52 protein-coding genes (1 of these 52 running past the window's edge) are annotated in these 57671 nt (G+C 37.0%); 5 read left to right on the plus strand and 47 right to left on the minus strand.

The features are described 5' to 3' along the window. The first annotated feature begins 995 nt into the window (after window positions 1–995). Window positions 996–2780, plus strand: coding sequence for a tetratricopeptide repeat-containing diguanylate cyclase (locus tag H4J76_RS16530; protein WP_182230975.1), 1785 nt, complete (start codon window positions 996–998; stop codon window positions 2778–2780). A 211-nt stretch (window positions 2781–2991) separates the two neighbouring features. On the opposite strand, the gene H4J76_RS16535 is transcribed toward H4J76_RS16530, so the two are convergent. The 23 genes from H4J76_RS16535 to H4J76_RS16645 form a co-directional block, all read right to left on the minus strand. Then, the gene (locus H4J76_RS16535) at window positions 2992–3510 is read right to left on the minus strand and encodes a gamma-glutamylcyclotransferase family protein (protein ID WP_182230976.1); all 519 of its coding nucleotides are present in this window, start codon (window positions 3508–3510) and stop codon (window positions 2992–2994) included. 289 nt (window positions 3511–3799) lie between these two features. Next, window positions 3800–5554, minus strand: a complete 1755-nt coding sequence (locus tag H4J76_RS16540) for an ATP-binding protein (protein WP_182230977.1) — start codon at window positions 5552–5554, stop codon at window positions 3800–3802. 223 nt (window positions 5555–5777) lie between these two features. After that, complete coding sequence (locus tag H4J76_RS16545) at window positions 5778–6377, minus strand: hypothetical protein (RefSeq protein WP_182230978.1); 600 nt, start codon at window positions 6375–6377, stop codon at window positions 5778–5780. 312 nt (window positions 6378–6689) lie between these two features. After that, window positions 6690–7244: a GNAT family N-acetyltransferase gene (locus H4J76_RS16550; RefSeq protein WP_182230979.1), complete on the minus strand. Its 555-nt coding sequence runs from the start codon at window positions 7242–7244 to the stop codon at window positions 6690–6692. A 383-nt stretch (window positions 7245–7627) separates the two neighbouring features. Beyond that, a complete protein-coding gene (locus H4J76_RS16555) occupies window positions 7628–8953 on the minus strand; it encodes an aspartate aminotransferase family protein (protein ID WP_182230980.1) in 1326 nt (441 codons plus the stop codon). A 299-nt stretch (window positions 8954–9252) separates the two neighbouring features. Beyond that, entirely contained in the window at window positions 9253–9957 is a 705-nt protein-coding gene (locus H4J76_RS16560) for a TorF family putative porin (protein ID WP_182230981.1), read from the minus strand. A 45-nt stretch (window positions 9958–10002) separates the two neighbouring features. After that, window positions 10003–11220 carry a BCCT family transporter gene (locus H4J76_RS16565; RefSeq protein ID WP_182217262.1) on the minus strand — a complete coding sequence of 406 codons (1218 nt, stop codon included), beginning with the start codon at window positions 11218–11220 and terminating at the stop codon, window positions 10003–10005. 203 nt (window positions 11221–11423) lie between these two features. Continuing rightward, window positions 11424–13064: a choline dehydrogenase gene (gene betA / locus H4J76_RS16570; RefSeq protein ID WP_182217264.1), complete on the minus strand. Its 1641-nt coding sequence runs from the start codon at window positions 13062–13064 to the stop codon at window positions 11424–11426. Window positions 13065–13152: 88 nt separating this feature from the next. Further along, window positions 13153–14616 carry a betaine-aldehyde dehydrogenase gene (gene betB / locus H4J76_RS16575; protein WP_182217266.1) on the minus strand — a complete coding sequence of 488 codons (1464 nt, stop codon included), beginning with the start codon at window positions 14614–14616 and terminating at the stop codon, window positions 13153–13155. Next, a complete protein-coding gene (betI, locus tag H4J76_RS16580; RefSeq protein WP_182217268.1) occupies window positions 14607–15212 on the minus strand; it encodes a transcriptional regulator BetI in 606 nt (201 codons plus the stop codon). Before betI ends, betB begins: the two co-directional genes overlap by 10 nt. Window positions 15213–15724: 512 nt before the next feature. Then, the gene (gene mnmH / locus H4J76_RS16585) at window positions 15725–16831 is read right to left on the minus strand and encodes a tRNA 2-selenouridine(34) synthase MnmH (protein ID WP_182230982.1); all 1107 of its coding nucleotides are present in this window, start codon (window positions 16829–16831) and stop codon (window positions 15725–15727) included. Next, window positions 16831–17862 (minus strand): selenide, water dikinase SelD, encoded by a 1032-nt coding sequence (gene selD / locus H4J76_RS16590; protein ID WP_182230983.1) that lies wholly within the window; start codon window positions 17860–17862, stop codon window positions 16831–16833. Before selD ends, mnmH begins: the two co-directional genes overlap by 1 nt. A gap of 260 nt (window positions 17863–18122) precedes the next feature. After that, window positions 18123–19349: a cyclopropane-fatty-acyl-phospholipid synthase family protein gene (locus H4J76_RS16595; protein ID WP_182230984.1), complete on the minus strand. Its 1227-nt coding sequence runs from the start codon at window positions 19347–19349 to the stop codon at window positions 18123–18125. A 35-nt stretch (window positions 19350–19384) separates the two neighbouring features. Then, window positions 19385–20161, minus strand: a complete 777-nt coding sequence (locus H4J76_RS16600) for a DUF1365 domain-containing protein (protein ID WP_182230985.1) — start codon at window positions 20159–20161, stop codon at window positions 19385–19387. Window positions 20162–20163: 2 nt separating this feature from the next. Then, on the minus strand, window positions 20164–21435 hold the full coding sequence (locus tag H4J76_RS16605) for an NAD(P)/FAD-dependent oxidoreductase (protein ID WP_182230986.1): 1272 nt from the start codon (window positions 21433–21435) through the stop codon (window positions 20164–20166). 5 nt (window positions 21436–21440) lie between these two features. After that, on the minus strand, window positions 21441–22157 hold the full coding sequence (locus H4J76_RS16610; RefSeq protein WP_070373606.1) for an SDR family NAD(P)-dependent oxidoreductase: 717 nt from the start codon (window positions 22155–22157) through the stop codon (window positions 21441–21443). Then, window positions 22157–22618 carry a nuclear transport factor 2 family protein gene (locus H4J76_RS16615; protein WP_182222667.1) on the minus strand — a complete coding sequence of 154 codons (462 nt, stop codon included), beginning with the start codon at window positions 22616–22618 and terminating at the stop codon, window positions 22157–22159. The genes H4J76_RS16610 and H4J76_RS16615 overlap by 1 nt, the downstream gene beginning before the upstream one ends. Window positions 22619–22685: 67 nt before the next feature. After that, window positions 22686–24065 (minus strand): deoxyribodipyrimidine photo-lyase, encoded by a 1380-nt coding sequence (phrB, locus tag H4J76_RS16620; RefSeq protein WP_182230987.1) that lies wholly within the window; start codon window positions 24063–24065, stop codon window positions 22686–22688. Between the two features lie 190 nt (window positions 24066–24255). After that, entirely contained in the window at window positions 24256–25215 is a 960-nt protein-coding gene (locus H4J76_RS16625) for a DUF523 and DUF1722 domain-containing protein (protein WP_182230988.1), read from the minus strand. 34 nt (window positions 25216–25249) lie between these two features. After that, on the minus strand, window positions 25250–25936 hold the full coding sequence (locus tag H4J76_RS16630; RefSeq protein WP_182230989.1) for a ChrR family anti-sigma-E factor: 687 nt from the start codon (window positions 25934–25936) through the stop codon (window positions 25250–25252). Next, window positions 25929–26498: a sigma-70 family RNA polymerase sigma factor gene (locus tag H4J76_RS16635; protein ID WP_259377158.1), complete on the minus strand. Its 570-nt coding sequence runs from the start codon at window positions 26496–26498 to the stop codon at window positions 25929–25931. Before H4J76_RS16635 ends, H4J76_RS16630 begins: the two co-directional genes overlap by 8 nt. Before the next feature lie 133 nt (window positions 26499–26631). After that, on the minus strand, window positions 26632–27201 hold the full coding sequence (locus H4J76_RS16640; protein ID WP_182230991.1) for an LON peptidase substrate-binding domain-containing protein: 570 nt from the start codon (window positions 27199–27201) through the stop codon (window positions 26632–26634). Window positions 27202–28056: 855 nt separating this feature from the next. Then, window positions 28057–28287: a hypothetical protein gene (locus H4J76_RS16645; protein WP_182230992.1), complete on the minus strand. Its 231-nt coding sequence runs from the start codon at window positions 28285–28287 to the stop codon at window positions 28057–28059. A 160-nt stretch (window positions 28288–28447) separates the two neighbouring features. Here H4J76_RS16645 and H4J76_RS16650 point away from each other — a divergent pair, with 160 nt between their 5' ends. Next, a complete protein-coding gene (locus H4J76_RS16650) occupies window positions 28448–29344 on the plus strand; it encodes a TIGR01777 family oxidoreductase (RefSeq protein ID WP_182230993.1) in 897 nt (298 codons plus the stop codon). Window position 29345: 1 nt separating this feature from the next. Here the strand turns inward: H4J76_RS16650 and H4J76_RS16655 are convergent, their stop codons facing one another. From H4J76_RS16655 to H4J76_RS16740, 18 genes are all read right to left on the minus strand, one after another. After that, window positions 29346–29903 carry a DUF3833 domain-containing protein gene (locus H4J76_RS16655; protein WP_182217290.1) on the minus strand — a complete coding sequence of 186 codons (558 nt, stop codon included), beginning with the start codon at window positions 29901–29903 and terminating at the stop codon, window positions 29346–29348. Beyond that, a complete protein-coding gene (locus H4J76_RS16660; RefSeq protein WP_182217291.1) occupies window positions 29896–30456 on the minus strand; it encodes a chalcone isomerase family protein in 561 nt (186 codons plus the stop codon). The genes H4J76_RS16655 and H4J76_RS16660 overlap by 8 nt, the downstream gene beginning before the upstream one ends. Then, window positions 30449–30943 (minus strand): DUF2878 domain-containing protein, encoded by a 495-nt coding sequence (locus H4J76_RS16665; protein WP_182230994.1) that lies wholly within the window; start codon window positions 30941–30943, stop codon window positions 30449–30451. Before H4J76_RS16665 ends, H4J76_RS16660 begins: the two co-directional genes overlap by 8 nt. A gap of 322 nt (window positions 30944–31265) precedes the next feature. Next, window positions 31266–31631: a cupin domain-containing protein gene (locus H4J76_RS16670; RefSeq protein WP_182222661.1), complete on the minus strand. Its 366-nt coding sequence runs from the start codon at window positions 31629–31631 to the stop codon at window positions 31266–31268. A 642-nt stretch (window positions 31632–32273) separates the two neighbouring features. Further along, complete coding sequence (locus tag H4J76_RS16675) at window positions 32274–33071, minus strand: PhzF family phenazine biosynthesis protein (RefSeq protein ID WP_182230995.1); 798 nt, start codon at window positions 33069–33071, stop codon at window positions 32274–32276. A gap of 183 nt (window positions 33072–33254) precedes the next feature. Further along, a complete protein-coding gene (locus H4J76_RS16680) occupies window positions 33255–34631 on the minus strand; it encodes a pitrilysin family protein (protein WP_182230996.1) in 1377 nt (458 codons plus the stop codon). Beyond that, the gene (locus H4J76_RS16685) at window positions 34632–35966 is read right to left on the minus strand and encodes a pitrilysin family protein (protein ID WP_182217298.1); all 1335 of its coding nucleotides are present in this window, start codon (window positions 35964–35966) and stop codon (window positions 34632–34634) included. 289 nt (window positions 35967–36255) lie between these two features. Then, on the minus strand, window positions 36256–37215 hold the full coding sequence (locus tag H4J76_RS16690; protein WP_182217300.1) for a DUF1186 domain-containing protein: 960 nt from the start codon (window positions 37213–37215) through the stop codon (window positions 36256–36258). Window positions 37216–37366: 151 nt separating this feature from the next. Then, a complete protein-coding gene (locus tag H4J76_RS16695) occupies window positions 37367–41419 on the minus strand; it encodes a hypothetical protein (RefSeq protein WP_310733549.1) in 4053 nt (1350 codons plus the stop codon). Between the two features lie 202 nt (window positions 41420–41621). Beyond that, window positions 41622–42092, minus strand: coding sequence for a hypothetical protein (locus H4J76_RS16700; protein WP_182217302.1), 471 nt, complete (start codon window positions 42090–42092; stop codon window positions 41622–41624). A 135-nt stretch (window positions 42093–42227) separates the two neighbouring features. Beyond that, window positions 42228–43955 carry a diguanylate cyclase gene (locus H4J76_RS16705; RefSeq protein ID WP_182230997.1) on the minus strand — a complete coding sequence of 576 codons (1728 nt, stop codon included), beginning with the start codon at window positions 43953–43955 and terminating at the stop codon, window positions 42228–42230. A 223-nt stretch (window positions 43956–44178) separates the two neighbouring features. Then, window positions 44179–45144, minus strand: coding sequence for an acyl-CoA desaturase (locus H4J76_RS16710; RefSeq protein WP_182217305.1), 966 nt, complete (start codon window positions 45142–45144; stop codon window positions 44179–44181). Between the two features lie 106 nt (window positions 45145–45250). Further along, the gene (locus H4J76_RS16715) at window positions 45251–46114 is read right to left on the minus strand and encodes an alpha/beta hydrolase (protein ID WP_182217307.1); all 864 of its coding nucleotides are present in this window, start codon (window positions 46112–46114) and stop codon (window positions 45251–45253) included. 274 nt (window positions 46115–46388) lie between these two features. After that, the gene (locus H4J76_RS16720) at window positions 46389–47213 is read right to left on the minus strand and encodes a nuclease-related domain-containing protein (protein ID WP_182230998.1); all 825 of its coding nucleotides are present in this window, start codon (window positions 47211–47213) and stop codon (window positions 46389–46391) included. 129 nt (window positions 47214–47342) lie between these two features. Continuing rightward, window positions 47343–47687 (minus strand): low molecular weight protein tyrosine phosphatase family protein, encoded by a 345-nt coding sequence (locus tag H4J76_RS16725; protein WP_182217774.1) that lies wholly within the window; start codon window positions 47685–47687, stop codon window positions 47343–47345. Then, window positions 47684–48373 (minus strand): penicillin-insensitive murein endopeptidase, encoded by a 690-nt coding sequence (locus H4J76_RS16730; RefSeq protein WP_182217772.1) that lies wholly within the window; start codon window positions 48371–48373, stop codon window positions 47684–47686. Before H4J76_RS16730 ends, H4J76_RS16725 begins: the two co-directional genes overlap by 4 nt. A gap of 6 nt (window positions 48374–48379) precedes the next feature. Then, a complete protein-coding gene (locus tag H4J76_RS16735) occupies window positions 48380–48898 on the minus strand; it encodes a metal-dependent hydrolase (protein WP_182217770.1) in 519 nt (172 codons plus the stop codon). Continuing rightward, entirely contained in the window at window positions 48898–49602 is a 705-nt protein-coding gene (locus H4J76_RS16740) for a hypothetical protein (protein ID WP_182217768.1), read from the minus strand. Before H4J76_RS16740 ends, H4J76_RS16735 begins: the two co-directional genes overlap by 1 nt. Before the next feature lie 838 nt (window positions 49603–50440). On the opposite strand from H4J76_RS16740, the gene H4J76_RS16745 reads away from it, so the two are divergent. Beyond that, entirely contained in the window at window positions 50441–50848 is a 408-nt protein-coding gene (locus H4J76_RS16745; RefSeq protein ID WP_182217767.1) for a hypothetical protein, read from the plus strand. Between the two features lie 397 nt (window positions 50849–51245). Next, window positions 51246–51764, plus strand: a complete 519-nt coding sequence (locus H4J76_RS16750) for a DUF2141 domain-containing protein (protein WP_259364975.1) — start codon at window positions 51246–51248, stop codon at window positions 51762–51764. 285 nt (window positions 51765–52049) lie between these two features. On the opposite strand, the gene H4J76_RS16755 is transcribed toward H4J76_RS16750, so the two are convergent. The 6 genes from H4J76_RS16755 to H4J76_RS16780 all read right to left on the minus strand — a co-directional run bounded on the left by H4J76_RS16755 (window position 52050) and on the right by H4J76_RS16780 (window position 57249). Next, window positions 52050–52259: a hypothetical protein gene (locus H4J76_RS16755; protein WP_182217763.1), complete on the minus strand. Its 210-nt coding sequence runs from the start codon at window positions 52257–52259 to the stop codon at window positions 52050–52052. A 445-nt stretch (window positions 52260–52704) separates the two neighbouring features. Continuing rightward, window positions 52705–53442: an SDR family oxidoreductase gene (locus H4J76_RS16760; RefSeq protein WP_182217761.1), complete on the minus strand. Its 738-nt coding sequence runs from the start codon at window positions 53440–53442 to the stop codon at window positions 52705–52707. Window positions 53443–53516: 74 nt separating this feature from the next. Beyond that, window positions 53517–54119 (minus strand): SDR family oxidoreductase, encoded by a 603-nt coding sequence (locus H4J76_RS16765; RefSeq protein WP_220465958.1) that lies wholly within the window; start codon window positions 54117–54119, stop codon window positions 53517–53519. 93 nt (window positions 54120–54212) lie between these two features. Next, window positions 54213–54380, minus strand: a complete 168-nt coding sequence (locus tag H4J76_RS16770) for a hypothetical protein (RefSeq protein WP_182217760.1) — start codon at window positions 54378–54380, stop codon at window positions 54213–54215. Window positions 54381–55102: 722 nt separating this feature from the next. Then, on the minus strand, window positions 55103–56053 hold the full coding sequence (locus H4J76_RS16775; protein WP_182217758.1) for a mechanosensitive ion channel family protein: 951 nt from the start codon (window positions 56051–56053) through the stop codon (window positions 55103–55105). Window positions 56054–56463: 410 nt separating this feature from the next. Further along, on the minus strand, window positions 56464–57249 hold the full coding sequence (locus tag H4J76_RS16780) for a PRC-barrel domain-containing protein (protein WP_182217757.1): 786 nt from the start codon (window positions 57247–57249) through the stop codon (window positions 56464–56466). A 220-nt stretch (window positions 57250–57469) separates the two neighbouring features. On the opposite strand from H4J76_RS16780, the gene H4J76_RS16785 reads away from it, so the two are divergent. Beyond that, window positions 57470–57671: the 5' portion of a copper resistance system multicopper oxidase gene (locus H4J76_RS16785; protein WP_259377159.1), read on the plus strand. Its footprint extends 1742 nt past the window's final position; 202 of the gene's 1944 nt are visible here — the first part of the coding sequence; its start codon is at window positions 57470–57472; its stop codon lies off the right edge, out of view.

Raw genomic sequence — 57671 nt, forward strand, 5'->3', positions numbered from 1 at the left:
AACTTGCCTCCAAAAAAGGTTGAGTAGCAAGTTAAGTGTGGTTGAAATGCAGTGATATGTCAGGGAGTTGCCACTCCCCGCGAAGCGGTTTAGTTCAACAGCTTATTAGACCGAAAAACTAAGCAGTAGACCACACTTAGCATTCTTTGTTTATTTACAGTTACAATTATCATACTTTACAACATAATAAAAACATTAACATTTTATTATTATTAAATATTTCAAAAGGTGCAACACCGAATCTTTCGGTATTTCGGCAAAAGAAAGGAAAACGACACCAACTGTATAAAAGAACAGTAAAAATAATTATTGTTTAAAATATAGTAAATAAGCTATAAATTTTGTGTGTGATCAGGTGGGGCAACTTCGATTTTTCTAACTGTAATAATTATCAACTCTTAATGGCGGCATCTAACAGATATCTTTTTGCCATCGACTATTCAAATTATCTCCGTAATGTGACGTCGCGAATAATGCCATCAAATATTACTGTCTTACTAACATTAAGATAAAGGCCAGAAATCTTTGCTGGCTTGACTCAGGCGTTAATACTTGATGCTGAAGTGCTTCGCTGAACTTTAACTACATTAAATAATGAAAAGCCTTATTTTTAGAGCCTTTGATTATGTCTACAATATCTTAAAGTATGTGCATATGTAACTTTGTCTAACGCTTGCGGTAAAAAATATTTTCATTAAATACCATTATTAGATGATATTAACTCTTATCAGAAACAAGATAATAAGTGGTTTGCATTCCCCTACTTATGCTTGTTGATGTAATGCAAATATACTTCAACATTGGCATGTAGCTATTCTGATAATTACAAACCGGGTAATCTATAAATATTAACAACTAGAGTTTTTTTGTTGCAAGAGTATTGAAACGTTTATCATTGTCGAGTCTTATCTAAGGCCTACTGGTCCTCTTTCTTTTTTATATGCCGTTTTTTTTAGAACCATGTTAAACTTAAAAAAAAATTTTTTACGGGTATCATGTTGGCTTATCGATGGGTATTTAAAATATTATTTATGGTTGTTTTGTTCCCCTTTTTGGCTTCTGCAGAAAGTGAGCACGATGATAATGAGGTAATAAATAACTATTTAAAATTACAAAACCTAATACACCTTCAAGGCGATCAACATAACGCTTTTATTTCCACCTTGCTCACACAAATTAACAACTCAGACTATACATTTCTCAAACCCGCTGTTTTTGCAAATTTAGCTGTCCTTAATATTAACGCTGGCAATAAGGCTAAGGGGCAAGAATATTTAGCTGATTCTATTCAAGCATTTAATAACACTTCTTATAATAAGTATACCAACAGTGCTCTGTACAAAGTAAGTCGAGCATACTTACTGATAGGTCAGTATGCTAAAGCCATTGAGTATACTAATCAGCTAAATGCCTTCGCTGTTGAGCATAATGGCAAAAAAATGGAAGTTAGAGCACTGCTTAACTTAGGTTTGATTTATGCTGAATTGCAATTATATGATTTAGCAGAGTTGCGTCTTAATAAGTCTTTGGAAAAAGCTGCCTCTCTGGGAGATAATAAGCTCGAACATTTAACCATACTCTATTTATCAGGTGTTAAAATTAATCAACCCGATAGCAATAATCAAGATATCCTCAAATTAATTAATAGAGCTAAGTCTATTTATGAAAGCATTGGTTATTTAGAGCGGCTAGAAGGATTAACTTACGCAAGAATGGCAAGAGCTAACAAAGCTGAAGAATTGCTATTACAATCACTTTCTTTAGCGGTTAATAATCAAGATGTTCGTCTTAGCCAAATAACAAATCAAAGTATTGCCTCATTTTATTTTACCCAGAAAAATTTTACTCTAGCGTTAGCTCATGCAAAGGAGTCACTTAAAATAGCAATAGAATTAGGCCATAAAACAGAGGTTTCTGAACTCAACTATTTACTAGCGAAAATTTACAAGAGTTTAAATGATGACAAGAACACTTTGATTCATCTCTTGGCTTATGTTGAATTTCAAAACTCTAATCAAGCTAAAGCGTTTGTCGATATGCTCTATGAAATGGATAAAAATATAGCCATAGATAAAAAATTTGCATCTCTTGAAAACGAAAAACTTTTAAATCAAATAGCTATACAAAAAAGTGAAAAATATAACCAACTATTTATCTTCATCATAATACTAATAAGTGTTTTATCATTCGTTATGTTATTACTTTGGAAAAATAGAAATAAAATGATGCTAGAAAAAATCAGCTATTCAATGCGCGATAATTTAACAGGTTGCTACGTTAGAAATTACTTAGATGATTACTTACCAGGGCTTAAATCTAGATTTGAACGACGTGATAGCACTACCAAAGAGTCTGTCGGTGTAGTAATGGTAGATTGTGATAACTTAAAACCGATTAACGATAACTATGGACACGCCGCAGGTGATGAAGTTTTAAAAGCTATAGCGACAACACTTTCAAATCAATTGCGTAGCAGTGACGTTCTCGTAAGATGGGGAGGCGATGAGTTCGTTTTATTGTGCGAAAATATTTCCTTAACAGAGTTAGGTAATTTAAGTGAACGTGTAAATGCATCAATAGATAAGCTGGATATTATTTTTGAGAAAAACAATATCTCAGTAACTGTTTCTTCAGGATTTGCATTGCATGATATTAACAGCGGCTTTAATTTCTATAATCTTTTAAAGTGTGCCGATAATTATTTATATCAGTCAAAAAAACAAGGTAAAAACGCTAAAAACGGCGGTATGTATGTACCCAATACGGATTATCAAATATAAACACTTCAATATTCGCCTAATTCCTCAAGGTATACATGGATTGCAGATTTACATATAGTTTGATTTTATATATTACCCAAACCCATGTCCTGAACGGTGTTACGCTTTAACCTCTTTTTAATGCTGACTTAAGACTATTAACCAATCTAACTCAAATAATCTTATTGTTTGCTTAAATGCCATTTTATGCCTTTATAAATCGCTGAATTCCTCAGGCACAGTCTTTTTGAATAGTGTGTGAACTATACATTGCCCGTTCCTTTGTTTCTCTCTCTTTATTTGGATCTTCTATACAGACAACAGATTCGATAATAGCGAGATAATCCGTAGATAGCTTTGTTTCTTTTGCCCCAACAATGACGTGATTTAGGTACCAAGTATATGGTTTTAATGAAGGGTCTATTTTAATTGCGCAATAAATTAGTGCTTCGAACGTTTTTCCCTGTTCATTTATTACGGATACTGTTTTTTCATTATACCCAGACCCTAAACTTTCTGCTCTATCTAAAATGGGTTTCTCATTTTCATCTATCTCAAAAAGAGCGCCTACGACCACGTCATCACTATTATTCGTATAAAAAGAGTCGCATTTACCTGATCCATCTTTGCCACTCATATTAAAACGCAACTGATGATTTTTAAGACTCACTGTGTCAATTTTTTGGGCACTTGGCACCCTTTGTTGAAGTCTTATAAGGGACATGTTTGAACCATATGCAAAATACTTCATCAAAACTCCTGTGCGATTAATACCTGTTCAACAGGCAAATAATTATTGGTTAAAAATATAGAACACAAACATTTAACTATTTATTGTTTGAAATTCTATGACATCGGCTTAAAGGGTAACAAAAAAACATTAGCTTTTACATGTTCGTATTGCTTATATGTTTACGCTTGGGATGGCTTAACCGTTTGTATGGAGCTTAACTCAAATAAGTCATTTTGATTTTTCATATAAACGACTCGAAAAATCAAAGCATACATTACCCCAGCATTTAGTTTATATAAGATGTTTCTTAATCTAAGGGTAATGCGATAACAAATTGTGTAGATTCATCAACCTTACTAAAACAGGTAACTTTACCGTTCAAACTTTGAGTGACTAGGTTATAGAGAATACTTAGCCCTAGACCAGAACCTTTTTGCCGTTGCGTTGTATAAAAAGGTTCAAACACCTTTTCTATCTTTCCTACTTCAATACCACAACCATTATCTTGCACCGTAAGCATTAGCATTTCATTTTGTACTTTAAAACTGATTTTTATTTGACCATTAATTATTTCTTTAAATGCATGAGTTAAGGCGTTATCAATCAATATAGTTACTATTTGTGCAATCGTACCTGGTGATGTTAAAAGGGGTAAGGTTTCATCTCCTGATAAAAATATTTTTATATTCTTTTCACTAACTCGAGACGACAATGTCGAAATAATATCATTTAAATATTTAAAGAAATTTATTGTACGCTTTTCATCATTTGATTGGTCAACGGCTATCCTCTGAAAATTCCTTACCAATTCAGAGGCCCGCTCTAAATTACGTAAAATTATATCGCTACTACCAATCAAGCTGTTACATTGATTAACAAACGCTGTTCTTCTAATCTTTCCACTTTCCACAGCTTTTTTAATCAGTTGCGCGCTATGTTCTAAATTACTAGCCCCCGTTACAGCAATACCAAGAGGCGTATTAATCTCATGTGCAACACCGGCAACTAAATTACCTAAGGCCGCCATTTTTTCAGACTCAACAAGCTGGTCTTGTGTTGACTTTAATGATTCAAATGCTACGGCTAATTTTTTGTAAGTTTGACTTAGTTCTTTCGTACGCTCTTCAACTTTTTCTTCTAATTCATCTCGAGCTTTACTTAACTCGACCTGCATATTTTTTAATTCAGAAATGTCATCGTAAGTACCAACGAGACCAATAACTTCATTAAACTCATTAATAATCGGTCGTTTAGAGGTGCGTAACCAGATGGTTTTTCCATTAGCATGGGTTTGAGGTTCTTCTGAAGCGATTAAATGCTCTCTTGAGGTCATTGTATGAGCGTCATCTGACCTATACAGCTCTGCTTGTTCAGGGAAGATATCAAAATCAGTCACTCCAACAATGTCAGAAGGCGAATTAAGATGGGCATCATTTGAAAAAGCTTTGTTACTTCCTAAATAAACAGATTCTCTGTTTTTCCAAAAAACACGCTGTGGCATTAGGTTCAATACGGTTTGAAGCGTGTTGATTTGTGTACCTTTTTGCCTATTTGTATGGTCGGCAGAAAAAACATAATGAATAAATTGATAGAGCGGGCTAGATGTTTTAATCACGGTATTAGGCGTATTCGCTTGATAGCTAATTACACCTATAAGCTCATCATCCACAGTAAAGGGTAACACAAAGCAATTATCGTCTTGAGAATCGCTAAAATCTGTTTTGTTTAAGAAACTAACAGTGACTTGGCTTTTACTTTGTTTTATTTCTTGTAATTGACGATTTAATAAACAAATAGTGTCGGGTAATTCGCTTTGATTTACATTAACAACGACACGCTCTTCACTTGGCTCATTATTTTGCGTGTTCAAACAGTAACTATTGTAATGTGACTTTTTATTTTGAATATCTTTGTAAACTACGGTAAAAATAAAGAATGGACTATTCAAAAGCATTGACAGCTTTTTCATCGCGAAAGAAAAATGCTCTGTATTGGTAAAATTAGTTTCTGAATCTAATGATAATAAACGTATAAACTCTAATTGTTGTTCACTATTAGTCACTTAGGTGCCCTTTCTTAGTTATACCCCTATTAAATATATATGATGATTGAAATTAAGCATAATTATTTATTATTTACTGATGTAAAAATAAACAGCAGGATAAACTGCCATTAGATAAGCTATACCTAACGCCCTATTATTTAATAAGTGTTTATATCCCTATCTAGGTTTGGTGCGAAAACCGGGTATGGTATCGGTTAATACCGATACCTCCACTAAGCAATTACTCTCTATTTTTAATGTAAAGCCGTATACCAAAGGTGGTTAGGGTTGCTAATAGTAATAAACCTAAAACGCCAAAAACTAAATTTACATTTTTAAATGGTGTCCATTGAAGGTAATGAATTTTATAAAGTCTGTTGATTAACTTAGTATCATCGCCCTTCTGGCTTAACCTTAAGCTTACCCAATCAAGATTTATTTCAACACCTGTGCTAGTTTTTGCATTTGTTCCATCAATAGAAATAATGTCGCCATAACGTTCTTTATTTTCTGAAAGTGCATCATCAATAAGGCGTTTGTATTCTAACTTAGTTGGCAACCCTTTAACTTGAAGCGTAATAGGGTCTAAATGTTCCGTTTTTCCTTGCGATTTAACCAATAAATGATGTCCTAAAATAGTTTTGATGAGTTTAACTTCACTCCAATTTTCTTTTGGATCAACTAATAACTGTGTTTCTAGGGGATAAGTTTTTAATGATAATTGTTCATAAGCCCCTTTGTAGCCGGGTTTTATAAAAAATATGACACCGGTAATTGTCCAACCAAACATTGGTAATATGAGGATTAAACCTATAAGTCTATGTATTTTTCTACTTGTCATTTTTGTTTTTCTTATTGTTGGAGAGTGAAATCTTAATTGCATAATAACAGCAATAACCCGCTCATTAGTAAAATGCAATGAGATGGAGTCAAGCGCTACAATTAATGAATGCTACTTATTAGTAGGTTTGTTATGTATAGGTTTAATAAGTGGCTGTGAAAAACGCAACAGTAACAGTAAACCTATAATTGCCGCTGCAAAGAAAAGGTACTCACCAAAAGTGCAGTTCTCTTGCTGTATTTCTCGATGTTACTTTTTTAATCTAGCCATTTTATCCTCATTGAGACTGACTGTTTTGATACACGGTTGACATTATTCATTAATGGGTATTATTTTAGGTCGGTAAAGTGAACCCAAAATACCCCCAAAGAGATTTTTATAGATCGCTTCTATCTCTTCTTTGGAGATACTGCCACCATGTATTAGCATTTCAAGTACCTCCCCTGGCTCTTTAACTAGGTAACCAGAAGAACTAAAGCCATTGTTTAAATAGAATGCTTTTCGTTTAACTCGTTGTGGATAGTTTTGTTGTTGTACTTGAAGTTCTTCAATATTTAATACAACTCTGTTTTCATGCTTCTCTTTCAATGCGCCTAATACCCTACTCCCATAACCAGACGAACGCTGATCCTCTGCTATAGCAAAGAAATGAACAAAAACAGTATCTTTATACTCGGTAAGATAGATTAAACCAATCCAGTTATTATTTTCATAAAGAACGCTAAAGCCGTCCTTCCCTTTTCTCAATATGAAGCGAAGCAACCAAGAAGGAACACGCCTTACTGTCGTAAAAGCCTCTTTATAAAGCTCAATAACATTTCTATAATTAACGTCATATTTAGAAAGTGGGCTGAATTTTATGCTCATAGTATTACTCATATCCTTTGAATCTATTGATTAGTAGTCAGGGCTTTTGTACCTTAGCCGTATATGTTTTTAAAGTGCTTGTGCTTTAACTAACATCGTTAGATATTTAACCACTCCATGGCTAAGCCAATATAAATACGCACAACCAAAAGTAACGCGTTACCTTTAAGTTATTGATATAGTTGTTACTTATTAAATTACTTTATAAAAAGCATAACATTGAGGATTAACATCCATTTTAGGTTTCACTGCTTAACATGGCATTAAGCAATGAAAATTTAGTCCATTTATCGCTAATTGACGTCGGATCAATAGCGATAAATTTTTACTACTAGGCTACCTAAATAATAAGTTAGGTCTACAAATTGAAAAAAAACTTCTAGTTACTGCGCGTTAATCGCGGCGCTCATTGATTGCTCAGCAACTTGCTCTAACCACTTAAGATCGACAGTTTGGTGGGCTTCACAAATAAACCAAGGTTCACGTGAATCCGGCTCTAACATAACGCCATTGTCGATTAAGTTAAGCGCGAATTGCGTATAAAGATCACTGTTCGTTTTTTTCCAATCACGATAATTTTGTGGTACTTCACTACCAAAATGTACGCCAAACATTGCATCGGGTCCTGCAAAACAATGTTCAATATCAAATTTTGTAAATACTCTTGAGAGTAACGCTTGAATTTTTTGACCTACTGTCGCAATCGTTTCAAGTGCATCGGTTTCTTTAAGCACGGTTAATGTCGCTTTAGCTGCGCTCAGTGCCACCATATTAGCGGTATAAGTGCCGCCGTGAGTTACCCCGTCTTTTGCAAATGATATAGCATCCATAACATTAGCTTTACCACCAAAAGCAGCAATCGGGTAACCGTTGCCCATAGCTTTTGCATACGTGGTTAAATCAGCATAGATACCATATAAGGCTTGTGCTCCGCCCTTGGCAACACGAAAACCCGTTTTGACTTCGTCCATAATTAGCAAAGAACCATTGGTATCACAAGTGTCACGCAACTTTTGCATATAGGCTTGCGTTGAGGCAATCGAGCCACAGTTACCCATGATAGGTTCAATCAATATAGCCGCAATATCATGACCATGTTCAGCGAAAACAGTATCGATAGCTTTAAAATCGTTAAGCGGTACACTTACTTGATGTTCACGCGTACTTTGTGGGATACCTGCGCCAAAAGGTATAATTTCAGGCGCGTTTTCATCAGTGACTTCCCAGTTATCTACATCAGATTTCCACATCACTTCATCATGCAGTCCATGAAAGCCACCTTCAACCACGACTATTTTATTACGTTTTGTAAATCCACGAGCGGTGCGCACTGCGCCAATAACCGCTTCGGTACCTGAATTAGCAAAGCGCATTTTATCGATATTAGGGCAAAGTGACTTCACCAATTCAACCACATCAGAATCAAGACCGGTAGAGAAACCCGAAATGGTGCCAACGCTAGTGATCGCGTTAATCACTTCATTGTCTACGCGTTCGTCACGATAGCCGAGAATAATTGGGCCATAGGCTAAACGAAAATCAACAAACGTTTGTTGATCACAATCGGTGATGGTACAGCCTTTCATGCTGCTTAAAAATACGGTGTTTTCTTCACCCCAATAACGGTAGCTGTCTGCAACCCCTAACGGCATATTTTCGTGGGCTCTTTTAAGCATAGCATTGCTTTGGGGCTTATGTGGTTTAGTCATGATCGCTCTTTATATCACTGAATGTTTTAAACATTAATTAACGTAAATTTTATCGGGTGATAATACAGGGATAGCGCAATTTCAGGAAGAGTAAATCTTTTAATTAGTCAGGTATTCGTCTTTTAAAGGGGTAAATTAGCTAATAAAGTCATGGTGACCGGGTATAACCAAGCCTAAAAACTACCGTTGCTGTTTATCCATAACACTAAAAAAAGCCTCAGTGATAACCACTGAGGCTTGGATAATAAGTCGATAGCTCGTTGAACTACCTACAATAAACGTTACTTAATCCAATACAATTATAAGCTGAAGGTATGAGATACAGATAACACGACACGGGTATCAGCCAAATCAATGTTCATATTTGTATCTTCAAGAGCAAGATCAACATCAAAGCCGTTCCAATGGGTCATATATTCAACGCGGTAATGGTTGTAAGCATCTTTAGCGTTCCACGACCATTTATCTTTATTCGCTGATATTGAACGATCAAAACTTACCTTAATATTATGACCCGGTTTAACTTCAAACGTATGAGCAACCATAGCAATATAATGATTAACATCAAGACCAAAATAATCCCAGCTATACCAAAAGTTTACTTCACTATTACCCATCGATGAACTGTAGCCAAATTTTGCATAAGCTTCAGGATAGTTGTATGTATCTGACACGTTATCGCCGTGGTACGTATAGTAAGCAATACCTGCATCTAGTCCTATTTTTTCGTTAAGTTGAAAATATTGACCAACATAGGCATCCCACTCAATGTTAGTGTCTTCATAGCGACCAAAGTCAACGTTTGACGCCCAAGTTCCAGCATAAAAGCCGCTATCATCTGCATAATCCAAACTCGCTTGTAATGCTGGATCGTTGCCTGTTTGGCTAACACCGTTAAAGGTATAATCAGAGGCTATGTTAACTGTTGCAGACACATCAGCTAGTGCGGTTGAAGATAATGTTAATAGGCAACTTGCGGCTATAGCTATAATACTTTTATTCATTTAGTTTCTCTTTTTATTTAGTATTCAAATACAAAATGGTCGGTGCTATTCGACTAATTCGATTTTAGTAAAATCAATTTTATTTTCTTTCGGTGAACGCTCAATTTCGCTAACGGCTTTAAACTTGTTAAACAGGATATAACCAAAGCAAGTAAAAAAGAGTCCAATAACGACAGCGCCAACCCATTGGATTTGCAAGAAATCTAATTTAAATAACAGGGTAAGTAAACTAAGAGCAATTAAGTTGCCGAAGAAATATTTCACTCTGCCCAGCCTTGCAACACTCAAGTTCAAATTATCAGTATAGAGACGGATCAATGAATCAAGTGAGTTAATAACGAAGGTTATGCCAACAAATGCCATCGCGATATTATAGAAACCAGCGGTCTCTAGCCCATTTGCACTGTAGTAATACAGTACTGAGAACCATATGGCGATTGGAATAGAAGGAAAAACCAACATCGCTGCCAATACTTGATAAGTACGAAGACCTCCAACAAACCGAGAAGTAAACTGGCCAATCATAATGCTCCAAGCAAACCACCAATAAAGGTAAAATTCATGGTAATCATTAAGAGGCAAAGCAAATTCGTGGATATTACCAAAGTAACCGCCAATCATCGCGATAGTGTTGGCAAACTCACCAATACTTGAGGTTTCTGAAAGAAAAGCCCCACCCCACATTAGACCAATCAATGCCAAAAATAACCAAGTAGTTGCCAAACTTAATATTTTTACGTAACGAATATTAGTACTTGAATAAACCGCTGCAGCTATGACTAAAAATACAATCAAATAGAAGCTACTAACAATAGATTCACCATCGCCAAGTTCAGGCATATACCAAGGTAAATTGGTTAATAATAAATAGGCGGTAAAAGCACAGGTACCAATAATAACTACGTTATTTACCAGTTTAACCAGTGGAATTTCAAAAAAACGTACACGAGGTTCAATCACACAAAAATAGAAACAAGTTAGAAAGTAAAATCCCCAGATAAGAAATGCCCAGTAGCCAAACTCTATGGCCAACGGGTTAGTAAATCCATATTCGGGGTTGGTTGCTAAATCAGCATATCCGGCAAATTCGGTTAACGGAAACATGATCAAGCCAACATCTAGCCCAGAGGTAAACAATATAGCAATAAAGGTAAATGTTTTAACCGGTGTTACACCGACACAGCGAATATTGCCCCACCGATATAATACAAAGGCGATGGCGGTGAAGGTAAATATCAGCCCAGCTGATAACCATGTAGTCATAGTTGTCTCCTGAGTAAGGTATTAATTAATATAAACAAGTAGTACTCCTCTTTGAGGTTTATAAAAGTACACGGCAAATTTAAGCTGAAGATTTCAATTGTCGCCATCATGAAAATATCTTGATGGCGAAAATTAAGATCTAACCGCGTACTGACGATTAACGTTAGTTAATTTTTAGATTTGGCTTTAGTGCGCAATTGCTATTAATTTTGCACTAAGCTGACAGGGGCGTTTGATGGCGATAAAACTTCTCGGCCACGAATAATGTCGGCGGCACGTTCAGCGACCATTATGGTTGGTGCATTTAAATTACCGTTAGGAATAGTTGGAAATATTGACGAATCAACAACCCTTAACCCTTCAATACCATGTACTCGGGTTTGGGGATCTACAACCGACAATTCATCTGTGCCCATTTTGCATGAACATGACGGATGGTAAGCACTTTCAACAAATTGACGAACAAAAGTGTCAATTTCGTCATCACTTTGGATACCAATGCCTGGCTGTATTTCTTCACCTCGATATTTATCTAATGCGCTTTGATTGATAATGTCTCGGGTTAGGCGAACACAGGCACGAAAACCTTCGCGGTCTTCTTCGTGCTCAAGGTAATTAAAGCGTATTTGCGGGTGTGCTTTAGGATCACTTGACAAAGCCTTAATAAAACCTCTACTTTTTGGTTTATTATGACCAACATGCACCTGAAAACCATGACCTGCAAAGGCCTCTTTGCCGTCATAACGCATCGCTGCAGGTAAAAAGTGATATTGAATATCTGGCCATTCTGCGGTTGGTTTAGAGCGAATAAATCCACAAGATTCAAAGTGATTAGTCGAGCCTAATCCTTTCTTTGTTAGGATCCAACGAACACCAATCTGCAATTTACTCCACCAATCTAACTTGCCATTTAAGGTGATCGGCTGCTTACATTTAAATTGGAAGTAGAACTCAAGATGATCTTGCAAGTTTTCGCCAACGCCAGGTAAATCATGTATCAATTCAATACCGGCATCCTCAAGGACAGCTTTAGGACCAATACCTGATAGTTGCAGTATGTGGGGCGAGCCAACAGGACCTGCTGATAAAACAACATCTTTATTAGCAGCAACGTCAACTGTTTTTCCGTTGCGTTCGTAACGTACGCCAACTGCTTTTTTGCCATTAAGTAATACTTTATGTACTAAAGCATGAGTTATCACGGTTAAATTTGCACGTGCCATTGCTGGTCGTAAATAGGCGTTAGCGGTTGAACTGCGCACCCCTTTTTTTACCGTCATGTGCATTGGTCCAAAGCCTTCTTGCTGAGTACCATTATAGTCACTGGTTGCACTATATCCGGCCTCAACACCTGCATCAACAAAGGCCTTATATAATGGGTTTTTCATCTGGTTGCCATTATTAACGCCCAGTGGTCCATTTTTTCCACGATATTCATCACCGGCAAATGCCCATGTTTCTGCTTTTTTGAAATACGGTAAACAATGAGCGTAATCCCAGTTTTGGGCGCCGTTTTCCTGCCATTCATCAAAATCACGCGCGTGTCCACGAACATACACCATGCCGTTGATTGAAGATGAGCCGCCTAATACTTTACCACGAGGGCAATGCATACGTCGGCCATCAAGATTAGGCTCTGGCTCTGTTTCAAACTGCCATGCATATTTCTTGGTATTCATCGGAATAGATAAGGCGGTAGGCATTTGAATAAAAATGCTTTTGTCACTGCCGCCAGTCTCAAGTAACAAGACTTTACTGTTGCTGTCTTCACTTAGACGGTTCGCTAATACACAACCAGCAGAGCCGGCACCGACTATAATGTAATCATAATTATCACTGTTCATTTAACACTCAACTTTATTACTTTGGTTGCCAACATTTAATTTTGGCAACTATTCAAGGCTTAAGGACGCTAACTAAGCTTTAACTTTATTAAAACGGGCTGTCTAATGGCTGTAACCCAACATACACCGCTTTTATTTGCGTGTAATAATCGAGTGTTACCAGACCATTTTCACGGCCAACGCCAGATTGCTTATAACCGCCAACAGGCATTTGAGCCGGAGAAGCACCAAAACTATTTATCCAACAAATTCCTGCTTCCATTTGATGGGTCACTCGGTGAGCACGAGTAATATCTTGTGTAAACACACCTGCGGCTAAACCAAAGTCAGTCGAGTTTGCGCGTTTTATTACCTCGTCTTCGTCATCAAATGTTAATACAGACATCACTGGCCCAAAAATTTCTTCGCGGCAAATAGTCATTTGATCAGTACAGTCGGTAAAAATAGTAGGAGCGACAAAATAACCACCCGGTGCATTGTCTGGCTGAAGGGTTTTCCCGCCATGTAATAAGGTTGCCCCTTCACTAACGCCAAGCTTGATGTATTTCATCACTAGATTTAAATGCTTTAAAGAAATCAGTGCACCAAAGTTAGTCTCTTCTACCATAGGGTCACCGGCAATTATATTTTGGCTAGTGCGCTGAAGTAACTTTTCAATAAAAACGGGATAAATAGATTTTTGAACGAATACGCGTGTACCATTGGTACAAACTTCGCCTTGAGTATAAAAATTACCTAACATCGCTGCAGAAACCGCATTATCGACATCAGCATCATCAAAAATAATTAATGGCGACTTACCACCAAGCTCCATGGTGACATCTTTAAGTGTAGTAGCGGCTGCTGCCATCACTTTTTTACCGGTACCGACTTCTCCGGTAAAAGACACTTTGGCAATTTCTGTATGATGAGACAACCACGCACCTACCTCACCGGCCCCTTGAACAACATTAAATACGCCATTAGGAATACCTGCTTCTGTAAATATCTCTGCAAGTTTTAAAGCGCCTAAAGGTGTTTCTTCTGAAGGTTTAAAAATCATTGAATTACCACAGGCAAGCGCTGGTGCTGCTTTCCAACAAGCTATCTGTAGTGGGTAATTCCAAGCACCGATACCTGCGCAAATGCCTAATGGCTCGCGACGCGTGTAATAAAAATCGCCATCTACCGACTGTTGATTACCTTCAACACCTGGCGCTAACCCAGCAAAGAATTCAATCGAGTCTGCACCTGATGCTACATCGACTACTGAGGCTTCTTGCCATGGCTTACCTGTATCAAGTACTTCTACTTTAGCCAACTCATCGTTACGTTCACGTAATAAGGCAACCGCTTTAAGTAAAATACGACTTCGCTCAATTGCGCTCATTGCAGACCAAGTAGCAAATCCACGTTGCGCGCTTGCAATTGCCTGCTGTTTAATTTTTTCGTCAGCAACTTCAACTTTGTAGATAACTTTCCCTGTTGCTGGGTTAATTACTTCAAATGTTTCGCCGCTATCATTTGCCATGTAGGCACCATCGATAAAGTTTTTATAACATACTAATGACAAGATATTTCTCCATACTGCTTAAGCAGATCGACTATAAATTTTTTACAAAATTGCTCGGCTTGCCTGAACTCTTCTTCAGGACTTGGGCTTAATGCACTACGTAACCAAAAACCATCTATCATAGCTGCTGCCTGCTTAGTGGCGATGAGTGCTAAATCGTCATTTAATAATTGACGAAAAGAAAAAAGTAGATTGCTGTGCAAGCGCTTGCTGTTTATATTTTGTAGCCTTGCCAATCCTGGTTCATGCATTGATTGCGCCCAGAAACTAAGCCAAGTTTTTGTTGCGGGTTTAGAACGTTGCAATTGAGTGAAATTAGCCTCAATAATCATCATAAGTCGATCGGCTGGCTCAAGATGTTGACCTCTAACACGTTCGAGTAGCGCTAACTTCAATTGTTCAAGCAAGTGTTTAACGGTTGCTTCTACTAATTGCTGCTTGCCACCAAAGTAATGACTAATAATACCTGACGATAAGCCAGCGATCCGACTGATCGTTATTATTGTGGTGTTTTGTAAACCAAATTGTGCGACGGAATCTAAGGTAGCATCAATTAACTGTTGTTTACGTAAGGGCTTCATTCCAATTTTAGGCACTGACTTCTCGAATATTATTTTTAATTGAACGTTCAATTAATTATAATTCTAACGGTTCTGAATGAAATTATCAAGTTACTGTTATCGTTCTAGAGTGAAGGTAAGTCTATAAAATCATTTTAAATCAATATAATAAGCTACATATATGGGTATAAATATACTTTAAAACTTATAATAATAGTTAGTATACGAACTATATTTTAGGTTATAAATTGATGAGCGAGTGTAAATAAACCGCTATTTTTTAATCACGGCTAATAAATAGCGATAGATTAATTGGCTGTTTTTAATGAAATTTTAAAAATTTAACGTCAGAGTACTTGAATTTTCGCTGGGTCTTACATCAATCCACTGTTAACAAATATCTTCAGTGATCGTACTTTAAGGTGAATTGCTCGTTTAAGGGAGGGAATATGCCGCAATATGACTGTAATGTAGAACGCTCAATACGAAGCATTTGTTATTAGTATCATTCATTGCGGCTGTAGAAATTATTGATCTAGTTTGGTGTGTTACTTACCCTCTAGAAAGGCTAAACATTGGGCATTGTTACCTCGAAAGATCACCCTTTCGGCCTTGAGACCTAACTGATATTGATACATAGGATCATAGTATTCTTCAAGTAATGGCTTTAACCAATCTAAATGATAGTGCGTTAGACCCTTTTGCTGTTCAGTGAATGCCTTAGTTTGAAGTATCTGTAGTTGTGCATATCTTTCTGTACCTAAACGTTTACGTACTTTAAATAAGCCGTGTGCTAAATATTCACTAAAGGCGATAAAACCTTGCTCTACGCCATACGCTGTTTGATATTGCGCAGTCATCTTTATAATATATTCTTGGAATATATGTTCAAGACGGTAGTCCAAACTTTCTTCAATGACCACAATTGGCGCTAATGTCATTGCTTGTCGCAAACTTTCAGGTAAATGTACGCTACCAATTAATCGCCCTTCATCCTCTAAGATCAACGGTTTATCTAAACTATAATTACCGGTAATGTATAATTCAGCCAATTTATTTTCAAAGTCTATCTGGCTGGGTTGTGCGGTAACAAAACCACCAAAACTTGAGCCGCGATGACCTGCAACCCCCTCTAAATCAAGACTATTGCTACAATGAGCAAGAAAAGGCGTTTTACCACTGCCGGTATTACCAGCTAAGATAGTTAATGGATGTAGAGCAAGTTGCTCTAGCTCGTTGAGTAAAAATTGACGAAGTGCTTTGTAACCCCCGATAAGCAAAGGATAATTAATACCTGATTCTTTTAGCCAACGCTGTACCGTTTGAGAGCGTAAACCGCCACGAAAACAATATAAATAGCCTTGCGGGTTTTGCTGAACAAAACTTTGCCATTGTGCCAAGCGATTATCTTTACTTTGTCCACAAACAAGTTCATTGCCAAGGTTAATGGCGGCCGCTTGTCCCTTTTTTTTGTAGCAGAGCCCTACTTCCGCTCGTTCATCATTATTCATTAGCGGAAAGTTAACAGATTGGTTAAAAGCGCCTTTTTCAAATTCAATAGGAGCGCGAACATCCATCAAAGGAATTTTATTGCGAATAATAGTGCGAAAATCGCTGCTGTCTAGTCGCTCTGTCGCAGCGGTGTTTATAATCATTACAATAAACTCACTGTAGGCGAAGTTGCAGCCACTAGTTCACCAATAGGTTGAAGATTCAGACCATTTTCTTGGCATAAAGCTTCAAAGGCTAGCTTACCTGATGGCTGAACAGCAACCAGTAAACCACCGCTAGTTTGCGGATCACATAAAAGTGTTTTTTGTTTAGGGGTTAACGGGCCAACATGTTCCCCATAACTGGTAAAGTTACGTTCACAGCCACCCGGTATACAACCTTGGTCAATATAATCATTAACAAAGTCAATACAAGGTATTTGCTTAAAATCGACAATAGCAGCAACATTGCTACCCTGACACATTTCTAAAAGATGTCCTAAAAGTGCGAAACCGGTGACATCTGTCATTGCCGTAACAGTTTCTAGAGCTGCAAATTTTTGACCGACTATGTTTAAAGCTTTCATTTCTTGTGGTGCTAGGTGTGCATGTTCAGCTAATAATTTACCTTGCTTTTCAGCGGTAGTCATAATGCCAATACCTAACGGTTTAGTGAGATACAATAGATCGCCAACACCTGCGGTATTATTACGTTTTATCTGCTCATTATTGATTAAACCGGTAACGGCTAATCCAAAAATAGGCTCAGGTGCATCAATAGAATGTCCACCCGCTAAAGGGATCCCAGCTTCAGCACAAATAGCTCTAGCGCCATCAAGTACTTGTTGGGCAATTTCAGGCGCTAAAATATTGACTGGCCAACCTAAAATAGCAATTGCCATTATCGGCTTACCACCCATAGCATAAATATCACTGATGGCATTACACGCTGCGATTTTACCAAAATCAGTGGGATCATCAACAATCGGCATAAAGAAATCGGTAGTTGAAATAACGCCTTGGCCATTGCCTATATCAAAAACGGCTGCATCATCTTTAGTGCTATTACCCACCAATAGTTCTTTGTGTTCAGGCAATACCAATGAAGATTTAAGCATTACATCGAGTACCGATGGGGAGATCTTGCAGCCACAACCGGCGCCGTGTGAGTATTGGGTCAAGCGAATTGGTGTCATAAGGATTCAATAAAGTAAAAGCAATAGGCTAATTTACAGTAATATTGGCACCGTTACACCTTTGTATTACGATATAGCTGTTGATGTGAGGATAAATATTGAAATTACGGTTAATATTTGACTGGTTGGGGCATGTTATAACAACAAAATAGGCATTATTGCCTATTTTGTTTAATAGGTTACTTATTAATTAAGCTGCCCGCACTTTACTTAATCCATTCAATTAAGATTAAGAAATAAGGCAAGCTTGCAACACTTTATTATTTACGCGCAACTATATGCACAGCACTCGTTGAACGCTCTAAAAATGCGCCTTCACAGTAAGCAAAGTAATATAACCATAGACGTTTAAATGTCTCATCATAACCAAATTGAGTAAGATCAGACCAAGAAACTAAAAACTTTTCACGCCAATGTGCTAGTGTTTGCGCATAATCTAGACCAATATCATCAAGCTGTTCAACAACAAGACTACTATGTTTGGTAATATTATCTGAGAGTACATTTACCGAAGGTAAAAAACCACCTGGAAAAATATAACGCTGAATAAAGTCTACGTTACTTCTATAGTAATCAAAACGTTGGTCGGCGATAGTGATTGACTGTATAAGTAATTTACCGCCATTTTTCAATAAATCATTACATTGTTTAAAGAAGCTAGGTAAAAATTCATAGCCTACGGCTTCAATCATCTCAATTGAAACGACTTTATCAAATGATCCTGTTAAATCGCGATAATCTTGTTTGAGTAAAGTGATCTTATCTTGTAACCCTAATTTCTCAATACGCGACTGGGCATAATTAAATTGCGCGTCAGAAATAGTTGTTGTCGTTACTTTACAGCCATAATTTTGTGCTGCATATATAGCTAAACCGCCCCAACCTGTTCCTATTTCTAGTAAATGATCACTCTCACACAAAGATAAACGCTGACAAATAGTTTCCAGTTTATGGAGTTGAGCTTCGTCTAATGTGGCATTTTTGGTTGGATAAATTGCAGACGAATACATCATTTCTGGATCAAGAAAACGCGTATATAATTCGTTACCGAGGTCATAATGAGCAAGAATATTTTTCTTTGAACCTGATTGAGTATTTCTATTCTGCCAATGCGTTATGCTGTTCTTAAACTTGTTTAACCATGACTTTTTTGACTCAAGGCTATCAGTTTCTTGTTGTGCTTTAGCAAAAATTCTAATGACATTAGTAAGATTAGGACTGCTCCATTTTCCTTCGATAAAGGCTTCGGATACACCGATACTGCCACCTTTAACAAAATCACGGTAAACACTTATATCATGTATATTGATCTTTCCTTTGAGCAGCGAACTTCCTGGTGCTTCAGGGAAAATGTTATGCTCTGTTCCTTCCACGACTTCTAATTGGCCATATGATAACTTCGAAAAGACAGAATGAACCATGTCACGACAACGCTTATCTATCCAATTCGCGGTCTGCAAAGTTCTAACACCTTCAATTTGTTCCATTTGGTACTCCTTAATCTTATTTTACAATCTATATATTAATTTGATTTTTGATAGCCAATAAAGGGTATCCGTTTAACAAACAACCTTACTGCTTGCCAGTAGATGCCCCAAACAACTTTTATCGTCATTACAGGAAGTTGACACCAGATTGCCAACAAACTTTTCTTAGTAAATGGCTTCTTTTTCATAACAAGACTGGCATCGAATAATTTACTGACTTCGCCTGTCTCTTCATTAATTGTTTTGTTTTCAATTTTAACCAGTAGCTTATCGTGTTCAGATGACGGCGGCTTTACATGCCAAAAATATGTCATTGCCATATCCATAAAGGGTGAAACCTGAAACTCTTTTTTACTGGTATTAGCTGTTTTTTTATTGAGTAAATTGACTAGATAAAAATGTCTTTCATTCCAAGGGGTATTGCTAACCTCTGCTAACATTTGAGTACATACATTTTTTTCGTTATAACAAAAATAAAAATTAGCTGGGCTAAAATATATACCAAAACATCTAACTTGTACCAACATGACAATTTTAGCTATCTCATTGTGCCCATCTAATAGAACAACTTTTTGTTTTATACGGTCCTTAAGAGAGGATAGTTCACCCTTGACATAATCTTTTTCAACAAAGCGTAAAGGATGAAACCACGAAAAACCAAAAATCCCCATACTGTTACTATTATTTTCTACATCATCAACGTCTATCGCGAGCATATACAAAGAGTAATCAAAGCTATGCGCCTTAGGACTAAAGCGACGGTGAATTATATTACCTTGATAAATATTGCTTTTGTTGAATAATTCAGACATTTTTAGCCTTTAACAGTAGGTGCTATATAACATCCAAATTTCTTAGCCACTTCTACAGCACTTCTAACACCATCTTCATGAAAGCCATTATGCCAGTAAGCTCCGGCAAAGTGCGTATGATCGACACCACAAATGAGTGATCTGCTTTTTTGAGCGGTGATTGAATCAGCAGAAAAAATAGGATGGTGATAGGTAAATTCTCTTAATATTTTTTTCGGATCAATATCTTCTTTCTGGTTTAATGTCACACAAAAGGTATGCTGACTTTCTATGCCTTGCAAAATATTCATATTGTAAGTAACACTTGCTGCCTTAGAGCGATCTTGACTGAGCTGGTAATTCCAACTTGCCCACGCTTTCTCGCGATCAGGTAAAAGTGTTTTGTCGGTATGTAAAATCACAGAATTGGCACTGTAAGGCATAGCAGATAGGATGCTATTTTCATTATCAGTTGCATCATTTAACAAGGCAAGGGCTTCATCTGAATGACAGGCAATAACAACTTCATCAAAGGTCTCACTAGCGCGCTCGTTAAAGTGCAAGTGAACTTTGTCGTTGCTACGCGTAATCCCTGAAATATCAGCATTAAGTATTATATTATCTTTAAATGGCGCACATAATGGCGTTAAGTAACTTCTAGAGCCTTTTGGTATAACGTACCATTGAGGCCTGTCAGCGATATTAAGTAAACCATGGTTATGGAAAAATTGTACAAAAAACTTAAATTCAACATCTTCCATTTGCGCTAATGAACTTGACCAAATAGCAGCAGCCATGGGTAAAATATAATGCTCAGCAAAAAATGCACTGAAATTATTATCAGTTAAAAATTTACCTAATGTTAACCCTTCCTGATAATCATTGTGCTGATAAATACTTTTACAAAGTTTATTGAAGCGTAATATTTCTTTAACAAGAAACCAGAACTTTGGATTAAATATATTTCTTCTTTGCGCAAATAAAGTATCTAAGTTATGGCCATTGTATTCCAGACCTGTTTGACAGTTATGAACAGAAAAACTCATCTCAGTAGCTTGTTTACCAATACCAATCTCTGACAATAAAGCCAAGTAATTAGGGTAAGTTTTATTGTTAAAAACAATAAAACCTGTATCTATGGCAAAAGTCTCATCGGCGATTTCAACGTCTACTGTGGCGGTATGACCACCGATTTTGTCATTTTTTTCAAAGACAGTTACCTGGTGCTTTTTTGAGAGTAAATAAGCCGCGGTTAAACCAGAGATACCAGAGCCAATAATAGCAATGTGCTTCATGCTTTTTATTTCCTTAAAATAATTGATTGCCAAAGAGATGCAGGTAAAAAAGAGAATAACTTTAAGGTCAACGTAAGCCTTTTTGGAAAGTGCAAATAATTAGCTCGGCGGTTAACACCTTTAAAAATTCGTGCAGCGGCTTCTTCACTAGATAGTAGAAACGGCATATCGAAGGTATTTTTTTCTGTTAAAGGCGTCTTGATAAACCCAGGATGTACCAATGTTACACCAATATTTTCAGCCACCAGATCAAGTCGTAAACTATTCGCTAAATAATCCATACCTGCTTTTGAGGCACCATATGCTTCACTTCTTGGAAAAGGGACGATTGTTGCACTAGAACTAACAAATACCACCTGCCCACCTTTGTTAGTGAGCGGCAAGAAAAATTCTAAAAGAGCACCTAATGATGATAAATTTGTCGCAATAATATCACTAAATAGTTTGCCGTCGAAATGCTTAGCATCGTCGATGTAACGGCAGTCGCCTGCATTTAATATCATGATATCGATTTCTTTGATATCAACAGCAGCAGACTCTATCTGGGCAGGTTTGGTCATATCGAATACCAATGTTTTAAAAGCCTTACTGCACAGCTTATCTAATTTACTTTTGTCACGTCCACAAGCAATAACATTGTCACCCTGCGCTAAATATTTTTCATATAAAGCGTGGCCAATACCTGAAGTGGCGCCTGTGATTAAAACAGTACGAATTGCCATTACTTTGCCGCCTTTTGCTTAATTAATTTTATTAGCTTACCTAAAACAGGTAATTGTTCATAAAGCATTGCGCCAAGATCTAAGTAATCTCGGTGGTAAATGACTTTATCTTCATAACCTTTAATATGGGAGTGGCCTATTACAGTGATAAGTTTACCTTTATTCAACTTGGGGTGTTGATATGACATCGTCCAATAAATAGCAGCTTGATCTTTTTCAGCAATAATATTAGTAATAACAAAATCACAAGTCGATAGATTTTGATATAAATTTTGAAAATATTCAAATAAGTTATCAAAGCCTTTAAGCTCATGAATGGGGTCAATAAAAATAACATCACGATGATAAATCTTTGACAGAAGATCTAGGTTGTCGGTAGAAAGAGTTTGATAAACGTTAACAAAGTTATTTAACCAAAACGGCGAAGTGGTTGATGTATCCTGTGGGGCATTATTTTGCATTGCTGTTACCGTAATGGCATTAGCTAATCATAGAAATTCTGATTAGCTAAAATTATAAGTAAGCCAGTTATACCTTATAGAAAGCGAGAGCTTTTAACCTAGCTTCTTTATGGTCAACAACTGGTGGCCAATAAATATTTTTTTTGTTTTTTTCTATAAACAAATGCGGAAAGTGAATATTTTTATCTGGAACACTTCCCAACTCTGGTAAATACTTACGGATGAAAATGCCTTTTGGATCAAAACGTTCACTTTGTCTTATCGGGTTGAAAATTCTAAAGTATGGCTGTGCATCACAACCCGTACTTGCTGCCCATTGCCAGCCACCATTATTAGAGGCTAAATCACCATCGATTAGCTGACTCATAAAATACTTTTCACCAAGACGCCAGTCGATTAATAGATGCTTAGTCAAGAAACTTGCGACAACCATACGAAGTCGATTATGCATCCAACCCGTTTGATTGAGTTGTCTCATGGCGGCATCTACTAGCGGATATCCTGTTTTACCCTGACACCAAGCATCAAACAAACCTTTATCATAATGCCAATTAACGCCTTGGTACTTCTCATTAAAGCACTGGTGTTTAGAAAGCCTTTGTTCATGAAACATTAAATTTCTATAAAATTCACGCCATATGATTTCATTTAACCATGAAAATTCTTGACTATCTGAAGCGATTAATATGTCTGGGTAGGCGTTAATTAAAGTTCTTAATATATACCTGGGACTAATGACACCAGCAGCTAAATAAGGTGACAACCCCGAGGTGCCCTTAATGGAAGGGATATCTCTTTGATCGTGATAATCAGATATTTTTTCATTAAAGAAAGTAGGAAGTACATGTTTTTCAATGTCACCAACCAGTGGCCAACCAGAAGATATACTTGCATTAGAAAGAGTATCTGCTGATGATACTTTAGCGGTACTAGTTTCTATTTTACCTAAATAATCAAAGCTATGTTGCTTAACATAAGTCAACCAGGCACGTTTAAAAGGAGTAAAAACCTTATACATCTGGTTAGATAAATTAAGAACTTTTCCCTTAGGCACAATAACATCAGCTTCAAATAAACTGAGCTTTATACCCAGTGCAACAATAGCTTTATCACGTTTTTGTTCATTAAATTCGACTTCACTGTTGGCAACAATTTCATTGATATTTTCTTTTTCACAACGCGCTTGTAAGTATGAAACCTGATCTTCAAAAGTAGCGGCGTCAACTAATTCTAACTCAATACCAACTGACAGAAGCTCTTCGCGAAGTGCTATGGCATGGCGTTTTATAAAATCAATCTTTATAGCAGACCAATCATGCTGGTGCCATTGTTGTTCAGAGATGAAAAAAACGGCTTTAAGGGGAGCATTATCTTGATTGTTTTTTAAAAAATACTGTAATGCGGGATTATCATGACTTCTAAGATCATTGCGAAACCAAAGTAACAAATTTTATTCCTTTATCATTGACTGAAAGTAATTTTGCCCGTTTAACAAATTTTATAATCATTGCTAATGGTAAACAGCCAATGACTGATGCTTTATTTTATAAATAGTACAACATTTTATAAAATAAACATCTTGCCTTTGACTGATACTCTACTTTGTAAAGCCGATGACTTAATTAATTTGAAAAGCATTAATATGAATATCTTAACCTTAGTGCATCAGGATAAGGTGCTAAATAAGATTGATTTGTTAAATAATCTTTAGGGTACTGTAATAGGTAATGCTTGATTAACGTTAAAGGAACAACTAATGGCACAAGTCCTTCACGATAAGCATCTATCTGATCACAAAGCTCTTGTCGTTCATTAGCTTTGAGATGCTGTGAAAAATATCCTTGAATATGGGCAAGAGTATTTGCGTGTTTTTTACGAGTCGCTTTTATTTTTAGTGCAGTCATTAGCCCTACAATATATTCGTCAGCCATATCAGCAAGCGGCATATCCGCTCTCGCTAACAATCGACCTAAATCTTTGTAAGCAATTAAATCATGACTCATTACTGTGTACTTATATTTGCTGTGAAATGTTGTTAATTTGTGTTTAGTTAGCCCTGTAGCAATGAGGTTTTGCCAATGCTTGTAAGCAAATACACGAGCGACAAAGTTTTCACGAAGCACCATATCATTTAAGCGGCCATTTTCTTCACAAGGCAGTAGTGGGTTAGCTTCCATAATAACTTTAGCAAACGCACCTATGCCGTCAGATGGTAACGCGTGACCGCCTGGATTGTAAACTTTAACCCTTTCCATACCACAACTGGGACTTTTAGCACAAAAAATATACCCACTTAAATCTTTAGTAGCTTTAGCGACTTTTTCACCGTAAAGCTGAAGTGCTTTTGTAACATCACCACTGCCATCAGGACGAGATACATGAATGACATCGTCCTTTTTTATTAAACGAATTGTCGGCCTTGGAATCGGTAAACCTATTGCGACTTCAGGACAAAAAGATTTATACGTTACGTGATTACTAAATTCTTTTATACAAAAAGTCGAAGGTTTGTTACTGGCATCAAAGCGAACTTTCTCGCCAAGCAAACAAGCACTAATGCCAATAAGTAAATCTTCTTTGTCGACTGAGTGAATCATATTTTTCCCTAAAAATGTTAGAACATCTGCTTACCTAATAGATAAAGGAACCTATTGGATTCAGCAATTTATTAATGCCCTGTGTAAAATGCATTGCGTCATTAGCTACAGTATAACAAAGGCAGCCACTGCTTGAAATTGGATTATGAAGATGTTCACCATCAAGCATAATAAAATCACCCTTTACATATTCACCCTTTTCATCATGAAAAGAACCTTCTAATAATAACGTTAACTCAAAACCTTTGTGGGTATGTTGTGGAACAGAGCCGCTTGGCTCCATGTGCAACAAATTAGTATGAATTTCATTTTCATCAAGCTGTACACGTTTTCTTGCTAATTTACCTATATGTGCTGTTTTTCCCAACATCATATTATTCAATACGCTAGGTAATTGATAAGACTTATCTTTAAAACTGATAGTTTTATTTTCAACCGGTTGCATAACATCAATCGCATCAGAATCTGTGATGCTATTAATCATGTCATCAAAATTTATCGCTAGAATACCTTCAGCAACTAAATCGCCACCACTGTGAGTGATATTTGTAGCTGACTCATCAAAATTCAATTCTGCTACTTGGTCAGTCAACAGTGATATTTTCTGTTGGCAAGTTGGACACATACTAGCGTGAATGGAAATACCTGCAGACAAAGAAGCGGGTAAATCACCATTAACAAACGACTGTATTAACTCAAATTTCGGGTGATGTTTAATCATGATTTTCTCCTAACTGCACTTTGAGTTTCGCTAAAGCTAAACGCAAACGAGATTTTATAGTACCTAGAGGTAGGTTTAGATGGTTCGCTAGTTGTTCTTGAGACATTTCCATAAAATAGAAACCTTTAACAACTTGCTGTTGCGCTTCTGGTAATTTCTCAATTACTGATAAAAGCTCTTTATTTTCAAGATGATCATCAAATGATTCTTCTTCACTCACTCGGCTTTCTGCTAATGGCCAAATGTCATCACTGAGGTTGTCTTCTTTGTTGCCCTTGATCTTACGTAACATGTCAAAAGTGACATTTCGCATGACTGTATAAACCCAAGTCGTAGCGGCTCCTTTGTCTTTATCAAATAAATGTGCTTTGCGCCAAACATTACTCATGGTCTCTTGAACCACTTCGCTAGCTTGAGCTTCATTAGGGAATTTACCCCGGGCAATTCGTTGAATTTTAGGTGCAAAAAATTGAAACAAATCGGTGAATGCTTTTTTATCTCTTGTGCATGCTACGTCGTTAAGCCACTGACAAAGCTGAGGATGATTAATTTTTTCTGTCATGTTACTAGATTTAACACTTGTCACTGTGCTTAGCAAGTTAGTTTGCATCACTTCTATCACTGCTTTTATTATATTTAGATGCTTATACGGTTACAAATGAATAAAGATCACTAATTAATTAATATATTTATATTTATTTATCTATAACAGATTGAACCAATTCTTTTGCTGCTTGAAAATCATGGTTTATAACAAATGTGGCTTTTATGTCTAAATCTATTGGTAACAACTCTAGCCATCTTGCAATAACCCAGCTTGGACGAGTGATTTCTTTTTGCTGATATAAATCATCTAAGTCCGGATTGTTCGTGAATACGTTTGCTAAAGACTCTGACAACTCAGAGAGTGAAGTATCGACTGAAGATTGTGACCAATGTTGAATTTGCTTTACATCACCAAAATACAATTTATCGCTATCCAAGGTTAACGTATTAATTTCTACTAATGATTTACATTTAACATCAATTTCTAATATTCCGTCATCTCCTTGATCAAAATTAATAATTTCGACCCAGCTTCCCCACAATGAATTTGAAATATCATTGTTGCTATTCTTCGACCATATAATGAAGCCACCATTTTTAGAAGCAATACCCACCATTTTTAAATAGCGCGGTTCAAATATTCTTAATTTGGTAACTCCCTCAGGCAGAAGGAATATAGGCAAAGGAAAAACAGGTAGATTGATTGTAGTTATTTTCATATATTTATTACTTCTATTATCTTATTAATATATACGTGCATGGACAAAAAATGATCACAATTATATAAAAATTCATCTAAGCCGCTGCTAAAACATCTATATAAGTAACCTATGAATCAAAGGTAAACTACATTTAGTCAGGCCACTATGCTTGAATCAAAGCCGATAGATATTAATTGTTCATTACTATCGTTATTGTTTGTTATACGTTAAAAAACAAGCAATCGATCACATAAAGATAAGTAACAGGCAAAAAAAAGCCCCATAGGCTGGGGCGTAAAAATATGCATATAAATAGGTTATGCATTAAAGGGTTAAACTATGTCTTAGTCAGAGTTACTATGTCATGTCGATAAAGATTAACTGTTATCGTCATGTTTGGTTATACGTTAATGGCCAGATAATCGATCACTTAAAAGTAAATAATAAGCAAAAAAAAGCCCCATAGGCTGGGGCATAAAAATATGCATATAAATAGGTTATGCATTAAAGGGTAAAACTATGTCTTAGTCAGAGTCACTATGTCGTGTCGATAAAGATTCACTGTTATCGTCATGTTTAGTTATACGTTAATGGCCAGCACATAGCCGATCACTTAAAAGTAAATAATAAGCAAAAAAAAGCCCCATAGGCTGGGGCGTAAAAATATGCATATAAATAGGTTATGCATTAAAAGGTAAAACTATGTCTTAGTCAGAGTTACTGTGTCCTGTCGATAAATATTAACTGTTATCGTCATGTTTAGTTATACGTTATTAGCCATATAATCGATCACTTAAAAGTAAATAATAAGCAAAAAAAAGCCCCATAGGCAGGGGCATAATATCAACTAATTAGAAAATGTAATACGAGCTATTAATCAAGAATTACGGTATCGATACCAACAGATATTTTGGTGTTAGATAATATTGCATCTATTCCTGTAGCCTGAAGTCCTGCGACTAATGTACTAAAACTGCCATTACTAATAGCAGCATCAACAATGGTTATTTTTTCTTTTTCTGGCTCTGTTGCTTTATCATCATTACAAGCTTGTAGAAAAAACATACTTATAATGGTTACTGTTAATACTTTAAAATATTTCACTTGGCTTCCCTTATACGTTTATTAAGTTAATTTCATTTCAAATTACGCATAAAAAAGACAAAGTTCACAATATTTTGATAAAATATTAAAACAATTTTGAATGATCTTATAAGATTAATACTACGTATTAATTTAGTTATTCTAATCATTGGATGTACCTATGAATTATCTTATTACCGGTGGAACTGGCCTCATTGGCCAAGCATTGATTAAATCTATAAATACGGACAAAAACACGATTACGGTGTTAACTCGAAATATTAAATCTGCGAGTTCAGTCATAAACAAAAAAGTCCGGTTTATTGATAAACTCTTACTTACCAACATAGAAAGCACTGATATTGTTATTAATTTAGCCGGCGAGCCTATTGCTGATAAGCGTTGGTCACAAGAGCAAAAAAATAGAATTTGTCAAAGCAGATGGGATATTACTGAAGAAATAGCACAGTTAATTTCTATCGCAGAAAAACCACCAAGTTTGCTTATTTCTGGCAGTGCAATTGGTATATATGGTCGACAAAACAGTCAAGCCATTGATGAAACCTTTAAAGATTTTCATCAAGAATTTACTCATGAAGTCTGTGCAAAGTGGGAAGAAAAAGCGTTACTTGCTTGTTCAGTAAATACTAGGGTTGCTCTATTACGTACCGGGATAGTATTAGATAAGAGTTCTGGTGCCTTAGCTAAAATGTTATTACCGTTCAAATTAGGTGTTGGCGGGAAGATCAGTAAGGGCGATCAAGTTATGTCTTGGGTGCACATTGACGATATGGTCTCTGCAATATTACATATAATTGATAATGACAACTTGTCAGGACCAGTAAACATGACATCTCCTAATGCGGTAACCAATGAAGTATTTTCAAAAGCTTTATCAAAATCACTTCATCGTCCTAGCCTTTTCACTACGCCAGCCCCACTACTTAAACTTATCTTTGGTGAAATGGCAGAGTTGTTGCTGTATGGACAAAATGTGGTACCACAAAAACTATTAAATAGCGGTTTCGTTTTTAAACATAATAAAATTGAAGCCGCTTTAACTGACCTACTACAATAACTTAATTAGACTGACAGCTTTGGTTTGTTGTTTCCTTATCAAAAAACAATGTTATTTCAGCAACCTGAACACCAAATTTAGACATAGCAGTTTTGTTAAAGACCTTATTTTCATCTAACTGATACATCCAATCATCCATAGCAACTTCCATTATGTCACCATCAAGGTTTAACGATAATGTATATTGAAACTGAAAAGCAAAACCTTGATGCTTGCCAATAGCCTCACCGACAACATCTTCTGCACCGCCGACATAACTTCCATCAGATAGTTTAGTCAATTGCCAATTACGGTAGCTTATTTCACCGTCATCAAAGTAAAACTTTTCTGCAAGTACACCCTGATCTTCTTGCCAACTTCCTTCAATTTCGACACAAAAACGTCTTTTAACTTCATTGGTATAATCTTGAACTATTCCCCAAGCAATAACCTTACCATCAAAGTAAGATTTTATATCAAATGGCTTAGCTACTGGTTTGTATTCCTCTAACTCTACCGAACAGCTAGAAATAAATAAGCTTGTGGTAATAAAAGCTAGAGTTCTTATATATTTATTCATCTTTGTTAATTCCTAATAATTCAAGCCTAAGCTTAGGTTCACTGGTATTTTTTGATAACCATATATCGAGAAAAAGTTGACTAAATTCTTGCTGTTCAATTTCACCAATAAGATCGTTATTAAAATAAAAAGTACTCTTATTATTACTGACATATAAAGACAAGCTATCGCCCTCTTTAATATCAGGCCATATTTTTTCAAGCATAGGTACATAGCTTTCAAAGTTTTCTCTTGGTACACCTAAATGCTGCCATTGCTCGACTGTACGTTCAATTAAGTCTTTACTTGAAATGTCAGTCAAATAGTTAATCTGGTATAACAATTTTTCATCCGTTAACTCAATAGGATATTTTCCAGAAGTTGTCAGTAATTTACTTTTGTACAGGTCCCAAAAAAGCACAGAAAAAGTTGTTTGACCAACAGGTATATAAACCTGCTCTGTAAGAATATTATTTAATGTGTCTGGCTTGATATCATCAGTTGCTAACACTTGAACGGTAATAAATTGTTGTAACATGGTGATAACGATCAATCGAGCATAAAATTTAAGCATTATTTACCTCTTGGGTAATAATTTTTGATTTCAAATAAAAAAACAAAATAAACAATGTCCCCCATACCAACGCTAAAAGGGTATAAGTTGTAAGCATAGAATAACCAAAATCAACCGCTGATAATTTATAACCAGCAATATAACTTAATGGTGATATTAATCCTCCTATCACTAATTGAAGGACCTTAGAAGAAGCTAAAAATTGTAAGCTATGACAAATGGTGGCGGCAAAACTAGCCCACAACATCATCAGCCAAAAAGGAATATGAGCTTTTTCAATAAAAATGAAAATATTGAGTTGCTGTAATAATGAATCAACACCAATACCAATGACGCTGACCAACAAGATTAACAACAATTCTTTATAATTCTTAGATTGAAAAAACAAGTGGGCAAGTAGAAGCATAAAGGCGAATGGAATAAAATTATTACCCCAATAAACCAAGCCAAACCATGAAACATTAAAACCAATTAAATTAATCAACATATATTTATCAAATCAACCTTTTTTTCTATATACGTATCAATAAGAGAATAAGATCTATCCACTTAGGTTTAGCACAACTTATATGGAATATTTGTTCTTGTATAAGCTAGCGGTACTAACATTGCTAAAATTAAACGGAAATACATTTTTGCTTTGATAGTATAAGTTTTATATCGCATAAGTAACATTGTAAAACCTATGATGATTACACTAGAGGTTATTAGCGTTGCAATGTTCTGTGCTAACAGTTTAGAGAGCGGCACCTACAAAAGCCAATAGGGTAAAAATGCCCGTTAGCAAAGTAAAAGTATCGCTATATACTTTATACCCAAAGATCATTCTGAGCGGTAAGCTCTCCTGGTGAATCTCCGGTATTAACGACACCACAAGGTTCTATAAGCATTATTTTACATTCATCTTTTGCATGAGGTTTATGTTCAACGCCTTTTGGCACAACATACATTTCACCCGCAAGAAGGTCCACTTTGCCATCCCTAAACTCAATACTCATAGCACCTTCTATAACAAGAAAAACTTCGTCGGTGTCTGGATGCGAGTGCCAAGTAAATTCATTTTGAATTTTAGCCAATTTAAATTGATAGTCATTCATTTGGGCAACCACTCTTGGTGACCATTGATCAGAAAAACGAGTGAACTTATTCAATAAATTTATCGGTGTTTTTAACATGAGATTCCTTAAAGGGAGAGTGATTTTTAATGTCCACTGAGCGATAGCGTAAAGCGCCCTTAATTGTCTAAAACGCTACACTGTAACTGTACCCGTTAAGTACTGCACCGCTTTACCTGAGATATAAACTTTATCTCCTTCTATGCGGCACATCAGTTTTCCTCCTCGCTTAGAAGCTTGGCAAGCGATGAGGTCGATTTTGTTTAACTTTTTAGACCCTGATATGGGAGTGTTAGTCTAAGTTTAGGTTTTCAACTTAACAATAACGCTACACTGTAATTGTACCCGTTAAGTATTGCACCGCTTTACCTGAAATATAAACTTTATCTCCTTCTATGCGGCACATCAGTTTTCCTCCTCGCTTAGAAGCTTGGTAAGCGATGAGGTCGGGGTTGTTTAACTTTTTAGACCCTGATATGGGAGTGTTAATCTAAGTTTTCCACTGAACAATAACACTACACTGTAATTGTACCCGTTAAGTACTGCACCGCTTTACCTGAGATATAAACTTTATCTCCTTCTATGCGGCACATCAGTTTTCCTCCTCGCTTAGAGGCTTGGTAAGCGATAAGGTCGGGTTTGTTTAACTTTTTAGACCCTGATATGGGAGTGTTAATCTAAGTTTTCCACTGAACAATAACGCTACACTGTAATTGTACCCGTTAAGTATTGCACCGCTTTACCTGAGATATAAACTTTATCTCCTTCTATGCGGCACATCAGTTTTCCTCCTCGCTTAGAGGCTTGGTAAGCGATAAGGTCGGTTTTGTTTAACTTTTTAGACCAATAAGGCATTAATCCAGTATGAATAGAACCCGTTACTGGGTCTTCATCACCACCATTTGCAGGCCAAAAGTAACGAGAGACAAAATCAAACTCTGTTGATGTCGATGTCGATGTCACAACTACATCATAAGGAGCAAGCTGCTTTAATTCGTCACTATTGGCTATAACAGCGAGCACATCACTTTCATTTTTGTAAATAACAAAATACGCTTGGTCATTTAATAAAACGTCGATGGGATTAATCGACAAACCATTTAATAGCGCCTCAGGAATATCATTTACGACAGCGGGCTCTTTATTAGGAAAACACATCTGTATAAGGCCATCGGGGGTTTTTGTAACTGACAGATCGCCCACGGCCTTTGCGAAAAAGTTAATTTCTTTAATTGTGTTATCTTTAGCAAAAATAACGAATGAAGCAGCTAGCGTGGCATGCCCACAGAAATCAATTTCGGTTATCGGTGAAAACCACCGTATTTCATACGTTTGATTATTAATTTGTTTAACAAAGGCAGTTTCTGAAAGGTTATTTTCGATAGCAATAGACTGCATAAGCTCTGTAGTCAGCCAGTCTGAGGTTATAATGACAGCCGCGGGGTTGCCTTTAAACGTCTCATCAGTGAATGCATCTATAACATTTATCTGTAGTTCCATTAAAAATAATACTCCAGTGTGATCAATTTTTCAGTGTTTTTTTATCAATAATTGAGGCTTATTGAATAAAGCGATGGTTGCTGTTCTCGTTGGGTTCTCTCTGTTCACAACGTGCGCAGTATAGTACTGCGCACTTAATTTTATATGCTAAAAATTTTAGCGTTATGCGTTTTTATTACACATCTAAAAACTAACCGTATTGATATCAACTTCTTTTACCTTACCGTATTTTTTTGCTTTTTCAACAATGATGTCAGCCTTACCTATAATGACTAGCTGTAAGTTTTCTCTTGGAAAAACAGTTTTAACAATCTCATTTGCTTTGATGACATTTAGCGCATCAACATTTTTTTGAAAATCGTTAATAAAAGTATTATCAAGCTGTTGAACCCACATAGTAGCTAGTAAACCAGCCAGTTGACGGCTTGTTTCATATTTTGGAGGGAATTGCCCTTTAACATAAGCTTTAGCAGATTCTAAGGTATCTTTATCAATACCCTGCTCCCATAACCTGTCATAGGTTTTTAGCGCTAAATCGATGGCTTCAAAGGTTGTTTCATTTTTAGTGAAAGTAGATATAACAAACGTACCCGCGGTTGAGTAGCTATTGAATTGACTTCTCGCGCCATATGTTAAACCCGAATTAACACGTAATGCGTCATTTAACCACGAGGTAAATCTACCACCCAATATAGTATTGATCACTTTTATGGCAACCATATCAGGATGATTAGACGCTATGCCTTTACCACCTATGATAAAAGTACTTTCGTTAGCATCACTTTTATTAACAACCAATACGTTTGATTCTTCAGGAGCTTTAAAGCTCTTTAAATTAGGGGCACTTATATTTTTAGTTTGCCAGTCTGAAAATAAATCATTAATCTTTTTTTCCATACTTTTGCTATTAAAGTCGCCAACAACTATAAGTGCGCTATTATTTGCTGAGTAGAATGCCTGGTAAAAAGTTTTTATTTGTTTAAGAGAAAGCTTTTCGATAGTTGAAATATTGCCATCAACAGGGTTTCCTAATAAATGTTGTTGAAAATATAGGTGGTTAAATGCACCGCCGATAATTCGCCCGGGTTGCTCCCTACTTTGTTTTAGGTTTTCAAGGTAACGTTTTTTCTCTTTAATAAATTCTTCATTTTCAAAGCTTGGCGCTAATAAAATATCTCTAAATACTGGCAACAATCCATCAATATCTTTACTGGCAATAGATAAGCTTAACGTAGATGACTCCATACCAACGTTGTTGCTAAAGTTAGCCCCATGAAAATCAAATAAATCTTCAATTTCTTTTTTTGATAATTTATTACTACCAAAACCAAGCGCAGTACCCGTAAAGTTCGCTAAGCCATAATTGTCACCGTCATTAACTGCGCCAGCTTTAGTCACCACTCTAATATCGACTAAAGGGACTTCATGTTGTTCCATCAAATAAACGGTTAAGCCATTTTTCAATGTCAGCTTTTGATAATCGGGTAAAGTAAATTCAGCGAATACTGGATGACTTAATGTCAGGATAAAGCTGCAAATAAATAAAATGGAATGTTTCATCTATAAATCTCCTTCGCTGCTGTCTTGTTCAGCAGCTAAAATGCCAACCGTGCGGTTCGACTTTATTAAATAGGTACTTGCGACACGCTTAATGTCTTCGACTGACACTTTGTTCATGTCTGAAATTGCCGTAAACATTTTCGAATAATCATCGAAAAATAACGCATATGTCCCTAACGTATTTGCTTTGCCATTGATTGTGGAAAGCGTGCGATAAAAATCTACCTGAGCAATATTTTTGGTTTTGGTGAGCTCATGCTCAGTAACGCTATTAACAATAATATTATTAATTTCTGCCACCATCGCTTGCTCAAGCACACTCGCTTTTACCGTACTGGTAGCGGTAGCGAAAACATAGAATAGATTGGGATCAAATGAATCCGGCATATAAGTAAAAACGCTTGTTGCTATTTGTTTATCATCAACCAGACTTCTAGACAAACGAGAACTTTGGCCATCACCCAAAATAGAGGCAAGCATTTTCAATGGATAATAATCTGCATGGCGAGTTTCTGGTACGTGAAAAGCAAATAATACATTGGCAGAGGTTGAAGATTCCTTTTGCACGTATGTTCGACGCTCACCGAGTTGCTTAGGCTCAACGGTATGTACTTTTCTTGGGCTTGATTGTGCGCTGATCGGTGCAAAATGTTTATTTGCGAGTTTTTTTACTTGCGCTAAGGTGACATCACCACTAATAACCACAACAGCATTGTTCGGTGCATAATACGTTTTATGGTAGGCCTTGAGATCTTCAATCGACCAATTATCTATGTCTGACTGATGACCGATAACCCCCCAACTGTATGGATGTGCTCGAAAAGCGACGCCTTTTACTTCTTCATGCAGTTTACTGAAATTTGAATTTTCTAACCGAGTTGACCGTTCAGAGGTCACTACGCCACGTTCACTTTCTACCATAGCTTCATCAATAGCGAGGTTTTCAATACGATCGGCTTCTAAACTGAAAATTGTTTCTATTGCACTAACCGGGAACCAATTAGTATAAGCGGTAATGTTTTCCGAAGTGTAAGCGTTATTAGCTCCGCCGGCAGCTTCCATTACACGGTCAAACTGTTTAGGGCCGTATTTTTTTGCACCATTAAACATCATGTGTTCAAAAAAATGTGAAAGCCCCGTTATGCCAGGATATTCATTTCTAGAGCCTACTTTCCAGAATAAATACATGTTGGCATTAGGGATAGAATGGTCTTCTAATACGATGATGGTCATACCGTTGTCTAAGGTAAAAGACTTAACATCTTCAAGCGTAGTTAAGGCACTTGCAGACAAGCTTACCAAAGCACAACAAAGTGCTAGGATTAATTTTTTCATGTTATTTTCACTATAAACTTTAATTGTCGTTGATTGTATTGAGAAAAAATAAATGTGCAAGCAACAAAGACGCGTCAAACGAAATTTGTTAATAAAATGTTGATTTTTACATTGATGATGACAGATTGATGTCATTTACTGATAAAATTAAGCATCAAAAAGATAACTGATATAGCGATTAATTTTAATGAAAAATTCCCTTAAGAAAGTAAAAAACCGCTAATCTTTCAATGAGCGGTTTTTCTAGTTTGACGAGTTAATGTAGGTACGGATTTAATTGCGCTGTATTTTACTGTAAGCAACACTTTTTATATTTTTTGCCACTACCACAAGGACATGGATCGTTGCGTCCAGCCATAGCTAATGAACTCACCGGTACGCTGTTCTCTAAAATTGTTTTTTCGTCATAAAGGATATTAGCTAATAAACCACCTTCAGCCATTAACGACTCAAATATATCATGGTCTTCACTTGGAAGTGTATCGATTAGCTCATCTTCAGAGTCATCATCAATCCATGCCTTTAACGTATCAACGACACTAAACTCTGCCTGAATAATACCAGACTCTATAAGCTTAGGTGCATCTCCCCTGTGCCAGGCCTTTACCTCAGATTTTTTAAAGCGGTCTTCATCAAATAAGTCTTTATCACATAATTCTACAAACTGATGTTTGAAATTATCAAGTTGATATTCAATACAAGAATCGGCTAATGCACTCATTAAAAAACTACTGATTGGATTAGGTAAAGCCAAAAAGGCTGCTAGCCAGCGAGTTACATGTTCACTTAATTCGGTCTTATCAATGACACCCACTTCGTATTGAGCAAACACCGCTTCAATAGCAGAAGCTTTGCAGTACATCGCTTGATGACCATCAACAATGTAATCAGACAATACTTGTGTATTACCATCTGCCACATTATAAAATAAGGTTGGCGTTAATTCAGTAAGAGCATCTCCAAAAACCCCTTCAAGGGGAGTTAAAAAGGAATCACTGCGCGAGAATAACTGCAGACATTTTGACAACGCGGGAACATATTTTAATTCTGCTAGTAATAAGGTGCCGAAAAATAAAATCGCCTGTTGCTCATCGGTAAGCGAAGTATCATCGGTAATAAATTGATCGATGAGTCGCTCTAAATCAGGATAAAACACTGACCAATTCATTTTAACTGCTTCTAGCGCTTCAACAGGTAGTTCGTTGCCATGTGCAGTAGCGATTACCAATAAAGCTTGTTCTAAATTCATGTAAGTTCCGCGTTAAATAATCAATAATGGGTGGCAAATGCCAAATGTTACATAATAAACACTTCCTATTGCCGTTACCAATGAAAGCACTAGATCTAATCAAATTTTCATTTAATATTTCAAATAGATCTAGTTTTGTTGCAACGAGCTATTATTTTTCGTCTAGTTGCTTACTGAGTTCACTTCGCCAATAGCCTTGTTGACCAAGCGCTTTCCAAGCCCATTTTATCCAACTTAAAAAAGCAAAACTCAGCCAAATAACCCAAACCAACATAATACCTTTATAAAAAATGGTTGAGATACTCACCACAGATACTTGGGGTAACAAACCACTCGATTTATCTGAAAACCATTGCAGGTGGTTACCGTATGAATAATTACCTTCAATACCCATACTAGGCGAACTCAACAGGCTGGCCGGAACCACAAGTAAAAGCGACACGATGGCGACAATTGATAACAGATATAATAAAACCTGCGATGCATTATATGAAAGTCGATTAATATTTTTTGGTCGATAAGTACTAGCAGTGATAGCAGCAAACCACAGCGCCATTAGCATTAACACTCCCCAATTACTTAAACTTAAGCCAAAGCCTAAGATTATCCAGCTCACGGTATTTAAGGGTGAAAAATTCACTCTTGAGACGAGTAAAGCTAATAAAATAAAAGCTAACAACTCCCCCCAATAAAGTACCGCTGGCCCCAGTAGAGGACCTTTAGCAGAAAGTATCCAGCGCTGACTACTCAAATTAATAATACTAGTAATATTACTTATTGGCGCATTTAAGTTTATTTTTGGCGCAGAGAACAACAATTCTTCTTCAACACTGGCACGCATCAGTATCTGGACATTATGTTTACCAGGCAGTACTGGAATTGCCAGTTTATCGTCTTCTAATTGAAGGTTAATCAGTTTGTTATCCGTTCTAATTTCTTTTAACTGATAACTTAGTGGCAATTCAATAATATGCTCGCCACCACGTGTACTTCGATAATCAAAAGATAAACTTAAGGTTGAAGTACGGGTGCCTTGCTCAATAGTGTAATTCACTGAATCTATGGCTAACACGTCACCTTTTACTGGAACAGGTCGGGTAATGGTGAGATCTAGGCTTTCTCCGGGATATGGATAGAAAGAGTAACGATAATAATCATTATTGTCTTGGTCTTCTAGAATTATTGGTAATCCAGAAAGATTTGCATGCCACGCAGGACTAACAATCACTCGCCATAGCTCAATTAATGGCTGTTCAGGCTTAGCGTGCAAACGAAGGTCTTGTTGTTGAGCAACGATAGAAGTCCAGGTAAAAAAGTTAACTCCAGCGGGTAAAGTAACTGCCACTTGATTATCTTCAACAATAACCTCTGCGCTGGTAATATTTTCACCTGCTATTAAAGGAACCTTAATATTTATTGAACCGCTATTCGGCGCTATTCGTTCAACCTTAGTGCGTATCGTCCATAATTGGTCAACAGTCAGTTCTCTGGTCACTTTAACAAAGGGCTGTGTACTATAACGAGTTGAAATTTGCTGATTTTCATTTTCCTTTTTATCGGTATCGGTAGCTAAAAAGGCCAAGGTATTGCCAGTTAACCGGTCAGCTTGACGACCAACAATTTGCCAAGCGGCTGAAGAGGATGTATTAACATGCTTAGGCTTATCTTTAAATTCAAGTTGGAATTCATCAACGGGAGCAACCTGCCCCCGCAAGGTGATGGTAGATAATCCTTGGGCAATAGGAATATATATCCAACCTTTATAGTTAACTAAGCTTTCAATTTTATTTTCAACTGAAGTCTCACCTAGTAATAATTTTTCTGGTCGCCAAAATTCAGACTTGGGTAAAGCTAACGCAGTAGCTGTATTAGCATGAACAGATAACACCAAGGTTAATTCTTTCTCACCAATGCTAACGTGTAATCTATTGATAGCAACACAATCAGGCACGCAAGATGGCGCTTCTGTCAGCCTTACCTTAAGCTCATCTAAGAGTTTTTGACTGGGGAAGTCGGCGGCTTCAACATTAGGTATATAACTCGGCATTAAGAACAATAATACCAACACACTCGCGACTGCCTGAGGTTTAATTTTAGTGTATGCCTCGCTAATGACTTCTTTTAATATTAAAAACAGCCAAATCAAAGTCAACAATATACCCAGTATCTTAATGAACCTATAGATGGTTTTTGATAAAACAATCACCTCGAACGTTTGATCTTTAGCAACAGGACTATTCCAATTAATTTGATAGCTATTCCACTGCCAACTTGGAATACCAGAGCCAGCTTGCATTAACGCATCAGCTTGATAACGCTCCATCATTAATTCAGCCATTTTCACTTGACTACCTGACACTATGATTCTTTCAACAGGTGCACTCATTAGATCTGCTGAGGAGATAACATCACTGCGTTTTCTGCTCATCTGTGCTTCTTTGTTTTTTACAACTACTCGTTCTCTATAACTGTCTGCACTTGATTCGCGTGACTCCAGCTGAGGGTGTATCACGGTTCGTAATTGGGTTGCAGAAAATAATAATATCGCGCCAATAGCAACCGTTATACTGATCCCCCAATAAGCCTTAACTAGGACTTTCATGCGTTCAAAGGGTTGATGCTTTTTAATAACGATTGCTAAAAGTAAATTAAGAATGGCGATCACAGGCGCGTTTATTTCTTGATATATAAAAAGCAGCATTACCGCAGTGGCAATACCTGCGGTGACATTAATCAATCGACTCGCCATTAAAGAAGATAATAAAACAATAAAACTTGCCCAAATTGACCAACTTGACCACCAACTGTTTGACACGGTATCGGCTCCAAATACGGCAAACAATTTATTGCCTGGAGGCAGATTTAGCTTCAATGATACCCGCTCAAAATCGTTGTTCCAACCGCTAACAGGTAGTTGTTTGGCTGAGTTGATAATACCTCTTGCTTCAATTTTTACCTGTGGATAACGGTTTTCGATGCCCCTTTCATTGGGCTCTTTGGTGGTAATTAATACTGAGCCATCTTGGTCTTCTGCAGACTCTAATAAATAAGGAGATTTCATACTTAAACGCCAATCATTGATCATTGCGCCATTAATATCATCATTAAAGGTGTAAGTTGAATGATCAAATGAAAGCCATAAGGTGCGTTTCAAGTTAAGTTGATTTTCTAAATGTAAGGGCTTTCCTCTATGTTGAATATCATAACGCAGTGAATCGTCGTTATTAACTAAATAACTCGGTAGCTCATACCAAGCATTGGGCATATTTGCTTGACTACTATCAACCATTTTTGCACCTTCAACTTTACCCAGTCGCAAGTTTTCATGCCCTTCAAAAACCCAAATTTCTTCTTTTGGCCAATGATGAGATTGTTCAGGTTTTTGCCACGTTAATAAAGTAGCGGGTGCATAAGCTAGCACCTTTATTTCCCAACTGCCGGGTTTCAATTTAGCGTGCAAGATACCGTCACCATCTAAAAATGAGGAAACAGGTGATTCAATGCCAATCAGTTCAAACCCTTCAGGCAGTACCTTGCCGAGTTTTACTTCTCTCATTTGACCTGACACATTGATACTAATGAAGGTTTCAAGCTTTATATAAGCGCCGTCTGCAATTCGTCTTGCAACCGTTATATCAAGAGAGTCTTGTTTCTCTTGGCTCGTTTCAAACTTTTGTAACCATAGCTCATTATTTTCTATTTTAGGAAAGGCGATGAGTTGGTTATTAATTGTCATTTTAACGAATGCGTATTGTTCAGGGATAGCGATACTTTGCGGTATTTTTGACCATTCAAATTGGCCTGCTATAACATAAGTGCCTTTGACTAATTCAATAGATGGCTTACCTTTATAACTAAATACAGGAAAGTCTTTGTTATTAACCTTCACAGCAAGTGGCCAGTTATTATCATTTCCGGGTAAAGGGATGATACTTTTCGTTAATACCTGCCATGATTGTTTAAACGTTGCTGAACTGTCTGTTACATTTATTACCAGCGTACTTGGCCAAGCACAAATATGATTCTGCTTTTCAGCAAAGTTAGTATTATTGATGAAAGGACAAGATAGATTTTCGTGGCCTTTCATTACCCAAGACACCCATGGTGTTAAAGGCTCCGGGATAGTGTCTTTTGCAAAAAGTGAGCACGACATTAATAATAGTAGGCAAGAAAAAACACTGTAGGTCAATTTTGTATTTTTCACTTATATCTCCTTGTGACGTTTTTCTTTTATTTTGCCCTTAAGCTTATCGATAAAGCAACTTACTTAGCTATTTTAATTTACACTTAGCATGAGACTGATACTTACGAGCTCAGCGTAATTATTGAAGTCGATTTTTTTTGCTAAAATATTAATGGACAAAAATCTAGTGTTTATTGCCTGGCCTTACGATTTATAAGCTCAGCTACAAACTATCTATAATTTTTTGATTAGTTACTTTTTCTGCCAACAAATCATCTTCTTCGCTGATAAAACCAAAAATCTTTGTCAATCTATCACCAAGGAAAGCGTCTTCATATTTACCCAAGCAATAAGCCTTATATTTCTGACCTTTTTCAAGTGTGATATCAATATTATGAAAGTTATAAAGTCCCCTTGATTCACATCGAATAACAAATTGATACTCACCTTCTTTTAGATAAACTACTGCGGGAACTGTATCCCAAACATTAACAGAAATAACTTTGGCGCCATTGGTATCAAATGCTGAAGTAATATCAGTGACTAGTTCATAATCGCCAACCCATAAACCTACGTCATCTACAGAGACACTAGACAGGGTTTGACTAGAGATATTATTTGGGTTGTAAGTATCTATTGTTGAAGCGCAAGCGCTTAATAATAATACCGAGAATATAATAACTAAAAATTTCATTATTAAACCTTATAAGGTGAACTGGGTTACCCGTTGTTGTTAACTTATGAAAAAACGTGAAACCTAAGATTGTAAAGCAATTAATTTTAGCAAATCCGCGACTTTAAGGCCGAAAAATGACATTGCTAAAATGTGCTATTGCTTATCTTGTTTGTATTTATACATACGTTTATCGGCTAGTGATAAACATTCAGATTGATTTAGGGTTTCAAAACTCGTTGCAATACCAAAACTTAGCCCCGCATCTTTCCACCCTTTTTCTTGTAACTCTTTTGCCGTTTCTATTAGTAGATCAGACAATTTCAGCAAAAGTGGCTTAACCTGTTGTGAGCTTTTAATACTAACAACCCAAATAAACTCATCACCACCACAGCGAAAAATGCTACCAAGGCCTTGAAGTTTTTTTTGCATGATATCAGCTGTTGCAATCAGCACTTTATCACCTTCGTCATGGCCGAGTTTGTCATTGATTTTTTTAAAACCATCTAGATCAATAAAAGTAATACAGTAATGCCCTTTTAAGCTGGCTAATTTTTCATTTTGAGCAAAGCGGTTACCAATTTGAGTTAATGGATCAATACGTGAAATAGCATAAGTGCGATGAAATTCTTTCTGTTGTATTTGCAACCATTCAGCTAAAGAAAGAAGAATACAAATACAATCGATGGTTAGCGCTATTTGCACAATCAGTTCAAGAGAAATATCCCAGTCAATCTTATAAAGGTGAGATAAGACATAACCCATTAACGTCAGTCCATATAAAAGATTGCCAATTAGATAATACTTAGCCCTAAAATCTTTTTGCGCGAGCATAAATATCCCAGTACCAATACAGAGTGGGATCCACAGCGTTGCGATAACATGTGATATTAAGTAGCTCTGCGCAAAAGAACTAAAAGGCATGAACAAACCTAAACTTAAGCAAACTATCGACAGTAAGTTAAATGTTTTAGCTAATTTAGGATGATCTTGTTGGCAATTAAATAATAACTTTGTGAATTGACAGGCTGAAGCAATAGCAAAAGGGAATATCCATATAGCGATGTAAACGGGGTTAAATGTTGACACCGCAAATAAATGACCAAAACTTCCTGAGGCTAAAAACCAACCTAAGCCTTGTATGCCTATATAACCAGTACAGGCCAACGTAACCAAATACTTGGTTCTGAGGTATATAAAGAAAGCGATTAAGGCTAACGTAAGCATTACTGCAAATGAAATAGAGGTGATGCTATTGACAAAAAATTGCTTGTTGTAAAATGCTGCCTTATTATAAAATTTTACTGTAACAGGTGTTGCAAACATTTTAGCTTCAATATAAATCCACAGCGTGCCCGTTTCCTGTTGATTTAATGAAAGGGAAAATGCTTGCGAGTGAGCTAATTTCGGGTTCGTACCACCAATCTGCCCAAAGTTTGCTAACGTTATAACTTCACCGCTGTCGCGCTGCCAATAAGCGGTACCTAAATCGAGATAATTAGTATGAAGCTTAACAAACCAAGTATCTTCATGCCCTTTTGTATTAATTAACTTAATCTTAGTAATATAAGCGCCGCGACCTCCTAATGTCGAAGTGACTTGTTTAGCATCTTGATATAATTGACTTAACTCCGCAAAAGTAGGATTTATCCCTATCGATTGAGTTTGGTACCAGAGATTATGTTCATTTAGTTTGATTTTATTGAGATTATCTAATTTTACATAAGGTTGTGCACTTATTGAAATGGCGGTGAGTGAAAAAATTAGAAGAGCAAAACATGCGGTATATTTTGTAATAACGTATTTAAGGATGCGAATATAATTTTGATAGCGATATATAAAATTTAGAATATTCTTATAACCTGTTAAAACTCCATGCTTCATATTATGTTAAAAATATTATGGTATAACAAGAATAATTGGTTAAATAACAGCTAATATTAAATACAAAAGGTTCTATTTACACGATGAACCCAAAAAAGTTAACGTGCCTTTTGTGTACGATGACAACGCACAAGTACATGAGTCATTCTGCATTGCTCCAGCTTTTCTTTATCAATAAACAACACCACGAGATAATGATTACTCGTTAGCGCATAAATACAAACTAAGTGCCGTTTCGAATGAACTTTGCTATTTTACAATCTTCTGGAACTCGTTCTACACGACTATCTAGATTTTCAGCCTCAGCGACAAGCTCTGAACGAAACGGAAGCTCCTTAGGCAGTTTAATGTTTTTTACAATACCTAAGTTGTGTAATATATTTAAAACCCACCATCCAAGGTCAGGTTCATCACTGTACAAACCTAGCATTGCAGACCCAGGATAAGCATGATGATTGTTGTGCCACGCTTCGCCCATAGAAAGAAAACCTGCAATTCTAACATTGTGACCTTGAACTGCTGCGCCTTCTACTTTCCATGTGCGTTCACCTTTATTGTGAGCAAAATAACCTATTAACCAATGACCACCTACAGATATTACAATCCTTACAGATATTCCCCAAACTAACCAAGAAATACCACCAATGAGAAACAGAGGGATAGCTAAAATTAATTGTTGGAATATCCATGTTTTTTCAACAAATAGATAAAACCTATTGAGAGAAACTTCTTTTTCTATGATGAACTCAGGTGGATTATTAAGTTCAAGATCGCAATTTAATTGCCACCAACCATCTTTTAATATTTTGGAGCCATGCAATAAATAATCGTGGCACTGTGGTTGTCTTTGAGCCCAATCGCGGAGGTCGTGTTGAATAATCATTCCTATAGGACCTGACATACCAACTAGCACCCCTAAGTATACGAACAAATATTCCATCCATTTAGGACACTCGTAAGAACGATGGATTAATAAACGGTGCATTCCAAGTGAGTGTCCAAAACACAATGTTATTATTGTGAGTACGACGAATACTGAGAAGGCTGATATTGACAGGACAAATGGAGCAACAAAAACTGTTGCGGCAACATGAGTTAAGAACCAAATTGATTTAATTGGTTTCCACTTTACCATTCCCTTGAACGCAGATGTGTCATTGTCCGATTTAACTCTATTAGTATTGAGCATGAATATCCTGAGGCAGCTAACGCTTTGTTAAGCGGCAAACAATAGTTGGCTGAATGTGTGAGGCAAGAACAACAGCCAGCTATTATTTGTTGGTTTTAAAGCCTTGTTAGCCGTTTTTACAGCAAATTAATTTATTAATAAAATCCTGATATACTTTTATTGCCTTATCTTTTTTCATTGTTTCTGCATGCTCTGTATCCGGAATGATCGCTAATACTTTAACCGAGCTTGGAGATATGTCATAAAGCTCTTTCGAGTTATGCACTGGCGTAGTTGAATCGTCTTCACCAATTAAGAAAAGCAATGGTTTCTCATATTCTTTAATAAAATCAACATTATTTATTTTTGTCAATTCAGGTGATAAATATATTGAATAAAATGGTTTTGACCAAGCAGGAGTTAGATTATCGACTAACTCTGGCACTGTATTGATAGCACCATCTAGAATTAATGCGTCTATATCTTTATTATTTGCAACATAACTTGCGATTAAAGACCCCATCGATAATCCATGGATGGCTGTAGGTAAGTTAGTTGGAAATTCACCCTTAGAAAAGTCAAAGATTCTTAATGCATCTGTTCGTAAATTATTAAGAGACAATATATCTTTTTTATCACTTACTCCCATGCCTCGATAGTCAAACCAAATAACGTTCGCAGGTAACATAGAAAATTTATTCAATATTCTCGATGAAAGGCTAATTTTCATGCCATTCGCACTGAAAAAGACAATATTAACTAAAGCATCTTTGTTTATTAACTTAACGCCTCTAAGTGTAATACCATCCTCAGCGGTTAAGCTAACCGCTGAGACAACAGCCGATATATTAGATTCAGTCAGTTCAGCTTGAATTTTTGTAATGTTGAGTTGCTTTTCAGGATGCTCATCTTGGTATACAAATGATTCAGTTGTATAGTTTGCAGAACATCCAGAAAGTAATAATAAAAATAATATTGTGATTTTTTTCATATCTAGTAACACTCCTTGTTGATTTAACGACTAATAGCTTATTAAACAGGCAAAGACCTATTTTTATCAAGGCAATTATCCGTCTGTCTTTTTTTTAAAATAAAAGTTACCTTTATATTAAAATTATATCAAACATTGATTAACATTAATTAACGAACTTTTGATAAACGTGTGCTGTTATCACGCTTGCTCTGTTGAAAACATACCAAAAATTAATCACCAAACTAGATTCTGTTGCTATACCCAAATGTGCATTAGAAAGCATGGGTAAACGTTAGAGATCAATACTTACACTTAACTCTGACTCATTTTTAAGTACATTCCTACATTTGGGAAATGAACTACATCCCCAAAACTCATTATCTACATTATTACCTTTATTGGCTTTATTGGCTTTACGTAAGACCATATCAGCACCACATTTTGAACAATACTTAATATCAGATTTCTCTTCTACAATACCTCGAACGTGCTTAATGTGTTGGCGATTTGTTTTAAAACTTCGTTCAAATCGTCCACTTTCAATTTGCTCGATAATGGTAGTCACTTCATCAACATTGAAAATAATATCAGTTTTACTTTTGATATATTCAATACCACCACGAGCAAACCTTACATTCTCTGGCATTTTAGTTTTAAAGGTACTATCACCAATAAAGATAATGACTGAGAATATATAATCATTTTTTGCGTTACTCCCTACTAAGAGAAGATCTTCTAACGTCTTTATGTGTTTATAGTTTTGATGAAGTGGGTTCTGAAATTTTGATTTGTGTTTAAAGATTTGTTGAGTCCATTGCTTTTGATTAGCACCACCAAAAATCCAACCTTTCATATTCTTAGTTTCAACCACGAATATGCCATATTTTGAAACTATGATGTGGTCAATCTGGGTAGTGCCATCCTCAGTAGGAAGTGTCACGTTTTTAATAAGGTGATAATCATTTTTGTCTAAGAAAAACTTAATGAGCAAGTTAACTTGCCACTCACCCAATACACCTTTAAACCATGCAGACTTTATGACGATAGCAAATATGAAGATCGGTATTAGATACCAAGCGGCACTGATCATCATGTTGAGGTAAATTGTTAAATCCATTTAATACTTACTTCCATATTGGTAGCTACTAGCTAATTTTGTCCTTTATTAGCCAGTTAATTTTATAATAAAAATCAGCAGTAACTATCTAAACACACTTATTATTAAATACACAATAATATCATAAACTTATAATAAATTAATATCTAACATTCCTAGATATACACTAACGGACTGTTCCAAGATATCTACCAACTCTTCATCCATATACTGATATTCATCAGGGATATCTAACACTTGAATATCTTTATATTTAACTAATTTGATGAACTCAGCTTTAAGTCTACTTTTATGCTTTTCTTCCATCACAAAGATAATGTCAGCCCATAGAATATCTTTTGCATTTACCGTTTTTCTTGCACTTGAACTAGTACCTGCTGATCTCACATTTAGTTCAGCGTGATTTTTAAATATTTGTTCTCCTGTGGGACTACGCCACTGATTTTTACTACAGATGAAGAGAATATTTTTCATTCGTTTAGTTCCTTACACGGAATATCAAAGTCCACATGGTAATGTTCATCATGTCTAACCCATGAACGTTTTTTGGAAAACTGGATATGCTTTTTAAGATAAGGGCCATAAGGTGTTTTGAAAAGCTCAGATTGTAATTTAGGATCAAATATTACTCGCCATAAATCTACACCTTGAGCTACAGCCTCTTTGTGCAAGGCAACAATATGAGCAGCCAAAGCAACATAGTCGATAGAATATTCTTCATATTGCCCTTTACTATCAAATTCAATGTCGTAGCCAAACTTGTTTAAAGGGTGAGTTGGCAGATGCACTGATTGACCCGATTCATCTAATACGGGTGTCATAAAGTCTACCGATAAACCATTACGATGAGTTTTATGGGGTTTGAACTGTCCACCTTCTTCGAATCCAGTTTCAGCATACTTAAAAACTTTGTCTGGTTGTTCTGTTTCTAAAGATTTATAGCCGTTTACTATGATGCTTTCTACTTGGGAATGGACGTAAGCTCTCCCTGCTAACCTTGCAACAATGCTGTAAGCGACAAAATTATTACCAGAGCTTGGTAGCTCTACCCCTTTTTCCAAACGTCCTTTTGAGGTTGTACCGTAGCATGTACTTTCTTCTGCTAAAACAGCGTTAGAATACAAACAAGTAATTAAGATACTAAACGTTAATATTTTCATTTTTCTTTATGACTTCCCTGCTTTTACTTTTAAGCTTTTATTTTTTAAATAAATTCCATAATAAACTACTGCGCCCAATAACCCACTATATAAAGATAACTTGTGCAACATCGGCACTGAAATCAGACCTAACAACGGATTATCTAATAAAAATGGAAAGAAGGGTTCAACATCTGAATGCATAATACTATCAAGTAATACATGACTAAAACTGCCAACAAATGCACTTAGAAATACTACCCACCAAGCAATTGATATGGGATTTTCCCTTTTAGAAATACTTATCAGCTTTAAACCAAGTTCGGATAAGTATTTACCTGTTAGAGCAGCAAAAATAGCAATTAGCACTGCACCAACATAGGTATGGGTAAAACCATGAAGATGCCCCTCTCCCGTTATCAACACAATTAGTGGTTGGATATCCATTACGATTTGAGTCCAGCCAAAAACCATCAAGCTAAAGCTACTTTGTAATATGGCTTTAATAAAAATCCCTGGCCCCATGTGCATTGGAGTAAATGGCATTATGAATACCTACAGTCTTTAAGGATCAAGGATATCGCCTCAGTAACCAACCGCGCAGACTCTTTTGGCTGTGCTTGAAGTATGAAATGAGGTCCTTCAATTTCTATATACTTAATATTGCTGAAGACTTTGGTGAACTCACGACCCTTCTGTGATGCTATAAGCCTGTCTGAAAGTGCTCGAATATAAATTGAAGGTATATCCGATGTTGTTATTGGTAGTCGTTGCTGGCTCATAACTTCTAATCTATTTTTTAATACGAGATCAGGTATAGATTTAGTAACCGTAATAAATTTTGATAAAAGCTCTTTTGATGCCCCTTGACCGAGGAGTAAAAACTTATGAAAAATCGTTGATAAAGGTGCTGAAGCTAAAGATTTAATAGGTAAAAGTTTAGCTATCGACAATAAGAATTGGTTAGGAGAACTAAGGAAACTGGCAATGAAAATCACGCCTTTCAAATGTGGATTATTTTGCCTAAGTAGCTCAGGAATAATACCGCCAGCAAACGATTCAGCTAACAAAATATAATCTTCAGTTGGTAATTGCTCTTTTATTATATTAGCTAAAAACACATGGTCTTGAGAACCCGATTGAGGTAATGGGATTACAATATAGTCTCCGTCAAAGTTAGACAAAAACTCTTCAAATAATTCTCCAGTACCATCCATACCGGGCAACAACACTAATTTAGAAATAACCACTATCCTTGTATGTTAATATTTATCATTTTACTTGGAATTAAATGGAATGAGCATATTATTGACTCTATTCTAGAAAAGGCAACTAACGACCTAAAACGGTCGTAAGAGCATTCGAACTGAGCGAAAAATAATCATACGATTAATTAAACTTGACTGACGGCAATGAGCTTGCAGGAGACATCAAGTCACCATACCTGCCGTTGAAATTCTAACCTAAAACTATTTACCAGCTACTAAACCAAAATCGTTATTTAAAATATTCTGAAACCATTGATTATAAATGGAAAAACCATAGGAAACCCTAAACGACGTTACACTCAAACAAAACACACGGTGTAAGATAATACATATAGAACACCCCAGAATTTTCCAATTTATGTGTTCGCTAGAGTACAGACTTCCAGATTAATTGTGCGTATTGTTTTACCATTCAAAACATTAGAAGACTAAAATCAACTGAGTCGAGTCGAATAAATTACACATAGTAAGACCCTTAAGACCCATTTTGGAGAACACTGATGAAAACGTTTCAGTTAATTCGAACTACCTCTTTTTATCTGACCTTTCTAATCCTAAATGGTTGCAGCGTAATCAGTTCTCAACCAATCAACAACAGTACTGGCACAAGTCCAGTTCTCCCAAAACCTCATCACAGTCTTATCTCGACTGTGGGTGTCACGGATGACTCAATCAACAATGCGCTGAAGTCGCCATCTCCAGATTCAAACCAATAGCATGGTCATTGTGGCCATAATGAAAGGAGATGATGAATAAAATCTAATATCTTTGCATTGTGCAATTAGATTATAGAAAAATTAAGTTAATAAGGAATCAGATCATGAACAAAATTTTTTTAATAGCTTTCATTGGATGGGTGACATTTTTAGCTGGTAGTGTCTTCGCAAAAGAGGTAATTCTCGATACAGGAGAAACATATCGCCAGGGAAACCTCACTGTCACCTGCGGCATAGCGTTAACAGAGCATGTCCCGCAGGCTCTCAAAGAATGCCAACACTGGGACGATTTTAATAAAAAGTGCCTGTTTGAAAAAAAGACTTATATATACAAAAATCTACAATGCGTTGAAGAATGTCAGTACTGGGAAAAGTTTGACAGCACCTGTCATTACCAAACAAAGTGTTCTTTCGACCCGCGGCAGAACTGGTTTGTTCGAACCACATGCGATAATTTTGACGACTTCAACAATACCTGTGTGAGAACAAATGATATAAAAATAGTGCAATGATACAAAAAAGGCCTTGTTATCGGTAACGACCTCAATATTTTCTATCAACCTAAAAAATTAATCCAAGGGGAATGTTATTGAGCCTGGGGCATGAACAGGCTGGGTAACTAATATTTAATGCTATGCTGGTTCACGTACCATGTAGTAATTGATGCTCCTAGGCCGCATTGTTGATTTTGAGGCAAAATGGATAATATTGGACTCAAACGGCAAAAATTGCTGAACAATTTAATAAACGCTGACCACGACCAATGAGAAAAATTGAAGTTCATTGGTTTTACCAAGGTTGCGGCAGTAATCAGCCTTATTGCTTGCAACCCGTCGCAGGTTATCAAGACGTTAGGCGTATAATCGCGGATCCTACCAAGCCAGAGAGAGCGGAGCTATGAGGGAACTAATGAGTGAATCAACTAATCGGAGGTCTACGTTGGCCAAGACTTTCAGGCATCCTGTGACGCGTTTATCTAAAAGAGGCCGGTGTTTAGCATGTTGGGCCGTGCTGGTGTTTGCGCATCTTCCCGCCATCGTTTTTGCCCAATCATCGTGCTCCGGAATTCAAGTAAAAATTCCGAACATTAAAAATAACACTGGAGTTGTAGCTTGTGCGCTTTTCGAATCTTCAGTAGGTTTCCCTACTGAATTTTTGCACTCTGCAACCAATATAATGATGATGAAAATTCGAGATACGCAGGCGCGTTGCAACTTTTTAGATATCCCTCCGGGAACGTATGCCTTGGTTGTCATTCATGATAAAAATATGGATGGTAAGCTTGGCACAAACTTGCTAGGGGTGCCGACAGAAGCCTACGGTTTTTCAAGTGGTGCAAAGGCCTCGATGAGCGCACCTTCGTTTGAAACCGCTAGATTTACGTACGATGGGGAAAACCTTGATCTAACAATTAAATTGACTTATTGAGCGACCTTTCCGTGAATACCTAGGCATTGTTTCAATCAGGCAGGACCATTGATAATTTACTGTGCTTAACAAATTGTTGCACCAGACATTTGACCTGCAATCCATGTTTTCTGTCGAAAAAACAGGTTTCCTCTCAAATGCCCTTGAACTCACGCGTTAGTAGCAATGCAAGTTTTGAGGCAGCTCGCAGTATGATAATAATGCTTGAAAATTCTAATCAAATTGTTGCTCATCAAATTCATATTATTTTTCAAAACTTTTATAAGGTTGAAACTCAGCTTATTTCTATTCTTGATTTTCCACAGGGATGTCTTCTAATATCTTCAAAATCGCGTGATTATTTCCTAATTTGGCTAGGTCAATGAGGTAGCTTTTTTCAAGTTCTTGCATTACTTGGCCTGCCAGTAATTCTTTGAGCCGTTGTTCTTCGTTATTGGCAATGGTAGTTTTTATGGCGGCAAAGTTAGTTATGCTTTGGTCGTTGTTGTTTTCCATTCGTCGCACTCCCTTTTTGTTGGTTAATTAAAACATTAGCTTACTTTTAATACCCACCATAGGGGGATGACTTTTGGAATGCAAGTTTCTACAGGGTTTATTCAGCACATTGCGCTAAAAGAGTTGAATCGCGTTGCAGGCAATTTTGACCGAACTCATGGATTAGGTCGGCATCAGGGATAGACAGTTGATACTCATCGTTTGCTTCACCTCAGAGTAAAAAACGATTTACTGAGAAATGAGAACATATACACTAAGGCAGCGGATCCTTCCGCTCTTCCATTACTTCCTTAGCATCCGTAAATCCGTTCGAGCCCACGCTAAAAAATCATTCTCCAGTGTTGGCTTCCAATATAAGTGTTTTAACAGCAGACCCTAAGACGCTGTAATTCAGAACTTTTACCATGCCACTCTATTGCTCCTGTCCAATAGAGTGGCTGCCTGGTTAGAGCGGCTGTCTGGTGGGACGGATGATAATCTCGTTGACATCAACATCTGCCGGCTGCTCGATTGCATAAGCAATTGCACGTGCAATCGCATCAGAGTCAATTGCCATCTCGTACATTTCATCAACACCCTTAGCAGTATCGGGGTCGCTGATTTTACTGGTCAGTTCGGTCGCCACAGCCCCAGGCGAAATATTGGTGGAGCGGATTTCCCCTTCGCCTTCCTGACGAATGCCTTCTGATAACGCCTTAACGGCAAACTTGGTTGCGGAATAAACGGCGGACGCGGGAAAGACCTTATGCCCAGCTACCGACGACAGATTGATGATGTGGCCGACATGCTGCTCGCGCATGGTCGGCAGCACAGCGGCAATGCCATAGAGCACGCCTTTGATATTGACATCAACCATCTTCTCCCACTCGTCGACCTTGAGCTCATCGAGGGGCGACAGCGGCATCAGGCCAGCGTTGTTGACCAGCACGTCGATGCGGCCATACGCTTCCTTCGCTGCCTTGGCCAGCGACTCAACCTGAGCGCGTTCAGTGACGTCGGTAACCTGATAAATAGCGTCACCACCCTGCTCCTTGATCGTATCACGCAACTCCACAAGGCGTTCCTCGCGACGGGCAGCAAGCACCAGCTTGGCGCCACCTTTTGCCAAGCGTTGCGCTGTGGCTTTACCGAGACCACTGCTGGCACCGGTAATGATGACGACTTTGCCATTGATTTCTGACATTGGTTTTCTCCTGTTGAAATGAATTATTAAATATTACAAGTTATAGGTTCCAAGCCTGTATTACGCCGTGACAGTCAGGCGGACCGCATATTCTGCGCCATACCGTCGTAACAGCCTGTAGTGGCGGCCTCCACCAGAACATGGGCTACATCCGATCGGGACGCCTTTGCTGATTTATCGACGTCCTCGCCCAGGATCACATCAGTGCCGCGACCCTTGTTGGTTAGTGCTACGGGGCGCAGGATCGAGTAGGTCACTCCGGAAGCCTTAAGGTATTCGTCCGCTTCGTGCTTGGCATTCAGGTAAGGGGCCAGGTCGCCGGTTGGGTTGGGCAGATCGGCGCCGATCGAACTGAGCATCACGAAACGTTTCACGCCTGATTCCAGCGCCAGATCAATCAGTCGTTTGGCGCCGTCCCGATCCACTTTTTTGGTCATTTCAGGACCGGTGGTTCCGCCGGAGCCTGCAGCAAAGATCACCGCGTCCATGCCGTCGCACAGGCCGGTTTTCAGTTCTGTAAGATCACTATGGCGAACATCTACCCCCAAGGGCAACGAACTGGTATCCGAACTTTCGCGAACCAGCGCTGTTGGTTTATGGCCCTGTTCTATCAGGTACTGGGCCAGAAGCTGGCCCGTTTTTCCGGTGGCACCGGCGACAAGAATGTTCATACTCATAGAAAAATCCTTAATGTTAAATTAAATGTTCGAAATTAGGCAGTTAAAGCCAGGTCATGGCAGGAAAATCGACTTTACGTTGACCAATTTTTTTTATTCCAAAGCCACCGTGTGGACGTTTCTCGTCCTTTGAAAAGATCCCACCGACCAGTCAATAGCTTTTTCATTAGCAAGCCGATCCGTCGCTTGTATTTCGGTAATTATGTCGTAGGTATGGGTTTCTTTTTCGGTCGCAAGATTAATGGTGGTGATTGTCGACATGGTTGCTCCTTCCGGGTCTGATAGGCAAACGCCGTTGGCGTTAGCTCAAGTGTATTATCAGTCCGTTGGAGTGAGTTGTCTGTTCGCTTACCAACACTACCGCGAGCAAACATCAACGAGCCCATGTTAGTGGCGAATAAATGACCCAAAGAAAAAAGTACAAAAGAATAAACCACATACCTGATCTATTTAACATGATCTGATTTTGTTGGGTTCAGGGTCATTGGATCAACTTTTGAAGCAGGTTAATGGATGAGAAGGTTAGGATTTGATAGTGTTAGGTATCAATTTTATCCAGTAAATCGAAAAAAAGCGCTAGACAGGCACGTTGACTTCACTCTTTGTGATAAGAATGCGGGATCAGTGAACAAAGAAAGGCAACCAGTTTCTAATGAAAGCAGTCACCGCATATCACACGCTTAAAATCATACTCGAGACGACCACAGCACAAAAAATCATCAAAATCTCGCTCAACGTACTTTGGTATGCGCTTATATTTAAATCTCAGAGAAAAACCTGAACGTCGGCTATCTCAGTGTTACCTACCTACAAGCCTTCTGCAGCAAACGTGTACTACAAGCAGAAAGCCAATGGCCAACTGTTTTTACAAAGTTCAATGAGCGTTCAGCCAGCCTTATAAATGATTTGGGCAGTGTAAATAAATTAGTCAGATGCGACAAAGCGGACGTTTAGTTAATGAAAGTTTGCTCTGATCCCAGAGGTTACTTTTCATTTTCAGACGATGATGACTTTTTTGAGTCTGCTGATTTATCTTCTGAATTTTTTTTCGACAACATGGTATTGAGCTTTTCACCACCTTTGGCGCCAAAATCCAATGTTCTGATAGGAAATGGAATTAAGATATCAGCTTTTGCCAGCGCTTTATTGATTTCTACAACCGCCGTATGGCGAGCTTTCATAAAGCCAGTGTCGCCTGGATAGTCAATCCAGAACCAGACAACTAAATTTATACTGCTGTCTGCAAACTCCTTGGCAAACACGGCAGTTTCTTCTTTTTTTATAACAAAATCACAGACATTTATCGCTTCTTCAATAACTCCAGCTGCCTTTTCTGGGTCGTCTGCGTAAGAAATACCAACCGGTACTTCGATTCGCCTGCTGCCTGTGGTCGTATAATTTGTTAGTACGTTTCGAAACAAGATTTTATTTGGAATAACTTCTATCTGGCCAAAAAACGTTTCTACTAATGTGTTACGTAAATTAATTGTTTTTACTATGCCAAGCACATTTTCTGCTTCAACCACATCGCCAATTTGAAATGGCTTACGAATACCCATCGCAATACCGGCAATAAGATTCTCTGCCATATCTTGAAAAGCAAAACCAAGTGCTAAGCCAATGATACCAGCGCCAGCTAAGAGTGATGTTACTGTGCCGGTTAACCCCAAAAATTCTAGGGCGATAAATAGCCCTGTGAACAGCACAAGCATCTTCATAATAGACGTAAGTAGATCAGCAATTTGTTCAGATTCTAGGGTTTTATGAAGCACTTTTCGAACGGCTCTGCCAACATATTTAGCCAGTAAGCCAAAAAATATGACTAAGAGAATGGCGACTATAAAATTGGGTAAGTGTTTAATGCCAGCTTCCAGCCAGCCTTGTAATTTTTCGTCAATTAACTGCCAGAATTTATCTAATACAGAGAGATCCATTAATATTATTCCCGTTATTTTTTATCATTATCCTTTAATGTAGATTCAGCCAGTGTATTAGCTTATCTAGTGTCGAATATAGGTAAAATAAAACGTCATTTTTCATAAAATGAAAATACATGTTGCCTCATGTTTTCCATACTGACATCTCTTTTATATCCAAGTCGGCGAACTGTCGTCTATTACTCAAAACTTCTCAGAATATGCTAAGGCAACAGATTTTTCTTGCTCTCAGTGTTTGGGGGCTTATAACCCCTTATCAACTTTTAGATTATGAACAAAATTTTTGGATGGATTTATTGCTCGAAATAAGTACATATGTCTCAGTTATCCATTTTTGGCCTAAGAATATGATTTTTCAAATGCTAGAAAGTAAGAAAGCAGAAATCCATCATAGAGAGGTAATAATGTTATTTATCATTGCGACTATAATGAGTTTGCAAATTTTTCTCATCTTCAAAACTAAAAGGCACTGAGGGATCGAACGTTGGTGCATCTTTCACTTGCTGCTGCGTCATATCAACATAAATTTTAGAGGTAGGCCAACTCACCTCTTTAATCCATTTAGGCGCAATTAAAACCAGATGACCCAACCACCAATTACTGGTGTTAATAATCAAATAACGAATAGCCCAAGTGTCGATATCTATCAACATACCTTGCAAGTGACCCAATTCACCGTCTATTGCATCAAGGTGATAACCCACTACGGCATGACTGCTGCGTAGATGATGATCATTATCCCGTGATAGTGCAGCCTTGATGTCTGCGGATATCTCTGGGTTATCTAAGTTATCTGGCTTTGGCGCGACACTATAATAACCAAGTGCCATCATGTTAGGACTAGATTCACTTCCCCAAATACCTGTGTTACCCCAGTAATGTTCGTAACCATAATATTCCATATGATCGACCTCATGCTGCCTAGAGACCGGTTTTTCGCTTTCTATATCAGGGCTGTTTTTTACCTGTTCTCTTGAGATTGTGACAGTAAGCGTTTTATCTTTCTGATTAAACTCTTTGATTGATATGGGTGAAAGCAATATTTTTTTGCTTGATAACCAAGACCCCGTTTCCACCACCAAATATCGGATCACCCAATGCTTATCATCAAAATAAAGATCTTTGGTCAATCCAATATCGCCATCAGAGGCCTGAATGGCGATATTTTTTAAATCATTAATTGTATGTAACATGATGTATTTGCTCCAGATTAAAGGTTGAAAACAATAAATAATTGCTTTATTAATAGAGTCAACATTTCTCAGTTTGCATCAAATATCCTATTCAATCTGTTCGGTGTCGCACCGAACGAGGGTGAATATTAGCTTAATCTGGATCCATCTATAAATTTTATGATGAACGACCATTTTCACCTTCAAACAAAGCCTTTTATTTATTATTTTTAAGGAGTTAATGATGACCTCTTCAACTAAAAACACACACTCGATAATTAATCGACGTCAATTTGTCCGCGGTTTAGCATTAACTTCAGTAGCGGCTGCCGTTGCATCAAACATTCCATCAACCTTTGCCAGCAATGAGTTTATCTCGCAAGGCTCGACTAAGTTCAATCCAAAACAACCCATGTTAACGGGAACTGAGTTTGATTTAACTA

The sequence above is a fragment of the Colwellia sp. BRX9-1 genome (genome assembly GCF_014077195.1).
GTDB lineage: Bacteria > Pseudomonadota > Gammaproteobacteria > Enterobacterales > Alteromonadaceae > Colwellia_A.

Excerpts from the sequence above, each read along its gene's own strand:
- H4J76_RS16530 (WP_182230975.1), top strand. The coding sequence starts at position 996 with ATGTTGGCTTATCGATGGGTATTTAAAATATTATTTATGGTTGTTTTG.
- H4J76_RS16535 (WP_182230976.1), bottom strand. The coding sequence starts at position 3,510 with ATGAAGTATTTTGCATATGGTTCAAACATGTCCCTTATAAGACTTCAA.
- H4J76_RS16545 (WP_182230978.1), bottom strand. The coding sequence starts at position 6,377 with ATGACAAGTAGAAAAATACATAGACTTATAGGTTTAATCCTCATATTA.
- H4J76_RS16550 (WP_182230979.1), bottom strand. The coding sequence starts at position 7,244 with ATGAGCATAAAATTCAGCCCACTTTCTAAATATGACGTTAATTATAGA.
- H4J76_RS16555 (WP_182230980.1), bottom strand. The coding sequence starts at position 8,953 with ATGACTAAACCACATAAGCCCCAAAGCAATGCTATGCTTAAAAGAGCC.
- H4J76_RS16560 (WP_182230981.1), bottom strand. The coding sequence starts at position 9,957 with ATGAATAAAAGTATTATAGCTATAGCCGCAAGTTGCCTATTAACATTA.
- H4J76_RS16565 (WP_182217262.1), bottom strand. The coding sequence starts at position 11,220 with ATGACTACATGGTTATCAGCTGGGCTGATATTTACCTTCACCGCCATC.
- betA (WP_182217264.1), bottom strand. The coding sequence starts at position 13,064 with ATGAACAGTGATAATTATGATTACATTATAGTCGGTGCCGGCTCTGCT.
- mnmH (WP_182230982.1), bottom strand. The coding sequence starts at position 16,831 with ATGATTATAAACACCGCTGCGACAGAGCGACTAGACAGCAGCGATTTT.
- selD (WP_182230983.1), bottom strand. The coding sequence starts at position 17,862 with ATGACACCAATTCGCTTGACCCAATACTCACACGGCGCCGGTTGTGGC.
- H4J76_RS16595 (WP_182230984.1), bottom strand. The coding sequence starts at position 19,349 with ATGGAACAAATTGAAGGTGTTAGAACTTTGCAGACCGCGAATTGGATA.
- H4J76_RS16600 (WP_182230985.1), bottom strand. The coding sequence starts at position 20,161 with ATGTCTGAATTATTCAACAAAAGCAATATTTATCAAGGTAATATAATT.
- H4J76_RS16605 (WP_182230986.1), bottom strand. The coding sequence starts at position 21,435 with ATGAAGCACATTGCTATTATTGGCTCTGGTATCTCTGGTTTAACCGCG.
- H4J76_RS16610 (WP_070373606.1), bottom strand. The coding sequence starts at position 22,157 with ATGGCAATTCGTACTGTTTTAATCACAGGCGCCACTTCAGGTATTGGC.
- H4J76_RS16615 (WP_182222667.1), bottom strand. The coding sequence starts at position 22,618 with ATGCAAAATAATGCCCCACAGGATACATCAACCACTTCGCCGTTTTGG.
- H4J76_RS16625 (WP_182230988.1), bottom strand. The coding sequence starts at position 25,215 with ATGATTCACTCAGTCGACAAAGAAGATTTACTTATTGGCATTAGTGCT.
- H4J76_RS16630 (WP_182230989.1), bottom strand. The coding sequence starts at position 25,936 with ATGATTAAACATCACCCGAAATTTGAGTTAATACAGTCGTTTGTTAAT.
- H4J76_RS16635 (WP_259377158.1), bottom strand. The coding sequence starts at position 26,498 with ATGACAGAAAAAATTAATCATCCTCAGCTTTGTCAGTGGCTTAACGAC.
- H4J76_RS16640 (WP_182230991.1), bottom strand. The coding sequence starts at position 27,201 with ATGAAAATAACTACAATCAATCTACCTGTTTTTCCTTTGCCTATATTC.
- H4J76_RS16650 (WP_182230993.1), top strand. The coding sequence starts at position 28,448 with ATGAATTATCTTATTACCGGTGGAACTGGCCTCATTGGCCAAGCATTG.
- H4J76_RS16655 (WP_182217290.1), bottom strand. The coding sequence starts at position 29,903 with ATGAATAAATATATAAGAACTCTAGCTTTTATTACCACAAGCTTATTT.
- H4J76_RS16660 (WP_182217291.1), bottom strand. The coding sequence starts at position 30,456 with ATGCTTAAATTTTATGCTCGATTGATCGTTATCACCATGTTACAACAA.
- H4J76_RS16665 (WP_182230994.1), bottom strand. The coding sequence starts at position 30,943 with ATGTTGATTAATTTAATTGGTTTTAATGTTTCATGGTTTGGCTTGGTT.
- H4J76_RS16670 (WP_182222661.1), bottom strand. The coding sequence starts at position 31,631 with ATGTTAAAAACACCGATAAATTTATTGAATAAGTTCACTCGTTTTTCT.
- H4J76_RS16675 (WP_182230995.1), bottom strand. The coding sequence starts at position 33,071 with ATGGAACTACAGATAAATGTTATAGATGCATTCACTGATGAGACGTTT.
- H4J76_RS16680 (WP_182230996.1), bottom strand. The coding sequence starts at position 34,631 with ATGAAACATTCCATTTTATTTATTTGCAGCTTTATCCTGACATTAAGT.
- H4J76_RS16685 (WP_182217298.1), bottom strand. The coding sequence starts at position 35,966 with ATGAAAAAATTAATCCTAGCACTTTGTTGTGCTTTGGTAAGCTTGTCT.
- H4J76_RS16690 (WP_182217300.1), bottom strand. The coding sequence starts at position 37,215 with ATGAATTTAGAACAAGCTTTATTGGTAATCGCTACTGCACATGGCAAC.
- H4J76_RS16700 (WP_182217302.1), bottom strand. The coding sequence starts at position 42,092 with ATGAAATTTTTAGTTATTATATTCTCGGTATTATTATTAAGCGCTTGC.
- H4J76_RS16705 (WP_182230997.1), bottom strand. The coding sequence starts at position 43,955 with ATGAAGCATGGAGTTTTAACAGGTTATAAGAATATTCTAAATTTTATA.
- H4J76_RS16710 (WP_182217305.1), bottom strand. The coding sequence starts at position 45,144 with ATGCTCAATACTAATAGAGTTAAATCGGACAATGACACATCTGCGTTC.
- H4J76_RS16715 (WP_182217307.1), bottom strand. The coding sequence starts at position 46,114 with ATGAAAAAAATCACAATATTATTTTTATTATTACTTTCTGGATGTTCT.
- H4J76_RS16720 (WP_182230998.1), bottom strand. The coding sequence starts at position 47,213 with ATGGATTTAACAATTTACCTCAACATGATGATCAGTGCCGCTTGGTAT.
- H4J76_RS16725 (WP_182217774.1), bottom strand. The coding sequence starts at position 47,687 with ATGAAAAATATTCTCTTCATCTGTAGTAAAAATCAGTGGCGTAGTCCC.
- H4J76_RS16730 (WP_182217772.1), bottom strand. The coding sequence starts at position 48,373 with ATGAAAATATTAACGTTTAGTATCTTAATTACTTGTTTGTATTCTAAC.
- H4J76_RS16735 (WP_182217770.1), bottom strand. The coding sequence starts at position 48,898 with ATGCCATTTACTCCAATGCACATGGGGCCAGGGATTTTTATTAAAGCC.
- H4J76_RS16745 (WP_182217767.1), top strand. The coding sequence starts at position 50,441 with ATGAACAAAATTTTTTTAATAGCTTTCATTGGATGGGTGACATTTTTA.
- H4J76_RS16750 (WP_259364975.1), top strand. The coding sequence starts at position 51,246 with ATGAGTGAATCAACTAATCGGAGGTCTACGTTGGCCAAGACTTTCAGG.
- H4J76_RS16755 (WP_182217763.1), bottom strand. The coding sequence starts at position 52,259 with ATGGAAAACAACAACGACCAAAGCATAACTAACTTTGCCGCCATAAAA.
- H4J76_RS16760 (WP_182217761.1), bottom strand. The coding sequence starts at position 53,442 with ATGTCAGAAATCAATGGCAAAGTCGTCATCATTACCGGTGCCAGCAGT.
- H4J76_RS16765 (WP_220465958.1), bottom strand. The coding sequence starts at position 54,119 with ATGAGTATGAACATTCTTGTCGCCGGTGCCACCGGAAAAACGGGCCAG.
- H4J76_RS16770 (WP_182217760.1), bottom strand. The coding sequence starts at position 54,380 with ATGTCGACAATCACCACCATTAATCTTGCGACCGAAAAAGAAACCCAT.
- H4J76_RS16775 (WP_182217758.1), bottom strand. The coding sequence starts at position 56,053 with ATGGATCTCTCTGTATTAGATAAATTCTGGCAGTTAATTGACGAAAAA.
- H4J76_RS16780 (WP_182217757.1), bottom strand. The coding sequence starts at position 57,249 with ATGTTACATACAATTAATGATTTAAAAAATATCGCCATTCAGGCCTCT.